This is a genomic window from Flavobacterium aurantiibacter (assembly GCF_002251775.1).
GTDB classification, from domain to species: Bacteria; Bacteroidota; Bacteroidia; order Flavobacteriales; family Flavobacteriaceae; genus Flavobacterium; species Flavobacterium aurantiibacter.
In genome coordinates this window covers 1-41,314 of sequence record NZ_NOXX01000189.1, presented here as the reverse complement: position 1 = coordinate 41,314, position 41,314 = coordinate 1, and the positions used below count along the sequence as shown (strand labels likewise).

Here is a 41,314-nt window from a genome sequence, read left to right as displayed (position 1 = left end):
CGATTTTTTGGTGGCTTGACACGTTCTGTGTTTTCCTCAACGGTATAATTCTTTGAAGTTCAGTGTTTTCTGTGCGCTTAAAAAGCTGGTACGTGCGTTTGTCGAAGGAAAAACATTGTGTCCATTGTGAAACACTTTGTGTAACATTGCGCTCCCTCGCTGCCTGAGCTTGTTGAAGGCTAACCGCAAAGTTTGCAAAGATTTACGCAAAGTTCGCAAACTATTTAATCAGTATTAAGATGGGAGTATTAAGTATTAAGACTTCGATGAATTCACTCTTTTACGTTCCATCTTCCCTCCCTAACCCACAATTCGTTTATTACAATACGATTAGGAGAGTTAACCGCAAATGAGTTATCTCGGTTTTTCACTTTTTTCTCTTCTTTCCATTTTTTCCAATTTTCCCATTTTTCGCTTTTTTCGCTTCTTTCGCTTTTGGCTTTTTAGCTTTTAGCTTTTTAGATTGCGCAGCTTTTCCGCGCGAACGGGTGCAGCGACATACTTTTTGGCCTTGCGTATTTCCACTATAGTTTTGCCAAAAAGATACAGCGGAACACGTGACGGCGTGAACAACTTTTGCGCAGCGACGACTCGTTTGCCGGCGCGCCCAAAACAAAATCAACGTTAAAAAGACTGGAAATGCGATGTGCACTTTAGATGGAGCGATTTAAACTTCAATTCCTACTTTTGCAAAAAAAGCCATGGAACAAATTTTAGCGTACTTTCCGGACTTAACGAGCAGCCAACGCGCACAATTCGAGCAATTGGAAGCACTGTACACCGACTGGAACGCAAAAATTAACGTGATTTCGCGTAAAGACATCGATTCGTTGTACGAAAAACACGTTTTGCACGCCTTGTCCATCGCGAAAGTTCAGGCGTTTTTACCCGACGCGCACATCTTAGATGTAGGAACAGGCGGCGGATTTCCGGGAATTCCGCTGGCGATTTTATTTCCCGAAGTGCAGTTTACTTTGGTAGACGTGATTGGCAAAAAAATCAAAGTTGTTGAAGCCGTAGCCGCAGCTTTGGAGCTTAAAAACGTTAGTGCGAAGCAACAGCGTGCCGCTCAAGTTCAGGGTCATTTTGATTTTGTGGTTAGCCGTGCGGTGACGAATATGTCGGATTTTGCCTCTTGGGTAAACGGAAAATTCCGTTCTAAAAGTCGGCATGAACTTCGGAACGGAATTTTGTATTTGAAAGGAGGAGATCTGACTGAAGAATTATCAGATTTCCCGAAAGCGAAACAATTCGATATTGCTAGGTTCTTTCACGAAGAATTTTTCGAGACGAAGAAAGTAGTTTATGTGCCCTTTTAGTTTTTGACGAATTTAATGGTTTTGTTTCCGTAGGCTGAACTTACAACAGCCAAATAAACTCCGGAAGCGTAATTTGAAACATCAATCATTGTTTTCGAGTAGGTACCCATTAATTTTCCTTGCAAATTAAAAATTTCCACGGTAGTAATTTGCGCGTCGGTTATGAGCTCTAACTGTTGCTTAACAGGGTTTTCGGCTAAGGTTAAACGATTACTTCCAATAGGTTCGAAATCGGTGTTGGCAAATTGCGAGGCAACTTCGACTCGTGTTCTGTTTTCATTAATCTGCAGCAACGGCACTGATAAAGATGTATTGGCTTGTCGTACGATTGGAAATTCAGGAACTTGGTTGTCGGTGTAATAACTCGAACTTTGAATTAGGATGTTACCTACTACGCCGAAATTTCCGTAAGACAAGTCTAAATCTTGAACACTTTTCAATCGCGTTACGTTAAAAGTTTCGGAGCTACCAACGGCTAATGTTCCCGATGCATCTACTGAGGTAGTTAAGGTTCCGCTGAAGGTTCCGGTGTATTGTTGGTAAACGAAGGTACCTGAAACGGTGTCGTCGATATTTTGATAGCTGTAAGGGAGCGGATAGGTTCCTACGGTTGCCGATGCAGTGTCGTACTTAAGGGTTAAGGTATCAATTGTTAGTCCGATAATCTGTACAGATGAACCCGAAATTATCGCATAGATATTTCCCGATGTAGCATTTCCGTCGACGATGCCGGAAGTTCGATAAACGTGTGTTGCGCCGGGAAAATTTGTTAATTCGGCTGCCGTAGGCGTTTCCACAGTTTCAACTACGGAGCCATTTGTAGCGCTCGGATATACCCAATTTTGGTCGCCACCGCCCGAATTTTGGTTGGGTAAATTATTAGGCTGTATTGAAGCGTAAAACATGTTTGGGCCACCTAAAAAATTGGTTATGGGTTGTTGAGCAAACAATCCGACGGTGGAAATAAGAAATAATGAAAGTAGTTTTTGCTTCATAAGAATCTGATTTTAAGTAATTTTTAAAAGTACTAATTTTTTCTTAAAGCAAAAGGCACACAAAGGAAAAAATGAATGATAAAAATTTTTAGATAGTTTGAAATGGCTTGGAGCAGCAATTGCGGTTGGTTATCTGCTTGTATTGCTATAATCCAAACAATTTGTAGAATCTATATGAAAGATTTGCAATTTAGCTATCTAAATGCTGAGTATATTATTAAAATCTTTAACTTTGGCTGCTTAATTAATTTTTTTAAAATGAAGAGAATACTACTCATTGTTCTTTTGTTGAGTATTTTTATACCCGCAGAATCAAGTGGTCAGGTTTGGACTAGAGTTACTAAATCTAGTATTGTGAACAAACCTCGTTTAGAGTTTAAGAATTTTCCGTCTGAATATGAGTCTTTCAATTTAGACATGGAAGTACTTAAAGCGTCTTTAAGTGGCGCTCCAAATCGAAAGTTTGCTGGATCTCAAGCCGGTAAGCTTATCTCGTTTCCATCGCCCAACGGTGGTTTGGTTGAGTATGAAGTTTTTGAAGCTTCGGTAATGCATCCAACACTAGCCGCAAAGTATCCAGATATTAAATCATATGTTGGTAGAAGCACAAAAAATAATACTTCAAGTATTCGATTCTCGACCACACTTTTCGGTTTACATTCAATTAATTTCGACACTGAAGTAGGCACTTATTATATCCAGCCTCTTACTTCAGATTTAGCAACTTATGTAGTGTACAGCCGTGATGCAATTGACAACATTTCGGGTTTTACCTGCGATGTTTTAGATAGTGAATTTTCTGCTGAAAAAAACACCCTAGAGCAATTGCTCAGTACTCAAAATACTTCGGCAGAAGATAACATTCTTAGAACATATCGACTAGCTTTGTCGTGTACTATAGAATACGCTGCGTATCACGTTGCTGCAGCAGGGCTCAACAACGGAACCAACGCACAAAAAGTAGCAGCTGTATTAGCTGCAATGAATGTTACGATGACTCGTGTGAATGGCTTGTACGAAAGAGACGCTGCCATCACTTTGGAGTTGATTGCCGACAATGATATTCTTATTAATATCGTATCAGATAATTTTAACAATACAAGTGGAGGTCAGTTGCTTCAACAAAACCAAACGTTTATTGACGGTAGCATTGGTAATGAAGGATATGATATCGGACATGTTTTTTCTACTGGAGGTGGTGGAATTGCTGGCTTAGGTTCGGTTTGTGTCAGCGGGCAAAAAGCGCGAGGTGTTACAGGATCTGATGCGCCTGTTGGCGACCCCTTTGACATTGACTATGTTGCACACGAAATGGGACATCAGTTTGGAGCTACTCACACCTTTAGCAGTAACTCGGGTTCGTGCAATGGCAATATTTCGCAAGAAACAGCTGTAGAACCTGGAAGTGGTACAACAATTATGGCATACGCAGGAATTTGTGCTCCGCAGAACGTCCAGAATAATTCGGATGCTGCTTTTCATGCTGCGAGTTTGGCGCAAATTGCCGCTCTAGTTTCAACCAGCGCAAACTGCTCAGTAAACACTACGATTTCGAATGCTAAGCCCGTGATCGCACCTATGCGAGACTACACTATTCCTTTGAGCACTCCTTTTTTCCTTCGAGGATCAGCATCAGACGTTGACGATACTGGTTTAACTTATTGCTGGGATCAAATGGATAATCAAACCTCTATTCAACCTCCAATCGCAGAAAATGAAGGCGGACCAAATTTCCGTTCACGAATCCCAACTGCAGCGCAAGCAAGATTTTTCCCTGTTTTTACTAGCGTGTTCAACAACAATTTATATCCAAACTACGAAGTGACAAGCGACGTTACAAGAACTTTTAATTTCGCTTTGACTGTTCGCGACAATGACCTTGTTAACGGCGGTCAAACGGCTAGAGATAATTTTTCCGTCACAGTGGCTGGTGTAGGTCCCTTTTTAGTGACCTCCCCAAACACAAACGTGTCTTACCAAAGCGGAACAAACCAAACAGTAACTTGGGATGTCGCTGGAACCACCGCAAATGGTGTAGATACTCCTTATGTAGATATTTGGTTAGTTACAACCAGCAGCAATCCCTTTGGCACCTTATTGGCAAGTAAAGTTCCTAACGACGGCTCAGAATTAATAAGTTTAGGATCAAATACAGGAGGGAATAATCGTATCCTGATAACTGGACACGGAAATATTTTCTACGACATTTCAAATACGAATTTCAGTATTACAAGTGGCGGCTCAACGTTTAATATCGGTATGAATGGAGTGGCTGGAGAACAGAATAAAGCTGTATGCGCTGGAAATCAAACCAGTTTTAACGTATCGTATACCGCTATTGGAGGATTCAGTGCAACTACAAACTTGGCTGCTGGAAACGTTCCCGCAGGAGTTACCGTGAGCTTCTCTCAAAACACAATTTCAGCAACAGGAACTGTGAACATGACCGTAGATGTTGCTTCTACTGTATCCCCCGGTATTTATTTGATTCCTGTTGTTGCAACTTCTGGTGCTGTTACAAGAACTGCAAACTTTTATATAGAAGTTAGTAGCGGAAACTTTACAGCGATTAACCTATTAACCCCTGCCAATAATGCTACTGGAATTTCTACATCAACAAATTTAAGCTGGTCAGCGGTAAATGGTGCTACAAACTATGATGTTGAAGTTTCTTCAGACTTGAATTTCTCTGTAATTGTACGTTCATCAAATGTAGCAGGAACCTCGTTTGTTGCTTCGGATTTGCTGCCGTTGGAAGATTATTATTGGAGAGTTAGACCAAGAAATGCAGGCTGTGTTGGAAACTGGTCAACCACTTCTGTTTTTAACACAAAGTATTGCGATGTTTCTATTCCAGCTGTTCTACCTGTTAATATATCTGCTAATGGAAGTCCAACTATTAACTCAATAATTAACATTCCAGCCGCTGAAAACTTCACAATAAATGAGGTTGAAGTATATGTAAAAATTAACCACACATGGGTTAGCGATCTAACTTGTAGATTAATATCTCCAGCAGGAACAAACATCATATTGTTTCAAAATCAGTGCGACATAGGCGGACCAGGCGCACAAGATGTAGAGGCAACATTTACTATGTCGGGAACAACATTTGCGTGCCAGAATACAAACCCAAGAATTTTTGGACGATTTATTCCAGCCCAAAGCTTTAATGGTTTTAACAACCAGAATGCCCAAGGCAACTGGACTTTACGCGTATCCGACAACTCTAATAATGACGGTGGTGCACTTGTAGCATGGAGCTTACGCCTATGCGGAGCCGCAGCGCCTCTTTCTGTAGAAGATACTACTTCCGACTTTGGCATTGCCATCTATCCAAACCCAAGTAACGGGAACTTTACTATCAGTTCTGCGAAAGCACTGGATGCGAAATCGGAAATTACTGTTTACGACATGCGCGGCCGTGTTTTGCACCAATCAAATACAGCAGATGCAGGTCCGCTGAACGAAATCATTTCACTGCAAAACGCACAAGCGGGGGTGTACTTAGTTTCAATCTCTGGTGCAAACTTCAAAGAAGTAAAGCGAATTGTTGTGGAATAATAACTAAAACTAACACAAATGGAAAACGGCGATTCAAATATGAATCGCCGTTTTTTTTATCGTAAACTCTAAAATTTATTAGCATTTAACGCAATTCAAATTCAATTTTTTGTTTCTGAATTTTGCTGTTTGGAACGCTATAAGTAATGACATATCGACCCACCTTTCCGTTCGAAGTATAGCTTACTTCAAAATCGGTGACTTCGAAATAGCCCGCCTCGCCTTTGCAGTAGCAGAATTTTCCGAACACAAATTTCTGAACCGCACTAACGCCCACGGTTTTCTTTGGATCGGCAAGCTGTATCAAAAAGTGTTCGCGGTAGTTGGCATCTTGAATTCCTTTTTCTACTATCTTATCTTTAGTTAACTCTACCACTAAACTTTCTTGCTGCTCGACTATTGTTGCCGTAGAGTTCGCATATTCTGCCATTTTAAATTCCAACGAAGCATTTTTGTGTAAGGTTTCACTGCATTTAAAATCGACTTCGCAAGTAGTTAGCGGATTTACTTTAGAATACGAGGGTGCCGACTTACACGCAAAAAGTAAGCAAACGGCGGTAAACGCGAGAATTGTTTTATTTGCCATTGAATTGATTCATTGTGTTTTGTAGTCCCGAAAATACGAATGATTTAACCGCCTGCGACGCGAGATCTAAACGTTCGGGAAGAAGTTTGTTTTCCTCTGCGGTCCATTTTCCCAATACATAATCGACTTGCTGACCTTTTTTGAACGTATCGCTAATGCCGAAACGAAAACGCGGATAGGCTTGCGATTGTAATTCGGCCTGCAAACTTTTGAGTCCGTTATGCCCACCATCACTTCCTTTTGCTTTGATGCGAATGGTGCCGAAACTCAGATTAAGATCGTCGGTAATAACAAGAATATTTTCTAACGGAATTTTCTCGCTATCCATCCAATACTTCACTGCTTTTCCACTGAGGTTCATATACGTATTGGGTTTAAGAAGTAATGCTGTTCTTCCTTTCACTTTTATTTCGGCTAGTTCTCCGAATCGAGCCGATTTAAAAGAAGCCGATTCGCTGCTGGCTAAAGCTTCTACTACTTTAAAGCCGATGTTGTGTCTGGTTTCTCGATATTCGTCACCGATGTTTCCCAAACCTACAATTAAAAACTTTTTCATGAATTCGTCCTTGCGTTCTACACCAAAAAGGCGCTTAATTCTCAGTAACATCACTTTTTACTTATGAGTTCAAATTTAAGCGACTTCAATATTGTTCAATAAAAAAAGCACCGGAAAAACCGATGCTTTTTGTTGAAAAGTAATTCGAATTACTTTTTCTTTCCTTTTGCAGGAGCTTTTGCTGCTTTTGCTGCTTCTTGAGCGGCTTTCATCGCAGCACGTGAAATCTTCACTTGCGCTACTACAGTATTGTCTGGGTGTAACAGTTTGAAATTCTTAGTTTCTAACTTAGTTACATACAATTTGTTACCCATTTCAAGCGGCGTGATATCAGCCTCAACGAAATCAGGTAAATCTTTTGGTAAAGCTTTTACCTTCAATTTGCGTTGGTTCAAACGAAGAACACCACCTGCCAATACACCTTTAGAAGTACCTACAACTTTTACAGGAACTTCCATGGTTACTTCTTTGTCATCGAACAATTGATAGAAGTCGATGTGAAGAATTTTGTCAGTTACTGGGTGTTGTTGAATGTCTTGCAAAACAGCTTCGAACTTTTTGCTTCCCAAATCGATCACAACTGTGTGTGCGTTTGGAGTGTAAATCAAGTTTTTAAAAGCGCCTTCTTCAGCTGCGAAATGCACCGTCTGATTTCCTCCGTATAAAACGCAAGGAATCATTCCAGCATTACGCAAGGCTTTCGTTGCCGATTTGCCCACGCTTTCTCTTTCAGATCCTTTGATAGTAATCGATTTCATTTTAAAAAATATAGTTAAACAATTAAATTACATTAAAAATTTGCCGCTAATCGAGTTGTTGTGCTGTACCATTTGCATGACTTCTGCAAATAAAGGTGCGCAGCTTACGACTTTAATTTTTGGCGTTTGCTTTTTCAGCGGAATAGAATCGGTTGTGATTAATTCGCTGAGTTTGGAGTTTTCAATCTTCTCGTAAGCGTCGCCCGATAAAATAGCGTGCGTACAAATGGCTCGAACGCTTAATGCTCCTTTTTCGATCATCAAATCGGCTGCTTTCGCGAGCGTACCACCGGTATCAATCATATCGTCGACTAAAATCACGTTTCGTCCTTTCACTTCTCCGATTAGTTCCATGGTATCGATTACGTTGGCGACTTTTCGTTGTTTGTAACAAATTACCACGTCGGATTCTAGGAATTTTGAATAGGCATATGCTCTTTTAGAGCCGCCCATATCGGGTGATGCGATGGTGAGATTGTCGAGATTTAGCGATTTCACGTAGGGCAAGAAGATGGTAGATGCAAACAGGTGATCTACTGGCTTTTCGAAAAACCCTTGGATTTGATCTGCGTGTAAATCCATGGTCATGATACGCGTTGCACCTGCTGCTTCGAGTAGTTTGGCTACTAGCTTAGCTCCAATTGGCACACGAGGTTTGTCTTTGCGATCTTGTCGGGCCCATCCGAAGTACGGAATCACGGGAGTGATATGTCGAGCCGATGCGCGTTTTGCGGCATCGATCATGAGCAATAACTCCATGAGGTTATCGGCACTTGGAAAGGTAGAACACACGATAAATACGCGAATTCCTCGAATCGACTCTTCGTAAGAAGGCTGAAATTCTCCGTCAGAATATTTTGAGAACGTTACCTTACCTAGTTGAACGCCATAGTGTTTGGCGATCTGTTCGGCGAGATAGACACTTTGGGAACAGGCGAAAATTTTAGCTTCCGGTTCTTGATGTGACATGTTATTGTCTTGTTTAGTAGTATGTTAGTAGTTGTTGTTGTAAGCGAGGTGCAAAATTATAAATTTAAATGAAGCGACAGCTAAAAATTGCCACTTATTTGCATTGCTGAATAAAAATAATTTTTACCTTTGCCGCGTGTTTGAAAGGAATGGTCCTTTTGTGCGCAGTTTTGCCCGGATGGCGGAATTGGTAGACGCGCTGGTCTCAAACACCTGTGGGAAACCGTGCCGGTTCGACTCCGGCTCCGGGTACGTTAAAAAGCTGTCAGATTTGACAGCTTTTTTGTTTTAAAGCCATTCCATGCGATGGAATCGCATGGCTCACTTAAGTGGTGTACAGTATTTTTTGTTTACAACTTTATCTCTCATTAGCGCTTTACTATTAAAATTTCTGGAAATATTTCTAACAAGATCGCTATAATTGTCTGACTCATCGTCTATCTTGTAATAAAACGGCTTTATGGACGCACAATTTTTATGTTCGAAAAGCGTGTTTAGCAAAGTTCGGTCTGAGACACCACATGAATGTCCCATTATAAATATTTGATATTTATCAGAATTTATAAATTGTAGCAACTCTTTGAAATTGTCTGTTTCCATGTATTTAATTGATTTTACATTTTCGAGATAATCATTATCATGTAAATCCTCAATTTCTCTATAATCTTTGTCAAGCTCGTCTCCAAAACCGAAAATGACATCATTTTTATCGTACTTATCAGTTGTACCGTGAATGTGAATAACCTTACGAACTATATCTCGTAATGATTCGTAGGTTTCAAATTCAGTTGAGTACCTATAAATTTCTTCAGTTAAAGTGTAATTGAAATTTAAAAATAAAATTTCATTTGGATTAAGATCAAAATAATTTATTGTGTCTCCGGCAACAAGCAATTTTCTAATGTCGTTTATATTCGCATTTTCTCGCAGTCGCTTTATTAAATATTGGCGCTTAGAATTTAAATTCTCGAGTTTTTTAAATCCTTGACTTATATCACTTAAATCATTCTGCAAACTTTCAAATTCAAATTTAGCCTTTTCTGCTAGCGATGCCTCATCAATATCTCTATAACTTAGAGGAGCATATATCTGAAAACCAATAGCATTTTTTATTTTACGATAACTAGATTTGCTTTCAAAACTCTCTTTAAACTCGTTTTCAATTTTTATCAGGTAATTCTCTAGTAAAATCTTGACGCTACGAAAATCATTGTTTAAGTCTTTGATAGAGTATTTTGTGGGTGAATTTTTAAACGAGTTCTTTAAAAGCGTGTAATACTCAACTTCAATATCAACCCAACTCAGTTCGTTATGTTTAATGGTCAAAAGTTGCAAAAATTGATTTTTGAATTTTATACCTGATTCAATTTGCTTTAAGTTTTGTTTTAATTCTTCAAAATTCGCAGCTTGGAAATGAACATCCCCGATGTACTGCCCTGGCAAATTATTAATTATAATTTCTTCGTTTTCGAATCTACCTGGTATAGATGTATAATTAGTTTTAATTCTATTTACTACTTCGTTTATTACATTATTCCAATAATCCGCAATGAAATCAGAATAACGAGTTTTCATACCGTGCGCTAAATCGAATCCATTTCCAATCAATATTATTCTATTCATCTTAGCATCAATTAAAAGTTATCAAATTCAGATATTAAATATTGTCAAATTTCTTAAATCTACAGGAAGTTTAAAAAGAAACAAAATTTCGAGACATCTATTTCAAAGGAAAAGCGAATCCATCTTTTTGGAAAATCATTATATCTGAAATTCCTTATACTATTTAGATTAACTATCACTCATAACTTTTTTATTTTTTATGCCATTCCTGGAAACGATCCGCATAGCCCCGATTGAAGCAAAATAGCTGCCAATAAGAAAACGCTTACAAGACCAAAAGTTTGGTTGGCGACCCAAGAAGCCGAACAAACTTTTAGGTATTGTTGCGTTTTGAGGCGGCACTATTGCGGAAAGCGGGAATAGCTTCTAAAAAACCTACTTGAAATTTAGTAAACATTTAAGCCGCATTTCTCGCCGTAAATTAGCAACTTGCGAGACCGAAATTTTGTTTTAATTTTTTGATATGCACTACAAAAATAAACTCGTACTCGCGCTCTTACTGTTATTCCTCCAACTGTCGTTTGCCCAGCAAGGCGGTATGTGGGTTCCTTCTCTACTCGATGGAACGCGCGAAAAGGAAATGAAAAAACTCGGATTGAAAATTTCCTTGAAAGATATTTACGACACGAATAAATCGAGCTTGAAAGATGCCGTTCCGCAATTTAACGGCGGTTGTACTGCGGAAGTTATTTCGCCAAACGGACTTTTGCTGACCAATCATCATTGTGGTTTCGACGAAATCCAGTCGCATTCTACCCTTGAACACGATTATATTACTAATGGTTTCTGGGCGTATTCGCTGGAAGAGGAATTGCCAAACCCGAATTTAGAAGTAACGTTTATTGTAAGCATTACCGACGTAACCACTGCCGTACTTGAAGGTGTTGCCGACCTCAACAGCGAGGTGAACAAACAGCAACGCATTAAAGAAAATATTGCCAAAGTGCAAAAAGAGACGAAAAAAGAAAGCTGGCAAGGGAGTTTTGTACGCTCGTTTTTCGACGGCAACCAGTACTTGCTTTTTGTAACCGAGAGTTTTGAAGATGTTCGATTAGTGGGCGCTCCGCCGTCGAGTATCGGAAAATTTGGATCGGATACCGACAATTGGGTGTGGCCGAGACATACCGGCGACTTTTCGTTGTTTCGAATTTATGCCGACAAAAACAATCGACCTGCGAAGTATTCGAAAGACAATGTGCCGTACAAACCCAAGCACTTTTTTCCGATCTCGATTGCGGGTGTAAAGGACAACGACTTTACCATGGTAATGGGTTATCCGGGTCGTACACAAGAATATTTGCCGGCGGTGGCTGTTTCGCAAATTGTGAACGATTTAAATCCGGCTCGAATTAAAGTTCGCGAGCAAGCTTTGAAAGTTCAGGACGGATTTATGCGTAAAAATCAGGCAATTAAAATACAGTATGCTGCAAAATACGCGGCGATAGCCAATTATTGGAAGAAGTGGATTGGAGAATCTCAAGGTTTGAAAAAGTCGGATGCCGTTGGAAAGAAACGTGCCGACGAAGAGAAGTTCAAGCAGTTATTGGTTGAGAAAAATCAGACTGCAGCATACGGAAATTTACTCAGCGATTTCGAAAAACACTATACTGCTATTAGACCCTATGCAGTAGCACGCGATTACTTTAACGAGATTTTCTTGCGCAATACCGAGCTTACGGCAATTGCTTTTAAGTTATATCAACTGAGCCAATTGGGCACCGACGCCAAGAGCGAAGCTGCATTTGAGGAGCGAAGAAAAGCACTAATCGACGGATTACCGGCATTTTACAAAGATTTTAATTTGGACGTGGATCAGCAAGTATTTAATACGTTAATAGCCATATATCTGAGTGATTATCCTAAAGATTTTCTACCTGAAAAATTCAAAAACGAAACAGCTGCGTCGTTGACAGAGAAATTGTATCAGAAATCGGCCGTAAGCAACTACGACCAAGTAAAAAACCTATTGAGTGGTAGTCTAGCTGAAGTGAAAACGAAGTTAAGTGCTGATCCGGGTGTACAACTGATGACGGATATTGCTGTAGCGTATACCACTATGGTTGCGCCGAAATACGAAGAAATTAACGCAAAAATCACGGCTACACAAAAGCTGTACACCAAAGCTTTATATGAGTTGAAAGCGATCGACCGCATGTTTCCGGACGCAAACAGTACGTTGCGCATTACCTATGGCAAGGTGAAAGGCTATCAGCCGAAAGACGCTACTTTATATACGAGCAAAACGTATTTAGATGGTGTTTTAGAAAAGTACATTCCGGGCGATTATGAGTTTGATGTACCGCAAAAGCTGATTGAATTGTATGAAAAGAAAGATTACGGTAGGTATGCAGAAAACGGAAAGATGCCGGTGTGCTTTATTGGAACTAACCATACCACAGGAGGAAACAGTGGAAGTCCGGCGCTTGACGCGAAAGGCAACTTGATTGGGTTGAATTTTGATCGCGTTTGGGAGGGAACTATGAGTGACATTTACTATGATCCGGCGATTTGCAGAAACGTCATGGTTGACGCGCGCTACATTTTATTCATCATCGACAAGTTTGCAAACGCGCAGAACCTAATCAACGAACTGAAAATCATTGGTTTAAAAAAATAAAGATTTTTTTAACGTTTAAAACAATTTTGGCACGGTACTTGTAAATTGTTTTCGCGTTGTAAGGAATAGGATTTTTAAAAAAACTTCAGATTCTGATTGTCGTATTAAAAAAATTATATCTTTGCATCGAATTAATAATTAACCTTTTATAATTTAAAGTAAGATGAAAAAAGTATTTTTAAGTTTCGCTGTTATCGCTGCATTAACTGTAGTATCTTGTAAAGAGAAAGCTGCTGAGGCTCCTGCTGAGGAAACTCCAGCTGTTGAGGCTCCTGCTGTAGAAGAGGCTGCTCCTGCTGCTGAAGACACTACTGCTGCTCCTGCTGCTGATGCTGCTGCTGCTCCTGCAGAAGCTGCTGCTCCTGCTGCTGATGCTGCTAAAAAATAATTAGAAACATCTAATGATTTTAAAGCCTCGGTTTTCCGAGGCTTTTTTATTTATATCAAAACTGAGCCGCTATACTTTTTTAGCCACTTCCCTACTCTACAGAGCCGCTATTCGTTTTTCGTGACTACGCATTACCAAGAGTTCATTTTCTTGGCTTGATTAGCAATCAAACACATCACTACTTATCAAAAATATATTTCAAGTAGTTCTAATAAATATTTACCGCGGTAAAAAAAACTAAACTGCTTGAATAAGCAAGTGCCTTGAAATTGATTTAAGAAAGTTGTAGAAGTCTAATCTGGAAATACATCTAAGGCCGAACTAAAATCGAGTATTTCGGCTTTTGCAGCGGTTCGTTTGAGTTCATCTACTGCCTTTTGTTGACGAAATGCGGTAGTAAATTTTCGGCTTTTTACGAGGAAGGTCGCGAATTGACAGACCAAAGTAACCGAACCGTCGCTGTTTTTGGTGGTTTCGAACGTCAGCAAACCTACGGCTTCTTGTAGTACACGCACAGCATCTTCGCACTCAAAGCGCAATTCAAATTTTGAAGAAGTAAATAGCGGTTTGCCTTTTCGGGAATTGAAGCAAAAACGATACTGTCCGTCTTTAGAACGGTAAATGGAAAATACGCCCAAAATAAAAAGCTTATAAAACAAAAAAGCCTCTTCAGATGAAAAGGCTTTTTGTACTCAGAGCGGGACTTGAACCCGCACGAACATTGCTGTTCACTGGATTTTAAGTCCAGCGTGTCTACCAATTTCACCATCCGAGCGAATGTGAATCTTGAGCGAAAAACGGGGCTCGAACCCGCGACCTCGACCTTGGCAAGGTCGCGCTCTACCAACTGAGCTATTTTCGCATGAAATTGAAGAACTGCGCTACTTTTGTAATGCGAGGGCAAATTTACACCTTTCTGTGTTATTTGCAAGCACAAAATACAAAAAAATTACAGTCAACCGCTAAAAGACTGACTAAAAATAGCTTAGCTCAACTCAATTTGTTTTCGACACCAAACGCTTTAACTCGTTAAGCTTCATTAAGGCTTCGATCGGTGTAAACGTATCGATTTGTATGGCTTGCAATTCCTCGCGTATCTCTTCTAGAATCGGGTCGTCCATTTGGAAGATGCTCAATTGCATGTCGTTTTCCATTTTTCGGATGTTATCCGACAAATTACCGCCGTGTTCGCGTTCGAGCTTTGTTAGTATTTTTTTTGCCTTTTGCACGACCGTTTGTGGCATACCAGCCATTTTAGCCACGTGAATACCAAAACTGTGTGCACTACCTCCGGCCACTAACTTTCGCATAAACAGTACCGAATCCGGTAATTCTTTAACCGCAACGTTGTAATTTTTGATGCGTTTGAAACGTTCCGACATTTCATTCAACTCGTGATAATGCGTAGCAAATAAGGTTTTTGGTGCAAACGGATGTTCGTGAATGAATTCGGCAATAGCCCAAGCAATCGAAATACCGTCGTAGGTGCTCGTACCCCGGCCAATTTCATCCAATAAAATTAAACTGCGATCCGACAGATTATTCAATATCGACGCGGTTTCGTTCATTTCCACCATAAAAGTCGATTCGCCAACCGATATGTTATCGCTGGCGCCAACGCGCGTGAAGATTTTATCACACAATCCCATTTTTACTTGATCGGCGGGTACAAACGAACCCATTTGTGCCAACAACACGATTAAAGCCGTTTGACGCAATATTGCCGATTTACCCGACATATTCGGACCGGTAATCATCATGATTTGTTGCGTCTCGCTGTCTAGAGATAAATCGTTCGAAATATAGGGTGTTCCTGGCGGCAATTGTTTTTCAATAACGGGATGCCTTCCGCCGGTAATTTCTAGTCGGAACGACTCATCAATTTCGGGTCGGCTATAATTGTTTTCAATCGCCAATAACGCAAACGAGCACAGGCAGTCGAGTTTTGCCACCAAACTCGCATTTAATTGTACGGGTTTGATGTAGGTACTCACCCATTTAATAAGGTCTTCAAAAAGTTGTGCTTCAATTTTAGAAATGCGTTCTTCGGCGCCTAAAATTTTAGTTTCGTATTCTTTGAGTTCTTCGGTAATGTAGCGCTCGGCATTAACGAGAGTTTGTTTTCTAATCCATGATTCGGGCACCTTATCTTTATGCGTGTTGCGCACTTCGATGTAGTAGCCAAACACATTATTAAACGAGATTTTCAACGAACTGATTCCGGTAGCTTCCGATTCGCGTTGTTCAATGCCTTGTAAGTACTGCTTGCCATTTCCTGAAATTTGCCGGAGCTCGTCGAGTGTTGCATCAATACCCGCAGCAATTACATTTCCTTTGTTGAGTGCTACGGGAGCGTCTGGATTGAGTGTTTTTGCAATTTTCTCGCGCAGTACGTCGCAACTATTTAAGCTATCGCCAATGATTCGCAAAGCTTCGTGTCCGCTCTTTTCAGCCAATTCTTTAATAGGAACGATTGCATCCAATGAATGCTTGAGTTGCATTAATTCACGTGGACTAACGCGTCCGGTTGCCAATTTTGAAATCAGGCGTTCGAGATCGGATATTTGGCGGATTTGTATTTGAAATTCTTGTAAAAGCGCTGTGTTTTTGGTAAGTAGCTCGACAACATCGTGACGTTGTGTGATTGCTGCCAAATCTTTCAGCGGAAGCGCTAGCCAACGCTTTAGCAGGCGACTTCCCATTGGCGACAGCGTTTTATCAATTACATCCAGTAAAGTTACCGCATTGGGATTGTAGGAATGGTACAATTCGAGGTTGCGAATGGTAAATTTATCCATCCAAACATAAGCCGACTCCGAGATGCGTTGTATGGCATTAATATGTTGAAGCTTGTTGTGTTGGGTTTCGCTTAGATAGTGCAAAATGGCTCCTGCGGCAACAATACCTTCGTTAAGATCTTCGATGCCAAAACCTTTCAAAGTTATGGTTTGAAAATGCTGGGTTAATTTTTCAAAGGCAAAATCGTCTTTAAAAATCCAATCTTCTAAGAAAAAACTGTGGAACGACTCTCCAAATTGTGCGCGAAATGCCGCTTTATCGGGTTTGTTTACCAATACTTCGCTGGGCGCAAAATTCTGCATCAGCTTATCGATGTATTCTTGATCGCCTTGCGAAACGAGAAATTCTCCTGTAGACACATCGAGAAAACTCACACCTATTCGCTGTTTACCGAAATGCAATGCGGCCAAAAAATTATTCGACTGCGCTTGCAGCACTTCATCGTTAAGCGAAACACCCGGCGTAACTAGTTCGGTAACGCCGCGCTTAACAATGGTTTTAGTGAGTTTTGGATCTTCCAACTGATCGCAAATAGCCACGCGCAAGCCTGCTTTCACGAGCTTAGGCAAGTAGGTGTTTAACGAATGATGCGGGAAGCCGGCCAATGCCGTTTCGCTTTCGCTTCCGTTTCCGCGTTTGGTAAGTATGATTCCCAAAATTTTAGAAGCGCGAATTGCATCTTCTCCAAAAGTTTCATAGAAATCGCCTACGCGGAAAAGCAAACAAGCATCGGGATACTTTCGCTTAATTTCATTGTATTGCTTCATCAAAGGTGTTTCTTTGATGTCTTTAGTTTTTGAACTCAATCGAAAAAAGGTTTAGGATTTGAAAGGCTTGTTAACAATCATTAAATGAATTGTTAATCCCAGCCGATTTAACAAAAATTCTGTCTTCACAACGAAGGTATAAAGGTATAATTTATAAATTTGACCAAGAAATTAATTTTTAAAATTAAAAAAAATGAAAAAAAGTATAGTAGTATTAGCCCTTGCCTGCTTTGCATTTGCTGGGCATGCACAAGAATCGAGTAAAAAAGTAGCTCCAAAAGCAAAAGCAGAAGTTAAACCTGTAGTTAAGCCAGTAAGTGCTGCTTCTAAACCAACTAGCGTACTAACAAAAACTACTGGTCCGGGAATGGTTTTCGAAACTGAAGTGATTGACTACGGTACTATTGACAGAAATGCCGATGGAAAAAGAGAGTTTGTTCTTACCAACAATGGCACTGAGCCTTTGATTATTTCTGATGCAAAAGGTTCTTGCGGTTGTACAGTTCCAACCTTCCCTAAAGACCCAATCATGCCTGGTCAAAAGGCAGTAATCGGAGTTAAATACGATACGAATCGCGTTGGTGCTTTCCAAAAAACTGTTACCTTAACTACTAATTTACCAGAGGCTAACAAAACGCTAACTATTAAAGGTGTGGTTAACGATCCAAACCCAGCACCACCAGCACCGGCTCCAACTAAAAGCTAATTCATCTTATTTTTATACTTCAAGCCACCTTTAATCGGGTGGCTTTTCTTTGTTATTGAAGCGGCAACATTTTTCAAGTACTGCTTCGCAAAAACAACTATATCCTGTGAAAATTATGCGCAAACTCGAGAATCACGAACTCAATCGAAAAGATGTTGAAGGCTTTAAAAATGCAGATAAACTTCCTATCATTGTTGTCTTAGATCAAGTGCGAAGTTTAAATAACATCGGTTCTATTTTCCGTAGTTCCGACGCATTTTTAGTTTCTGAAATATTTCTTTGCGGAATTACAGCTACACCTCCAAACAAGGAAATTCATAAAACGGCACTTGGCGCTACCGAAACCGTTGATTGGTCGTATTTTGAAACTACTCTCGAAGCTGTCGCAGAATTAAAAAAAAGAAATGCTACTATTTTTGCCGTTGAACAAACCGAAAAAGCGGCATTCCTTCATCAAGTAAATCCGAATCCAAAAGAACTTACCGCACTAATTTTTGGAAATGAAGTTTTTGGTGTCGAACAGGAAGTGATTAATGCTTGCGACGGCGTTATTGAAATTCCGCAGCTCGGAAGCAAACATTCGTTAAACATCTCGGTATCCGCAGGAATTGTACTTTGGGAATTCGCTCGAAAATTAAACGCGTTTTCCAACTAAACAAGATGATTTTGTCATAAAAATCCTTGTCAAATCGCTTGAAATTTGGGATTCAGCCGCTGTAAAAAGATTATTGGGCTATGGCGTCGGCTATTTGATCGACAATTTGGAGATAGTCGCGTTGATTTTCCACAAAATCTAATTCGCTCACATCGATCACCAGTACACGCATTTGCGATTCCGATTTCAAAAAAGCCACGTAACCTGCATTGATTTTCTCTAAATACGACGCCTCTATATTTTGTTCGTACTCGCGACCGCGTTTCTTGATGTTTTGTAGCAAACTTTCGGTGCTGCGATACAAATAAACATACAAATCGGGTTTCGGAATTTCCTTGTACATGATGTCGAACAAGGTTTTGTACAAGCGAAATTCGTCTTCATTTAGATTGACGTTGGCAAAGATAACCGACTTCAAAATGTAGTAATCTGCTACGATAAAATCTGAAAATAAGTCGACTTGCAGCAAATCTTCCATGAGCTGTCGGTAACGATCTGCTAAAAAAGACATTTCTAACGGAAAGGCATACCGTTGCGGATCGTCGTAAAATTTAGGTAGAAACGGATTATCCGCAAATCGCTCCAATACTTGCTTGCCGTTGTAATCGGCCGCCAAACGAGCAGACAACGAACTTTTCCCTGCACCAATATTTCCTTCCACAACCAAATAGCGCAAATGCTCTTTGGCTAATTTTTGAACGGGAAGATGAATTTGCTTTGCTGTTTTATGAATTTGCTGATCGCGACACTTCGAGATAAGCTGATTAATGCTTTCGTTAATTCCTGGAATTTGTTGTGCATCGTACACATCCGACAAAGGAAGCAAGACAAAAAGGCGCTCGTGCATGCGCGGATGCGGAACTATAAGCTCCGGTACATTTATATGCTGGTCGTTAAAAAGTAAGACATCTAAATCGAGTGTTCTCGAACTGTAACCTCCCGATACGTCGCGCACTCTTCCATATTCTGCTTCTAGCGAAAGCAAACAACCGAGCACGTGCAAAGGCTCGTAGAACGTGTGAACTTTGATTACTGCGTTGAGAAATTCGGGGCCTGAAAATCCGATGGCAGCCGACATATAAATGGGGGAGATAGCTACTACTGAACCAATTTGTTCGTGAATTTCATGGATAGCTTGCTCGACAATTTCGAAACTATCGCCTTCATTACTGCCGATCCCAATATATGCGGTGTGAATCATGATTTAATAACAGATGGCGAAATTACATAAAACCCGTTGGACAATTTGAGCTATTTTGCCGTAAAATTGTAACAGCAGCAGCAAAAAATCATCTAATAGTAAAAACAAAGGATTGATGAAATTTCTAAGTAATGTTTTAGCTACTCTTGTGGGCATATTTGCCTTCTTCATACTGCTTTTCTTTAGCTTTTTAGTGATCGGTGCCGTCTTCGGAAGCTCCGATGAGGGTGTTGTTAGCGTAAAAGAAAACAGTGTTCTCGAAATAGATCTATCAGACTTTTCAACTGATTACGTGGGCAAATACTCCGATCCGTTGGTAACTCTATTTGCTGGGAAAAATCGCGTGGGCGTAAGCGAGGCTTTAGAAGCGATTGCAGCAGCGGCAGATGATGATAAAATTGCGGGTATTTCGTTGTTAAATACGAAATCGGCTCTAGGTATGGCGCAAACAAAAGCCTTGCGAGATGCGTTGGTAGAATTCCGCAAGTCCGGAAAATTTGTGTACGCATACAGCACCAACTACGACCAAAAAGATTACTACTTAAGTTCGGCTGCTCAGGGCGTTTATTTGAATCCAGTCGGTTCTGTCGACTTACGCGGACTTTCCACAGAAGTGCTGTTCTTTAAAGATTTTCAAGAAAAAAGCGGTTTTAACTTTGAGGTTATTCGCCACGGAAAATACAAAAGTGCTGTGGAACCTTTTCTCGACAACAAAATGAGCGAGGCCAACCGAGAACAATTGACCGAAATGTTGCAATCGATTTGGGGAACGATGGCTACTGAAATAATACAATCGCGTAAAATTACAAACACGGATTTAGATCGAATTGCCGACAGTTTAGGTGGTACCTTTGCTACTGACGCGCTCCGTAACAAATTGGTAGATCAACTTATTTACGAAGATCAATACACCGATATGCTCAAAAAGAAACTCGACGTACAAAAAGACGAAGAAATCAATAAGGTATCGCTTGCCGATTATGCGTTCTCAGTAACGAACACACCAAAATCAGTTAACAGTGACGATGTGATCGCGGTAATTTACGCCCAAGGTGATATTTTACCCGGTGAAGGTGATGTAAACCAAATTGGCGATGGTGCCGTACGCAGAGCTTTGCGCGAAGCACGAGAAGACGAAAACGTAAAAGCGGTTGTTTTGCGAGTGGATAGTCCGGGCGGCGATGCCACGACTTCGGAACTTATCTGGCGCGAAATTGCACTCACCAAGAAAGTAAAACCAGTAGTGGTTTCTATGGGCAACTATGCGGCTAGCGGTGGATATTACATTGCCTGTGGCGCCAATAAAATTATAGCCGAACCCAATACCATTACAGGTTCTATCGGCGTTTTTGGCCTGCTTCCCAACATGAGTAATTTGGCAGATAAAGCAGGAATTGATGCCGAACAAGTAAGTACGCACGCCCAATCGGCGAGTTATAGCGTTTTCACGCCGATGAATGCACAAATGCGCAGTTATTACCAAAAACAAATTGAATTTGTGTACGATACCTTTATCACACGTGTAGCCGACGGTCGAAAAATGAGTAAAACAGCCGTAGATGCCATTGGGCAAGGACGTGTTTGGTCGGGAGTTCAAGCTAAAGAAAACGGTTTAGTCGATGCACTTGGCGGTATGCCATTGGCGTTAAAGGAAGCTGCGAAACTGGCGAAAATCAGCGAGTATAAGGTTCGAAATTATCCCGAATTCGATAAAACGATCGAAGACATGTTTGGCGCATTTGGTGTTGCTAAAGCTAAAGAAGATTTGCTAAGAAGCGAATTGGGTGAGCAAGAATATCAAGTTTATCAAAACTACCGCAAGCTTACAAAACAAAAAGGCATCCAATTGCGTTTACCTTATGAAGTAAAGTTCAATTAATTTTGACCTTTTAACGAAAATAATACTGCGACAAACGCCATTGCGCTATAATTGACATTTAAAAGAAATTTTATGCTGAAGAAAATTCTGAAAATTACGGGTATAACGCTACTGATTTTAATCATCTTGCTTTTTAGTGCGCCGATACTTTTTAAAGAACAAATCATTGAAAAAGTAAAAAAATCGATAAACGAATCGGTTGCTGCGGATGTGAATTTTAGTGATGTCGATTTATCGCTGTTGCGGAATTTTCCGAATGCATCGGTACGCCTAACCGATTTTAAAATCATCAATAAAGCGCCGTTTCAAGGCGATACGCTGGTCTCTGTCGGTGAAATTTCTTTAAAGATGTCGATTTCCGAATTGTTCAAATCAGAAAACGAACCGATTGTTATTCAGTCTTTTGCAACAGAAAATGGCGTAGTGAACATTCGTTATAACAAAGACGGTATTTCTAATTTTGACATTGCTTTAAAAGACGAAAGTGAAAAAGATGACAAAGAAAGCAAGCCACTGAATTTATCAATAGATAATTACGAAATCAAAAATTATAAAATCACTTACACCGACGAACGTTCGGGCGTTTTCGCGAGGATAGATAGCTTAAATCATTCGGGAATTGGCGACTTTGCCTCTGAAAAATTGGATTTAGAGACCAAAACTTCGGCAAAAATTACCGCTGGAATGAACAAAGACACCTATTTAAACAATGTGGCTTTCGGACTTGATGCGGTATTAGGTTTGGATTTGAAAAACAGTGTGTATCAATTCAAAGAAAACAAAGCTAAGATTAACCAATTGGAATTGAACTTCGACGGATCGTTGGCGATGAAAGAAAATCAACAGATTTACGACCTTACTTTCAGCACCTTAACATCCGATTTTGTAAACTTCCTCGCGTTAATTCCTGAGAAATATTCCGGCAATTTAAAAGATGTTTCGACCTCAGGAAAGCTTGTGCTAAAAGGATTTGCCAAAGGAGTTTTGAGCGAAACCGAAATTCCGAAATTCGCGGTAGAAATGAAAACCGATGGCGCATCGTTTAAATACGCATCGATGCCTAAATCGGTACAAAATATTTCAATTGATGCCAAAATTGAGAACGACAGCGGCAATGTGGATGACACGTTTTTGGCGATAAATCAGTTTAACTTTCAGATTGATCAGGATGTTTTTTCCTCGAAAGCGACAGTGAAAAATTTAACTGGAAACCAATTGGTAGACGCTGCCGTGAAAGGGAAAATCAACTTAAGTAATTTTGCAAAAGCGTATCCGGTAAAGTTAGATACGCCCTTAAGTGGCATACTTACTGCCGATTTACAAGCCGCATTTGATGTGGCATCGGTGCAAAACGCACAATACGAAAAAGTAAAGAGCAGCGGTACGGCTTCGTTGAGCGGTTTTACCTACACGACCGAAGACAAAAAGAAATATTACATCAAAAACAGCAGTTTAGCTTTTAATCCGTCGCAAATAAAATTAGAGAATTTAGAAATGACGACGGGAAAAACCGATTTGCGTGCCAGTGGAGTGATTCAAGATTTTTACGGTTACGCTTTCGCGAATAAGAACTTGAAAGGAAATTTCACACTTTTCTCTAATTCGTTATCCACCAGCGACTTTATGTCGGCAACACCAGCCACAACAACTGCTTCGGCACCAAAATCGGAATTAAAAATTCCCGCCTTTTTAGATTGCAGTATTTCGGCAAAAATCAATACGTTGTATTACGACAATTTAACCTTGCGCAATAATTCGGCTACAGCAATTATTAAAGACGAAAAAATTCAGATTAAAGACTTCAAAACCAATGTTTTTGGTGGATCGATTGGTGCTAACGGTTCGGTTTCTACCAAAACAAAACAGCCACTGTTTGATATGGCTTTGAAAATGAATCAAGTAGATATCAACCAAACGTTCACACAATTGGAAATGATGAAGAATTTAGCGCCAATTGCGGGAGCTGTAAACGGTAAAATTAATACGACGATCGATTTAAAAGGAGCTTTAGATGCACAAGAAATGACTCCCGTTTTATCGACGATTACGGGCGATTTATTCGGACAGTTTTTATCGACGACTATTAACGAAAAGAATGCCGGCTTTTTAACTAGTTTATCGAGTTCGTTGAAATTTATCGATGTATCGAAAATTAACCTCAACGATGTAAAAGCTAATTTATCGTTTGCCAACGGAAAGGTAAATATCAAGCCATTCAACTTAAAATACCAAGATATTTCGGCGGTTATTGGTGGTTCGCATGGTTTTGATCAGGTAATGAACTACGACCTAAAATTGAATGTTCCGGCTAAGTATTTTGGTTCGGAATTGAATAAACTTGCAGCGAAAATTACACCTGCCGACATGGCGAAGTTGGACAACGTACCGATAAATACCGTTCTTACCGGATCTTTTAGCAAACCAAAGGTAAGTACCGACATGAAAGCTGCTGTTACGAATTTGACGAATCAATTGGTGAAAAAGCAAAAGGATAAGCTTATCGATAAAGGTACTACAGCCTTAGACAATTTAATTTCTGGAAATAAAAAAGACACTACAAAGACCAATTCTACAAAGACAAAAGCAAAAAATTTGTTGAACGGTTTATTGAATAAGAAGAAAAAGGAGTAAGTTGTTGAAAGTATTACTAGATTAGCGTTGCTTTTAAACACTAACAACCAATGCCCAGATTTAGAAAGATTGCTTTTGTTTGCGCAGTAGCTGGCGTCGTTTTTTCGACGATTAACTGCCATGCACAAGAGGCGCAAAAGACCTTGTTTCAGGTTCAAACCGGATTTTTAGGGATGTGGGTTGGCGCTGAATTTCCAGTAACAAAAAACTTTATACTTCGGGCTGAGGCAGGCTTAGATGCTGGTTTTTTCGGCGGAATAAGCAACGATGACAACGGTTTTGTTTTAGCTCCTGTGTTTACTACTGAGCCGCGCTATTACTACAATTTTGGGAAACGCACTGAAAAAGGAAAGCAAACAAGAAATATTCTGGAAACTTTTTTGGAATCAAAAGCTCGTTTCATCCCGATTGGTTTTTGATCAGCGACGTTGCTGATGTAACAATCAATCAACAGCTAACGGTAATACCTAAGTGGGGCATTCGCAGAAACATAGGGAAAACGAACTTCAATTATGAACTTGGTTTTGGTATTGGAAGACGATTTTACCGAAGCGAAAGCGAAACGGCAGCTGATTTGCATTTACGTATTGGTTATACGTTTTAGCAACGAATAAAAGTTAAGCTCCTTATATTCATATAGAAAGCAGTAATATTACCCTTATTAACTAATGCTTGTTGTTTTTTAATAATTATGCAAAACATACACAGAATCATTTCTTACTAAGGAAGACTCTTCACAAAGTTTCAATTCTAGAATATTTTGTGTTGTATTTTATAATAATGCGAAGTTGCTTCGTTGATGCAGGTATTTCGAGATATACTGATATTGGCAAGAATTTTCTCGGTTTCGCCAAAAGTAAAATCATCAATCCTTAAAGACCGCGTTTTCATATATCGTTTTATAGAATTCCAAAAGTAAGTATTCTTTTGAATGGAAAAGCAATGCAAAAATCATAACTTTTGCCCTTCTATACTCTTTCTAAGCTTATTACCTACCATGCTCTTGATAAATAACATAAGAAACGAACTACAATCTATGGTCTTGGACAAATCCAACATTCCAAAAAATCAAAAGTAAATTTGAGCTACTGCTCCGGAAAGCTGAATTGCCTAATGCTGGATTTTGGAGCCCATTACTGTCTATCAAGTGCAAAGTTCTTTATTATAAGACACTCGAATTCTGCAATTTAAATAGTGTTAGGCAAAAAAGTTGTTATTCATAGCGCTTTTATGATTTTATTCTAGTGTCGTAGATAAAATCTTCAATGTTTACAATTTTAAAAAGCTGACTTTCAGAATGTTCAGGATTTAAAATATAATTATATTCCTGCTGAACAATTGTCGAAGGTATTTTTATTATGGGTTTATCAGCAGTATTTAGCAAATTTGTCCCAAATATTTTTGTTGAAGAAGGTGCAGGAAAATCTTTCCAATTCGGAGGCAAGACCTGGATATCTAATTCTAGAATATTTGTATCTGGTATTTCAATTACAGTAAAACTCAATATTTTAGGTATATCTGATATATTAACATTAACAGTATATTCAAGCAAGGCTAAAGCACGAGATTCTGCTGTGTAAAGACAGGCTGTTCCCACGTTATTCCATCGACCTCCAAATAACTTTGCTCCTGTCACCATTAATTCATTGCTGTATCGGGTATTTCCTAATCTATATACAAGCATAATCTCTAGGAATAAACACCGTACTCAATTCTCCCAATAAGATTTCTGACTTCTTGTCTTCCAAATTGATTATCTAATATATCGTAGGGAGCTTTTCCTCCTAATGCGTGATTTGGTTTAAACATCCAGTCTCTAAATTTGACTTCATCTTCAAAAACTTTGTATCCATACGAATAGATGTCGGCTAAATCTAATATTCTTTCTCCAACCGCAAAGCTATATTTTTGCTCACCTTTTTTCTTTATGAGAGTTGATCGTGTTACAGACAAAACGTGTGACAACTTATCATAATCTAGTTCAGTTCTGACTTTAAGACGCTCTAAATGCGCTTTACTGATGCCTTGATGTAATTTTTCCATCTTCTCAAATGGCGTCATTTGATTTTCAGATTGTTCCATTCCAGAGTAAATTATCGACACTGAAGCAGGATGGCTTACTTTAGCCGTTACTTTTCTAGCAGCCAATCTAGGGCTTACTACGCTCGCTTTTCGTCTAATCGCCATAGTGTATTTTTTCTAAAATTGAAGTATAAATTTACACTTTAGTTATATAAATAGCAAGTTTTATGGTGCTTTTTATGGTACACTTGTTTTTAGTATTGGATTTAACTCAAGAAATACCGCAACGCGTTTGCCTACTTTACGCGAACACTCCTAGTAGGTCGTCATTACTTGTCGTTTTTTTGGCATTTACGAAAGTTTGATTTTTAAACACTTAGTACTGATGAAACTCGGAATTTTTAAAAATTTTTCGCAAAAGAAAGTACGACACGCCGGTAACGCTTGCCGCGGCCGCGATTGAAACGAAAAGCCGTGGCGCCGAAAAGCGCTTGAAACCCGAGTTGTAGCGGCGACCAACGGAAGCCCCAACAACGCGCGGTTGAAACGTTTTTTGGCGACGCGCCTTGCAGTGTAAAGCGCGAGATGCCGCCCAAAAAAATACGCTGAATTAAATTTCGATTTCCACTACGTAACCTTCGTTGCTGCGCACATTGAAGACATTGCCGTTTTCGAAAAGCAGATACTGCCCTTTTATTCCGCTGAGAACGCCTTCGATTTGTGGCGTTTTTTCTAAACTTTGCGATTGCAGCTTTTCGGGATACTTCAAAACCGGATAGTGCAATTGCGTAACTTCTGTAGACGTGTTGTTGATGAACGCCTGCGCTTCTGCGGGAATGAGCGATAAGGCCTGCGCTGCGAAATCGGGTAAGGAAATGTCGGCCACATCGTTTTGCAACATTTTTCGCCAATTGGTTTTGTCGGAAAAAGCGGTTTTGAGGGCAACTTCGCAAATTCCTGCCAAGTATCGATTGGGGACTTCAAGCAGAGACATTGCTGCCGACGCACCTTGATCGATCCAGCGTGTGGGTACTTGCGACTTGCGCGTTACGCCCACTTTTACGCTTGAGGAAGCTGCCAGATATACGACATGAGGTTGTAATTGCACCTTTTGTTCGTAGGATAAATCACGATCGGCAATACCCAAATGCGCTTTGGAGAGCTCTGGGCGCATGATCCAATCGCCCGCAGCCGGCGCCGCAACAAAACAATCGTAGCAAAAACCTTGGCGAAAAATGCGTTTGGCTTTTCCGCAATTCAGGCATTGAAAACCTACAAACTTGATGGACAACGACTTGCCCAATTGCGAATTGAGTTGCAAAAAATCGGATTCGAAAACCAAATAGTAGTTTATAGGATTAGAAAATTCGGTTTGCATTTTCTGCAAAGTTCCTCGATAAAGCATAGCTTAGCGTTTGTTGGATTGCTGTTGTGATTGCAAGCAAAGTTGACATTTTTTTTTATTTTTGAAAGCCTTGAAAGCAATAATACTGTTGTTGCTTTTTTAACCCAGAGCCCTATGCCCTTACCTATTATCAATTCTGTTGCCTCGTGGATTCTCAAAAAGCGCATTCACCAGATTGAATTGTTTATCAAGTATCCGCACGAAGTTCAAGAAGAGCTTTTGCTTTCGTTGGTTCGAACTGCCGAACACACGGTTTTAGGGAAGAAATACGGTTTTGGTTCTATAAAAAGTTATGCGCAATTTGCACGTCAGGTTCCGGTGGTGCAATACGAAGATTTCGAGCCGGAAATCGAGCAATGTCGGCAGGGAGCACACAATGTTTTTTGGCCAACTCCGATAAAATGGTTTGCGAAATCGAGCGGTACTACCAATGCCAAAAGCAAATTTATTCCGGTGTCGAACGAAGCGCTCGAGAACTGTCATTACAAAGCGGGAAAAGATTTATTGTGTTTGTATTTGAACAACAACGAAGATTCGCAGCTATTTGTAGGTAAAAGTTTACGCTTAGGCGGAAGTAAGGAATTGTACGAAAGCAACAATACGTTTTTTGGTGATTTATCGGCGATACTTATTGAAAACATGCCGTTTTGGGCGGAATTTAGTTCGACTCCGAGCAACCGAATTTCGTTAATGAGCGACTGGGAAAGTAAGTTACCGGCCATTGTAAACGAAACGATTAATGAAAATGTAACGAGTTTGGCCGGTGTTCCGAGTTGGATGATGGTTTTGTTGCATCGCGTTTTGGAAACAACCGGCAAAAGCAACTTGCTGGAAATTTGGCCGAATTTAGAAGTGTATTTCCACGGCGGTGTGAGTTTTGATCCGTATCGGGTTCCGTATCGCAATTTAATTCCGTCGAATTCCTTTCAGTATTACGAAATTTATAACGCCAGCGAAGGATTTTTTGCCATTCAAGATTTGAATAATTCGCAGGATTTGCTTTTGATGCTCGACTACGGAATTTTTTACGAGTTTATTCCGATGTCGGATTTTGGAACTGCCGAAGCTACGATTGTTCCGCTGTGGGAAGTGGAAGTAGATAAAAACTACGCGATGGTAATTACCACGAATTCAGGTTTATGGCGTTATCAAATTGGCGACACGGTTCGTTTTACATCGGTGAATCCGTATAAAGTTCGCGTAACGGGGCGCACCAAACACCACATTAATGTTTTTGGTGAAGAATTGATTGTAGAAAACTCGGATCGCGCTATTGCTGCGGCTTGTAAAGGAACGAGTGCTGAAGTAGTTGATTACACGGTGGCGCCGATTTTTATGGACGGAAAATCGAAAGGTGCTCATGAATGGATTATTGAATTTCGAGCAGAACCAACCGATTTCAACGCTTTTTGTTTGTTACTCGACGATACGTTGAAATCGCTTAACTCGGATTACGAAGCCAAGCGAAATATGAATATGACGTTAAATCCGCCGGTGATTCACCAAGCGCGTAAGAACTTGTTTTACGATTGGCTGAAAGCACAAGACAAGCTGGGTGGACAACATAAAATCCCAAGATTATCGAACCACAGAGGCTATATTGAGCAACTCATGGAACTTTAAGTGCAGTATATCGATTTTATAAGCTAGTGCGCAACCGACGGCGTACCTTAGTGGAAAATTAAAATAAATGCTACGCAAAGGTTTGATTATCGCAGTTATTGCTATTGGGGTTAGCAGCTGCGGCAGAAGTGGATGGAGTTGTAAGAACAGGTATTGTCAGACTCCCGACGGTTCACCTTATCAAGAGGTTTCACAAAAAACGAAAGTTTCAGAATAATCCCGGCTTGTCCGGGTTTTTTTATGAATCTAACCGGGTGCCTGTTTTGGGTTTGCGACTCGAGGTTGCGTGCAAACGAAATTTCAAGTCGCGCAAATTCGGCATTTAGCTCTTCTTCAATTGCTTGATATCCTTTCGCAAATCGAGCAACACTTCTTTTAAATTCACGTTCGAAAGATCGTCGGGAATGGCTTCTTTGGTAGTTATGCTGCAACCGAATTCCCAAATTTGAATAATTTCGGAAAGCTTGATTTTATACGGCGCGTAAATAACGTTATCTGAAGCCACAGTAATGCTGTCGTCTTCCTTGTCGGCTAAGCGTTTGTAAGTAATTCCTTCGTTGGCGGTAACCACGATATACGTTTTCCCTTTTCTGATTTCGCCCAAATTATCGATATAGCGCCCAATTACATACGTATTGTCGTTGTGCGGCGGCATGGAATCGCCCGAAATCGGGAACGCCCGATATTTCCCGGGACCCAAAAACGGAATCGAAATTTGCGGTAAACTCTCAATGTATTCCGGATCGCTGTAGCCACTCAAATAGCCCGCTCGTGCCCGATGCGACACCAACTCGATGCTGTTTCTTCCGAACGAATCGACCGTAATGGGCAAAACAATTTTATTGTCGTCGAGCTTAATCAACGACTCAATGTCCACCTTCTTCACGTCGAGCGCCAGCAGTAAATCAATGCTAATGTTGTACAAAGCAGCAATACGCCTGAGCACATCGTAAGGCGGTTCTGCTTTTCCTTCTTCGTATTTAGCGTATCTGCCGCGGGTAATGAACAATGCTTGCGCAACCTTGTCTTGCGACAAGTTTTTCTTGATGCGTAAGTGACGAATGTTGTCTCCGAAAAGGGTCATAAAATTGAGATAATTTATAGCAACAAATATACAAAAGTTTGCTACAAATCGTATTAATTTTGTTCGGTACAAAAAAGAAGGGTTATGATAGAACGAGCAATTGTACATATGGATTTAGACGAATTTTTTGTCTCTTGTGAGAAACGAAACAACAGCCAACTTGCTAATATTCCGTTAATTGTGGGCGGTGGAGACCGCGGTGTGGTGGCTTCTTGTTCGTATGAAGCGCGGAAGTTTGGTGTGCGTTCGGCCATGCCCATGCGAATGGCACTTAAACTGTGTCCGGATGCAAAAGTAATTCGTGGCGACATGGAATTGTACTCCAAACTTTCCCGAGAAGTCACTCAAATTATAGAGGAAGAAGCGCCACTTTTCGAAAAGGCCAGCATCGACGAACATTACCTCGACATTACCGGAATGGATCGTTTTTACGGTTCGTATAAATGGACCACCGAGCTTGCGCAAAAAATTGTTCGCGAAACCGGTTTGCCAATTAGTTTTGCACTTTCCATAAACAAAACCGTTTCCAAAATCGGAACCGGACAAGCCAAGCCCAAGGGGAAAATCCAAATTCCTCAGTCCGATGTGCGTAGCTTTCTCGATCCGCTTCCCATTCAAAAAATTCCGATGTTGGGCGATGTTACTTACCAATTGTTGTCGCGAATTGGTGTTCGAAACATCAAAACCTTAGCAGAAATGCCCGTGGAAGTCTTGCAGCAACTCATCGGAAAAAACGGCATCGAACTTTGGAAAAAAGCCAACGGCATCGATTACAATCCGGTGGAACCCTATCGCGAACGCAAATCGCTTTCCACCGAACGCACGTTTGAACAAGACAGCATCGATGTAAAAGCCATGCGGTCTTTGCTTACCGCGATGTGCGAAAAGTTAGCACACCAATTGCGTACCGAGCAGTGGCTTACTTCGTGTGTGGTCGTGAAAATCAAATACGCCAATTTTGATACCGAAACCCGGCAAGCGTCTCTGCCTTACACCGCTGCCGACCACGTAATCATTAAAACGGCGCACGAACTCTTCGAAAAAAATTACCAACGGCGCATGCGTGTTCGTATGCTCGGCGTAAACTTAAAAGGTTTGGTGCACGGCAATTATCAAATCAATCTTTTTGAAGATACGCTCGAAATGTTGGCGCTTTACCAAGCCATGGACAAAATCAAACTCCGATTCGGATTTAAAGCTGTAGGTCGGGCCGAAACCATCCTTAAAGACAATTTGTAATGTACCTCAATTGCCACTCGTTTTACAGCCTTCGCTACGGAACTATTCCGCTGGAAGAATTGGTAAACCTTGCCGTAAAACAAGGCGTTAAAGCTTTGGCACTAACCGACATCAACACCATTACAGGTATTTACGACTTCAAAAAAGCGTGCGATCAGGCCGGAATCCAAGCGGTAGTTGGTGTCGAGTGTCGAGCAAATCACCAACTTAAATTCATTGCATTAGCACAAAACACTACCGGACTTACCGAAATCAATCGGTTTATAACGCATTGCAATCTCAACAACATCGAAATTCCCGACAGCGCGCCGGAGTTTAAGAACGTTTTTGTGATTTATCCGCTCGAAAACCAACCCGAAACCCTGCGCGATTTCGAGTTTCTAGGCTTCAAACCTTCGCAAATTTCACAGTGTTATAAATACGATCGCGGTTTTTTGAGCAGTCGAGCCGTAGTGCTGCAACCGGTAACGTTCCGAAATAAAACCGAATACGAACTGCATTGCATACTCCGCGCCATCGATCTAAACACCTTGCGTTCGAAACTGCAACCGCAAGATCACGCACACTTTTCCGAACAACTCGTGCAACCGACACGTTTAGAACGCTACTTCGCCGATTATCCCGAACTCGTGGCAAATACGTACAAAATTTTATCGGCTTGCCAGTTCGAATTCGAATTCAGAACACCTAAAAACAAGCAAAACTTCACCGGAAGCAAAGAAAGTGATGCGCAACTGTTGCGAAAACTCGCCTACGAAGGTCTGGAAAAACGCTACGGCGCTAAGCATGAAGCGGCACAAGCACGAGTCGAAAAAGAACTAAAAGTAATCGACGAGCTGAACTTCAACGGCTATTTTCTCATTACGTGGGACATCGTACAATTCAGCAACAGTCGGGGTTTTCTGCACATTGGTCGCGGCAGCGGAGCCAACAGTATTGTGAGTTACTGCCTCGGAATTACAGACATCTGTCCCATTGAACTCGATTTGTACTTCGAACGTTTCCTGAATTTGAATCGGAAAACACCGCCCGATTTCGACATCGATTGGTCGTGGAAGGAACGCGATACGATTCTCGAATACATCTTCGAAAAATACGGCCCCAATCATGTGGCGTTTTGCGGAACCAATGTCGAATTCAAATACCGTTCAATTATTCGAGAAGTCGGAAAAGTGTACGGCCTTCCGAAAGAAGAACTCGATTTCCTGGCTACGCATCCGCTTACGGTACACGATAAAAATCAGGTAGTGCAACTGGTGCACGAATTCGGAACCTTACTCGAAAAATACCCCAACCAACGCAGCATGCACGCCTGCGGTATTTTGATTTCCGAAGAACCCATCACCAACTACAGCATTTTGGAACGGCCGCCCAAAGGTTTTCCAATTGTACAATTCGACATGCATATCGCCGAAGATGTGGGCTTCGATAAATTCGATATTTTGAGTCAGCGCGGCATCGGACACATCGACGATTCGGTGAAGTTAATTGCCAAAAACCAAGGCATTACGGTAAACATCCGAGATACGCGCTTGTCGAAAAACGAAGCAAAAGCCAACGAATTTTTGAGTCGCGGCCAAACTATCGGCTGCTTTTATATCGAAAGCCCGGCTATGCGTGGGTTACTGCGCCGACTCAAGTGCGACAACTACAAAACGCTCGTCGCAGCTTCGTCGATCATTCGCCCGGGAGTTGCCCAATCGGGGATGATGAAAGAGTACATTTTCCGACACAATTTTCCCGACAAGTTCGAGTACTTTCATCCGGTTTTCGAACAGCAGCTCGGCGAAACGTACGGCATTATGGTGTATCAAGAAGACGTGATCAAGATTGCGTTACACTACGGCGGTTTACCTGCTACCGACGGCGATGTGCTGCGCCGAGCCATGAGCGGAAAAGGACGTTCGAAGGCAGCGTTGCAAAAAGTAAAAGACCATTTTTTTGAATGCTGTGCCAAACAAGGACATCCGCTGGAGTTGAGCAAAGAGATTTACCGACAAATCGAATCTTTCGCCGGCTACTCGTTTTGCAAGGCACACTCGGCTTCGTACGCGGTCGAAAGTTACCAAAGTTTGTACCTCAAAGCCTACTTTCCGATCGAGTTTATGGTAGCCGTAATCAACAACCAGGGCGGTTTTTACCGCACCGAAGTATATGTGCACGAAGCCCGAATGGCGGGAGCGCAAATCGAAAATCCCTGCGTGAACAACAGCGAAATTCAAACCACCGTTTACGGAAAAGTGGTGTACTTGGGCTTTATGCACTTGGAAGGTTTACACGCTAAAGTGGCGGCCGATATCGTTGAAAATCGCGCGCAGTTTGGTCCGTTTCAATCGCTCGAAAATTTTATCGAACGCGTTCCCATCGGCATCGAAAACCTACAAATTCTCCTATTTATTGGGGCATTTCGCTTCACCGGACTTTCAAAAAACGAGTTGCTTATCCGGGCACGCATGATCTTAGTGAACTTCAAACCGGAAGACCGCAACTGGAAACTTCTTGCCGAGCCCATCAAGCCTTTTAAACTTCCGGACTTGCCGCGCAGTGTTTTTGAAGACGCCTTCGACGAGATCGAACTGCTCAACTTTCCGGTGTCTTGTAGTCCGTTTGACTTACTGAAAACCAAGTACAGAGGCGATGTGCTGGCGCGCGATCTGAACGCCTACCACAAAAAAACGGTGCGCATGTTGGCGTATCTGGTTTCTCGAAAACACGTTCCGACCAAATTGGGGTCGATGTATTTCGGAACTTGGATCGATGTAGAAGGTACTTTTTTCGATACGGCACATTTTGCCGATTGCCTGCAAAAATACCCGTTTCAAGGCGGCGGCTGCTATTTGTTGTTGGGCTTTGTGGAAGTCGACTACCATTTTCCCACCATCACCGTTCAAAAAATGGCCAAGATGCCGTTTATTCCCGATCCGCGCTTTTCGGCAAGCAATTCCCGAGCGTACACAACGCAGCAAAACATGCGCGAAGACGTGAGCCTCACACACCGAAAACCCTATCCGCAGGAACACGAAATTAATTTACCGAGACAACGGATGAAGATTTAAGCGCTGCAAATCGTTTGAAAAGGCGCAGATTCGACTTTGTTATTTTCCATTTGTAATATTGCAATATTACCTCGTGTAATATAATTGTAAATCAATCATTTAATAAAAATAAACACTCGCAAATTTCAATTACTCTCATCAACTATAACGCTAACGCTTATTTTTTTAATTTGGGCGTTTCGGCGGCTCATTCACTGGAAAAACCGAAACAGCCGCCGCCGGTTGCTTGCTGCAATAAAAACGCCAAATCGCTTTTCGGCTAGGCAGTAAACGGGCTTCCGTTGGTCGCCGTTTAAACGCAAAACCAATAAATCATTCCAAAAAAAAATTGATGTAAGCAAAACAACACGCCAAGCCTCAATAGCTATTTGGCATTTTAATTTACGCGCCGCCACCTAACGCGAAAAACGTTACCGGCGTTCGTTCCCGCGCATAAAAAAACCCGGCGATTGGCCGGGCGTGCTATTATTTCTCTTTGTTAACTTTGGTAATGTACTTTTCCAAAGCCATCGTCATCGAAGGTGCTTCTGGCGATGGTGCCATAATGTCGACACGCAAACCGTGATCCAAAGCTTCTTTTTGGGTAGTCGATCCGAAAACGGCAATACGCGTGTTGTTTTGTTCGAAATCCGGGAAGTTCTTAAACAACGATTTAATTCCCGTCGGACTAAAAAACGCCAGTACATCGTAGTATACATCGGCCAAATCCGACAAATCGCTCATTACTGTTTTGTAGAACGTGGCTTGTGTCCAATCTACTTTCAAACTGTTTAAAACCTGCGGAGCATCGGCATTCAACTGATCTGAAGCGGGCAACAAGAACTTCTCGTCTTTATATTTCTTAATCAAAGGCGACATGTCCACAAAATCCTTCTGACCCACATAAATTTTTCGCTTGCGGTACACCACGTACTTCTGTAAGTAATACGCAATGGCTTCCGACTGGCAGAAATACTTGAGCGTTTCTGGAATTTTATATCGCATTTCTTCGGCAACACGGAAAAAGTGATCTACCGAATTTTTACTCGTCAAAATGATTGCTGTGTAATTGTTGAGGTCAATTTTCTGCAAACGAACATCCTTTGCACTAACACCTTCAACATGAATAAAAGGCCTGAAGTCAATCTTTACTTTTAACTTTTGCTGAAGCTCAAAATAAGGGGAATTTTCTACCTTAGGCTCAGGCTGAGAGACCAAAATTGTCTTCACTTTCATACTAGAAAATTTGTAAATTTTAACTTCTTATAAACCAAGAATAAATAAAAAAATAGGGCGCTATTTCAAGAGCGCAAAGATACAAAATAAAATAAAACACTTTTCGGCTCAATACGTTTTGATAAATCTTCAAAGAATTGAAGTACGTAAGCACGTTTATTGCGATAAACAAGCCCAAAACAATGTAAATGACTGTATTTGTAAAATTATCAAAGTAGAACAAAACGATGTTTACCGGAAGCAATAACAATCCGAGATAGGTCCGGTAACTCACTTTTTGCAAGTTAAAGCCGTCTACAATTTCATCGATGTTAAATGCCGCACCAATGATTTTCTCCGTAAGGAACTTGCCCAAAACAAACACACTCAACAACGTGAACAACCGAATGAACATCAGGTAATCGTAACGCGAAGCCAAGCCAAAGTAGCTTAAGCAAAGTTGTATAAAATAACTGATCGACAACAACTGAACTACAAACAAGGCTATCGTAAACCAGTTCATCAAGTTCGACGGATCTCGGTAAATTTTTAGGTATTTGTCGTTCACCAACAGCTTTAAAAAGTCGGAAAATCGACCCGAAAAGTTGGTTTTTACTACTGTAATTAAAATCAAGCACAACAAAAAGACTAAGGTAACCCAGTCTTTGGCAGCTAAAACGCGCTCTTGAAATACTACAGCCGCTATCATGCCGCAAAAGTACATCATTTAAAGCTTCGTTTATTATCAAATTATTATGATTATGCCCGAACAAATCGTTTATTTTTGCCGCGTAACTTGAAACAAATGCCGGCGGCTCTCGTAATTATACCGACATACAACGAAATCGAAAACATCCATCCGATTATTCGGGCTGTTTTAAACCTACCCGAATCCTTTCATGTACTGATTGTCGATGATAATTCGCCCGACGGAACCGCCAACGCTGTTCGTACGCTGCAACAAGAATATCCAGACAACTTATTTTTAGAATCCCGACAAGGAAAAGCCGGACTCGGCACAGCCTATGTACACGGTTTTAAATGGGCGTTGCAACATAAATACGAGTACATTTTTGAAATGGACGCCGATTTTTCGCATAATCCGAACGATCTGCAGTATCTTTATAAAGCAGCACGCGAAGGTTCAGACGTGGTAATTGGCTCGCGTTACATCACCGGTGTAAATGTCGTAAACTGGCCGTTGAGTCGGGTATTGCTGAGCTACTTTGCCTCGATGTACGTGCGTTTCATAACCGGCATGACCATCAGAGACGCCACGGCGGGCTTTATGTGTTACAAAGCTGCGGTGCTCGAGAAAATCGATTTCAATCGCATCAAATTTGTGGGCTACGCCTTTCAAATCGAAATGAAATACCGCGCGTATTGCAAAAATTTTAAAATAACCGAAGTTCCAATCATTTTCACCGATCGCGCAAACGGCGTGTCAAAAATGAGTGGCTCCATCATAAAAGAAGCCGTATTTGGCGTTATAAAACTTAGAATCAGACACTTGTTTAACCGCTTGTAAACCATGAACACAACACTTATCAAGAATGCAAGAATCGTTAACGAAGGACGTATCCTGGAAGGCGATTTGCTTATCGAAGGTGGTTTAATCGCGGAAATCGGACCGTCCATCTCTGCAAAAACCGCTTCCACAAAAATTATCGATGCGGGAGGAAACTACCTCATCCCAGGTGCCATCGACGATCAGGTTCATTTTAGAGAACCCGGATTAACGCACAAAGGCAATTTATTTACCGAATCGCGCGCAGCAGTTGCCGGCGGGATCACTTCGTTTATCGAACAACCCAACACCGTTCCCAACGCCGTTACGCACGAAATTCTCGAACAAAAATATGCTCGTGCCGCCGAAACGTCGATTGCAAACTACTCGTTTATGCTCGGCGGAACCAACAACAACCTCGAAGAAATTTTACGAACCGACTCCGAAAAAGTAGCCGGACTCAAATTATTTCTGGGATCTTCCACTGGAAACATGCTGGTAGACGACGATGTGGCGCTGGAACGTATCTTTTCTTCAACTCCTTTGCTCATCGCCACACACTGCGAAGACGAAGGAACCATAAAACGAAATCTCGCACAGTACAAAGAAATGTACGGCGACGATATTCCCGTAAAATACCACCACCTCATTCGCAGCGAAGAAGCCTGTTACCTCTCTTCTTCAAAAACCGTTGCTCTAGCGCAAAAAACGGGCGCACGACTGCATGTGTTCCACCTCAGTACAGCTAAAGAAATGGAACTTTTTACCAATAAAATTCCGCTTGCTGAAAAGAAAGTTACTGCTGAAGTATGTATTCATCATTTGTGGTTTTCGGAAGAAGATTACGACACTAAAGGCAATTTCATTAAATGGAATCCGGCGGTGAAAACGGCTGCCGATCGCGATGCGCTGTGGAAAGCCTTGCTCGACGACACTATCGACGTTATTGCCACCGATCATGCGCCGCATACTTTGGAAGAAAAATCGCAACTCTATACCTCGGCACCTTCTGGCGGACCGCTCGTACAGCATGCCGTTGTTGCGATGTTTGAAGCCTATCATCAAGGAAAAATATCGATTGAAAAAATCGTTGAAAAAATGGCGCACAATCCGGCTATTCTGTTCAAAATCAGAAATCGGGGTTTTATTCGCGAAGGCTATGCGGCCGATTTAGCTTTGGTAGATATCGGCTCACCGTGGACCGTGAAACGCGAAAACGTTTTGGCCAGCTGCGGTTGGTCGCCTTTTGAAGGACAAACTTTTAAATCGCGAATAACGCATACTTTTGTGAACGGAAATCTGGTGTACAAAAACTTCAAGATTTTAGAAGCCGGTTTGGGTAGTCGCTTATTGTTTGATCGCTAATATGAAAAAACTCGTTATTGTTTTATTGCTGGGTACGTGGCTGTATGGATGCCAATCGAGTTCTGTTCCGGAACCTGAAAACCTCATCGACGAAGAGGATATGGTAGAAATTTACTACGATATGCAGGTTTATCAGGCCATTGATAACAGCATGCCGGGAAAATTAGCGGAAGAAAACATCGTTTTGCCAGAATCGGTTTTCAAAAAACACCAGGTTACGAAAAAGCAATTCGAGGACAGCGATTATTACTACGCGCAAAACATCAAAAAGTACAAGAAGATTTTTGAAGAAGTAAAAGCTAAACTGGAAGAACAGAAAGAAAGCTTGAAAGAAGTGCCTCAAAAGCCGCTTCCGAAACCAAAATCTTAGTTTTTGCTGTAAAATTCGGTCATAGTAGCCACCGTAGTGTCTATGTTTTCGAAGGTAAAGCCGAGCTGTTCTCGTACACTGTCGTTGCTGTACTGATCGAGGCTTAGGGCCGAACGTACCATAGCAAAACTCAAGCGTCGGCGTTTTAAACCAAACAAAGCAGGCAGATATTCGAGTACCGAAGCGGTCCAGAGCATGCCGGCAGAAAGCTGTTTGTTGACTGTCGCCAATCTTGCTGCTGCTCGGATTTTATTGCCGATTTCGAACACACTGTAGTTTCCGGCGCTCAGTATAAATCGTTTTCCGAACAGTTGTTTTGCTTCGAGTTCGAGTAAGGCAGCAACCACATCGGTAACCGAGACAAAAGCAGTGGTTCCCGGAGGAAATCCGTAGGTGTTTTGGGTCGCAAATTTTGTGAGCAAACGGCCCGAATTGTTGCCGAAACCAATTCCTAAAATTACACCGGGATTTACGATTAATACGCGCAAACCTTCCTGTTCGCCGCGCCAAACTTCGATTTCGGCACCGTATTTAGAAATGGAGTAATCGCTGTTTTTGAGCTCCCGATTCCATTCGGCTTCTTCGTTAATAGGTAAGTCAGGCAGCGGCATAGCACCTAAAGCGGCGATACTGCTCACGTGAATGAAGGTTTCTATACCCAAATGCAAGGCACAGTTTACCAAATTGGCCGTTCCTTCGATATTGATTTTCAGTAACTTTTGGTAATCTTTCGGTTCAAAACTCACAAATCCGGAGCAGTTGTAGAGTGTGGTTATGTCGGTTAAGGCTAATTCTAAACTTGGGATGTCGGTTACATCGGCGTAGCGCCAACTTATTTTCTCGAAATCGGCCTGGCGGTTCTCGTGTGCAAACAAGGCTTTAACGCGTGTAATCTTATCCGACTTGCGGTACGTGGCAACAACTTGCTGTTCGCGGGCTGTTAGTGCTAACAGCAAATGCGTTCCTACAAAGCCCGTTCCGCCAACGACAATTTTCATAGCGTAAAAATACGAGTTTTAGCGCAATAGTTTTGTACGCTTGCGTTTTGCTTTTTAGGAAAATGAATTCCGGTTTGTGCTTGCTGGCGCTTTTGCGGATGCCGTGAAAAGAAATGCCCGTTTGGAATTAGGTTGAGGAGTTTGGGCGGGTGTTATTGTTTTCTCAACATTTAAGCTAGTCTGAGATATTTTTCAAACTCATTTTTGTAATGATCACTAGGCAAAGGAAACACTACTTTTCTTCAGCTTTTATTATCGCCCTGGTGATTTCCGTTAAATTTTCAGCGAACCAAGATGGTAGTTCATTTGAAGGGATAGCTGAATATGGAACACCTTGCTTAAGTTTAGCAAGTTCAATATGTTCCACACCCGAAGTGTCAAATATGCGAACACTGTCAAAAAGTGAAAAGTATTTATCAATCTTCTCTAAATTTCCATAATAATTTGATTGAACAGTAAAAGGATCGACATAATGTCCTCCTTCATGGGCTCGCATAATGACACGAGTTTGAGATAAAGCTGCGTCGGTAAGTCCAAAAAAAATGAGATGGATTTTATAGCCTGCGTTTTTAAATTTTTTAGGAACATCCCATGTGGCTTCGTTTGTAAAATGTCCTTCATAGGCAAAATCTAAATTTCTTGCAATTGACTCTTCAACTAATTTCTCAAAAGTTTCGACTACTATTTCAAATGCTCGGTTTTTACATTCATTAAAAGAGCGTACTCCACTTGCCCAAATCTCGCTTCTTTTTTCTATGAACATCTTGTCTCCATCGAATATGGAATCTTTTAATTTACCGGGAATATACTCGGGACCAATAGAAGATTTCCCAGCACCATTAGAGCCAGTAATGATTATTAATTTAGGCATTACTTAATTTGAAAATTTAAGACGCTTTCTTAAGTTGTTTGCTTCAAAAGGACTTAATTCCTTAATGACATTAATATCTCTAGAAGTCGGAACGACAGATACTAATTTTATTATTCCATTTGGATATTCTAAATAGCATTGGTTAGAAGAAAGCTCATCAACATTTATCATAAAAGGAAGTCCAGCTCGAAGCTTCTGTTCTCGTAATTTCTTGACTACGATACTATTCCTATTTGATACGATTCTTTTAATTGCCATAACTCAAATATACAAATTTTAGTTTTAAGAGTTTCTAAAATATTTAATCTCAAAACGGATATTAAAGTTTTTCGGATTTACACCATAAGCAAGCATCGGCTTTTGTGGATTCAGGGCACAGAAATGTTCTTTGAAACTACGTACGGGAGCACGAACGGTTGTTGCGGTTGTACCCAGCTTTTCCGAGCTTAATACTGGAGCACAATGTTGCGCCATGTTTTTCACGATGTACACAATGTTGCCTTCGACACGCTCAGGCTCCAGCGAATTGTGGGTTAAGCCGGGAACATGAAACGTAAAAGGGTGAAC

At 41.1% G+C, this 41,314-nt stretch carries 35 protein-coding genes and 3 tRNA genes; 17 read left to right on the top strand and 21 right to left on the bottom strand.

The genetic code is table 11. The features are described 5' to 3' along the window. The first annotated feature begins 701 nt into the window (after nucleotides 1-701). Nucleotides 702-1,319, top strand: coding sequence for a 16S rRNA (guanine(527)-N(7))-methyltransferase RsmG (gene rsmG / locus CHX27_RS07355; protein WP_094486110.1), 618 nt, complete (start codon nucleotides 702-704; stop codon nucleotides 1,317-1,319). On the opposite strand, the gene CHX27_RS07350 is transcribed toward rsmG, so the two are convergent. Then, on the bottom strand, nucleotides 1,316-2,314 hold the full coding sequence (locus CHX27_RS07350; RefSeq protein WP_094486109.1) for a T9SS type A sorting domain-containing protein: 999 nt from the start codon (nucleotides 2,312-2,314) through the stop codon (nucleotides 1,316-1,318). The two genes, rsmG and CHX27_RS07350, sit on opposite strands and share 4 nt — an antisense overlap. Nucleotides 2,315-2,572: 258 nt before the next feature. Here CHX27_RS07350 and CHX27_RS07345 point away from each other — a divergent pair, with 258 nt between their 5' ends. Further along, on the top strand, nucleotides 2,573-5,878 hold the full coding sequence (locus CHX27_RS07345; protein WP_165764461.1) for a reprolysin-like metallopeptidase: 3,306 nt from the start codon (nucleotides 2,573-2,575) through the stop codon (nucleotides 5,876-5,878). 85 nt (nucleotides 5,879-5,963) lie between these two features. On the opposite strand, the gene CHX27_RS07340 is transcribed toward CHX27_RS07345, so the two are convergent. From CHX27_RS07340 to CHX27_RS07325, 4 genes are all read right to left on the bottom strand, one after another. Beyond that, nucleotides 5,964-6,464, bottom strand: a complete 501-nt coding sequence (locus tag CHX27_RS07340) for a hypothetical protein (protein WP_094486107.1) — start codon at nucleotides 6,462-6,464, stop codon at nucleotides 5,964-5,966. After that, nucleotides 6,454-7,020 carry an aminoacyl-tRNA hydrolase gene (pth, locus tag CHX27_RS07335; protein WP_094486117.1) on the bottom strand — a complete coding sequence of 189 codons (567 nt, stop codon included), beginning with the start codon at nucleotides 7,018-7,020 and terminating at the stop codon, nucleotides 6,454-6,456. Before pth ends, CHX27_RS07340 begins: the two co-directional genes overlap by 11 nt. 149 nt (nucleotides 7,021-7,169) lie before the next feature. Further along, nucleotides 7,170-7,778, bottom strand: coding sequence for a 50S ribosomal protein L25/general stress protein Ctc (locus CHX27_RS07330; RefSeq protein WP_094486106.1), 609 nt, complete (start codon nucleotides 7,776-7,778; stop codon nucleotides 7,170-7,172). Between the two features lie 27 nt (nucleotides 7,779-7,805). Continuing rightward, a complete protein-coding gene (locus CHX27_RS07325; protein ID WP_094486105.1) occupies nucleotides 7,806-8,747 on the bottom strand; it encodes a ribose-phosphate pyrophosphokinase in 942 nt (313 codons plus the stop codon). A gap of 172 nt (nucleotides 8,748-8,919) precedes the next feature. Between CHX27_RS07325 and CHX27_RS07320 the strand changes: the two genes are divergently transcribed. Beyond that, nucleotides 8,920-8,999: transfer RNA gene (locus CHX27_RS07320), tRNA-Leu, on the top strand. 69 nt (nucleotides 9,000-9,068) lie between these two features. On the opposite strand, the gene CHX27_RS07315 is transcribed toward CHX27_RS07320, so the two are convergent. After that, nucleotides 9,069-10,370 carry an AbiH family protein gene (locus CHX27_RS07315; RefSeq protein WP_094486104.1) on the bottom strand — a complete coding sequence of 434 codons (1,302 nt, stop codon included), beginning with the start codon at nucleotides 10,368-10,370 and terminating at the stop codon, nucleotides 9,069-9,071. A 463-nt stretch (nucleotides 10,371-10,833) separates the two neighbouring features. Here CHX27_RS07315 and CHX27_RS07310 point away from each other — a divergent pair, with 463 nt between their 5' ends. After that, nucleotides 10,834-12,987: a S46 family peptidase gene (locus tag CHX27_RS07310; RefSeq protein WP_094486103.1), complete on the top strand. Its 2,154-nt coding sequence runs from the start codon at nucleotides 10,834-10,836 to the stop codon at nucleotides 12,985-12,987. Between the two features lie 163 nt (nucleotides 12,988-13,150). Beyond that, nucleotides 13,151-13,375, top strand: a complete 225-nt coding sequence (locus CHX27_RS07305) for a hypothetical protein (RefSeq protein ID WP_094486102.1) — start codon at nucleotides 13,151-13,153, stop codon at nucleotides 13,373-13,375. 293 nt (nucleotides 13,376-13,668) lie between these two features. On the opposite strand, the gene CHX27_RS07300 is transcribed toward CHX27_RS07305, so the two are convergent. The 4 genes from CHX27_RS07300 to mutS all read right to left on the bottom strand — a co-directional run bounded on the left by CHX27_RS07300 (nucleotide 13,669) and on the right by mutS (nucleotide 16,941). Next, nucleotides 13,669-14,013: a YegP family protein gene (locus CHX27_RS07300; protein ID WP_133063435.1), complete on the bottom strand. Its 345-nt coding sequence runs from the start codon at nucleotides 14,011-14,013 to the stop codon at nucleotides 13,669-13,671. Between the two features lie 51 nt (nucleotides 14,014-14,064). Then, a tRNA-Leu gene (locus CHX27_RS07295) sits at nucleotides 14,065-14,150 on the bottom strand. 14 nt (nucleotides 14,151-14,164) lie between these two features. Further along, nucleotides 14,165-14,237, bottom strand: a tRNA-Gly gene (locus CHX27_RS07290). 133 nt (nucleotides 14,238-14,370) lie between these two features. Then, nucleotides 14,371-16,941, bottom strand: coding sequence for a DNA mismatch repair protein MutS (gene mutS / locus CHX27_RS07285; protein ID WP_094486116.1), 2,571 nt, complete (start codon nucleotides 16,939-16,941; stop codon nucleotides 14,371-14,373). Nucleotides 16,942-17,134: 193 nt separating this feature from the next. Here mutS and CHX27_RS07280 point away from each other — a divergent pair, with 193 nt between their 5' ends. Together CHX27_RS07280 and CHX27_RS07275 are read left to right on the top strand one after the other, a co-directional pair. After that, nucleotides 17,135-17,647, top strand: coding sequence for a DUF1573 domain-containing protein (locus tag CHX27_RS07280; RefSeq protein ID WP_094486100.1), 513 nt, complete (start codon nucleotides 17,135-17,137; stop codon nucleotides 17,645-17,647). Between the two features lie 115 nt (nucleotides 17,648-17,762). Next, complete coding sequence (locus CHX27_RS07275; protein ID WP_094486115.1) at nucleotides 17,763-18,302, top strand: RNA methyltransferase; 540 nt, start codon at nucleotides 17,763-17,765, stop codon at nucleotides 18,300-18,302. A gap of 70 nt (nucleotides 18,303-18,372) precedes the next feature. On the opposite strand, the gene folK is transcribed toward CHX27_RS07275, so the two are convergent. Then, entirely contained in the window at nucleotides 18,373-19,503 is a 1,131-nt protein-coding gene (gene folK, locus CHX27_RS07270; protein WP_094486099.1) for a 2-amino-4-hydroxy-6-hydroxymethyldihydropteridine diphosphokinase, read from the bottom strand. A 115-nt stretch (nucleotides 19,504-19,618) separates the two neighbouring features. Here folK and sppA point away from each other — a divergent pair, with 115 nt between their 5' ends. The 3 genes from sppA (at nucleotide 19,619) to CHX27_RS07255 (ending at nucleotide 24,432) form a co-directional block, all read left to right on the top strand. Continuing rightward, nucleotides 19,619-21,382 carry a signal peptide peptidase SppA gene (gene sppA, locus CHX27_RS07265; RefSeq protein ID WP_094486098.1) on the top strand — a complete coding sequence of 588 codons (1,764 nt, stop codon included), beginning with the start codon at nucleotides 19,619-19,621 and terminating at the stop codon, nucleotides 21,380-21,382. 72 nt (nucleotides 21,383-21,454) lie between these two features. After that, nucleotides 21,455-24,013 (top strand): AsmA family protein, encoded by a 2,559-nt coding sequence (locus CHX27_RS07260; RefSeq protein ID WP_094486097.1) that lies wholly within the window; start codon nucleotides 21,455-21,457, stop codon nucleotides 24,011-24,013. Between the two features lie 50 nt (nucleotides 24,014-24,063). Further along, entirely contained in the window at nucleotides 24,064-24,432 is a 369-nt protein-coding gene (locus CHX27_RS07255; RefSeq protein ID WP_094486096.1) for a hypothetical protein, read from the top strand. An 809-nt stretch (nucleotides 24,433-25,241) separates the two neighbouring features. Here CHX27_RS07255 and CHX27_RS07240 read toward each other — a convergent pair. The 3 genes from CHX27_RS07240 to CHX27_RS07225 form a co-directional block, all read right to left on the bottom strand. Then, nucleotides 25,242-25,697 carry an RES family NAD+ phosphorylase gene (locus CHX27_RS07240; RefSeq protein ID WP_094486094.1) on the bottom strand — a complete coding sequence of 152 codons (456 nt, stop codon included), beginning with the start codon at nucleotides 25,695-25,697 and terminating at the stop codon, nucleotides 25,242-25,244. 5 nt (nucleotides 25,698-25,702) lie between these two features. Further along, the gene (parS, locus tag CHX27_RS07235; RefSeq protein WP_094486093.1) at nucleotides 25,703-26,200 is read right to left on the bottom strand and encodes a type II RES/Xre toxin-antitoxin system antitoxin; all 498 of its coding nucleotides are present in this window, start codon (nucleotides 26,198-26,200) and stop codon (nucleotides 25,703-25,705) included. Nucleotides 26,201-26,645: 445 nt separating this feature from the next. Continuing rightward, a complete protein-coding gene (locus CHX27_RS07225; RefSeq protein WP_094486091.1) occupies nucleotides 26,646-27,440 on the bottom strand; it encodes a DUF2797 domain-containing protein in 795 nt (264 codons plus the stop codon). A 114-nt stretch (nucleotides 27,441-27,554) separates the two neighbouring features. Here CHX27_RS07225 and CHX27_RS07220 point away from each other — a divergent pair, with 114 nt between their 5' ends. Together CHX27_RS07220 and CHX27_RS15535 are read left to right on the top strand one after the other, a co-directional pair. Next, nucleotides 27,555-29,063, top strand: a complete 1,509-nt coding sequence (locus CHX27_RS07220) for a GH3 auxin-responsive promoter family protein (RefSeq protein WP_094486114.1) — start codon at nucleotides 27,555-27,557, stop codon at nucleotides 29,061-29,063. A gap of 67 nt (nucleotides 29,064-29,130) precedes the next feature. Beyond that, nucleotides 29,131-29,280, top strand: coding sequence for a hypothetical protein (locus CHX27_RS15535; protein WP_165764459.1), 150 nt, complete (start codon nucleotides 29,131-29,133; stop codon nucleotides 29,278-29,280). 105 nt (nucleotides 29,281-29,385) lie between these two features. Here the strand turns inward: CHX27_RS15535 and CHX27_RS07215 are convergent, their stop codons facing one another. Next, the gene (locus CHX27_RS07215) at nucleotides 29,386-30,147 is read right to left on the bottom strand and encodes an XRE family transcriptional regulator (RefSeq protein WP_094486090.1); all 762 of its coding nucleotides are present in this window, start codon (nucleotides 30,145-30,147) and stop codon (nucleotides 29,386-29,388) included. An 87-nt stretch (nucleotides 30,148-30,234) separates the two neighbouring features. On the opposite strand from CHX27_RS07215, the gene dinB reads away from it, so the two are divergent. Next, nucleotides 30,235-31,386 (top strand): DNA polymerase IV, encoded by a 1,152-nt coding sequence (gene dinB, locus CHX27_RS07210; protein ID WP_094486113.1) that lies wholly within the window; start codon nucleotides 30,235-30,237, stop codon nucleotides 31,384-31,386. Beyond that, on the top strand, nucleotides 31,386-34,442 hold the full coding sequence (locus tag CHX27_RS07205) for a DNA polymerase III subunit alpha (RefSeq protein WP_094486089.1): 3,057 nt from the start codon (nucleotides 31,386-31,388) through the stop codon (nucleotides 34,440-34,442). The genes dinB and CHX27_RS07205 overlap by 1 nt, the downstream gene beginning before the upstream one ends. A gap of 465 nt (nucleotides 34,443-34,907) precedes the next feature. On the opposite strand, the gene CHX27_RS07195 is transcribed toward CHX27_RS07205, so the two are convergent. Beyond that, on the bottom strand, nucleotides 34,908-35,657 hold the full coding sequence (locus tag CHX27_RS07195) for a uroporphyrinogen-III synthase (protein ID WP_094486087.1): 750 nt from the start codon (nucleotides 35,655-35,657) through the stop codon (nucleotides 34,908-34,910). 19 nt (nucleotides 35,658-35,676) lie between these two features. Next, nucleotides 35,677-36,363 carry a DUF4271 domain-containing protein gene (locus CHX27_RS07190; RefSeq protein WP_243388972.1) on the bottom strand — a complete coding sequence of 229 codons (687 nt, stop codon included), beginning with the start codon at nucleotides 36,361-36,363 and terminating at the stop codon, nucleotides 35,677-35,679. A 78-nt stretch (nucleotides 36,364-36,441) separates the two neighbouring features. On the opposite strand from CHX27_RS07190, the gene CHX27_RS07185 reads away from it, so the two are divergent. From CHX27_RS07185 to CHX27_RS07175, 3 genes are read left to right on the top strand one after another with little or no spacing between them, the layout of a single operon-like run. Continuing rightward, entirely contained in the window at nucleotides 36,442-37,164 is a 723-nt protein-coding gene (locus CHX27_RS07185; protein ID WP_094486112.1) for a polyprenol monophosphomannose synthase, read from the top strand. A gap of 3 nt (nucleotides 37,165-37,167) precedes the next feature. Continuing rightward, nucleotides 37,168-38,508 carry a dihydroorotase gene (locus tag CHX27_RS07180; RefSeq protein WP_094486085.1) on the top strand — a complete coding sequence of 447 codons (1,341 nt, stop codon included), beginning with the start codon at nucleotides 37,168-37,170 and terminating at the stop codon, nucleotides 38,506-38,508. Between the two features lies 1 nt (nucleotide 38,509). Continuing rightward, a complete protein-coding gene (locus tag CHX27_RS07175) occupies nucleotides 38,510-38,878 on the top strand; it encodes a DUF4296 domain-containing protein (protein WP_094486084.1) in 369 nt (122 codons plus the stop codon). Here CHX27_RS07175 and CHX27_RS07170 read toward each other — a convergent pair. The 4 genes from CHX27_RS07170 to CHX27_RS15530 form a co-directional block, all read right to left on the bottom strand. Further along, entirely contained in the window at nucleotides 38,875-39,876 is a 1,002-nt protein-coding gene (locus CHX27_RS07170; RefSeq protein ID WP_094486083.1) for an NAD-dependent epimerase/dehydratase family protein, read from the bottom strand. The two genes, CHX27_RS07175 and CHX27_RS07170, sit on opposite strands and share 4 nt — an antisense overlap. Nucleotides 39,877-40,108: 232 nt before the next feature. Then, on the bottom strand, nucleotides 40,109-40,747 hold the full coding sequence (locus CHX27_RS07165; protein ID WP_094486082.1) for a zeta toxin family protein: 639 nt from the start codon (nucleotides 40,745-40,747) through the stop codon (nucleotides 40,109-40,111). A gap of 3 nt (nucleotides 40,748-40,750) precedes the next feature. Then, nucleotides 40,751-41,005 (bottom strand): hypothetical protein, encoded by a 255-nt coding sequence (locus tag CHX27_RS07160; RefSeq protein WP_094486081.1) that lies wholly within the window; start codon nucleotides 41,003-41,005, stop codon nucleotides 40,751-40,753. Between the two features lie 24 nt (nucleotides 41,006-41,029). Further along, nucleotides 41,030-41,314, bottom strand: a 285-nt coding sequence (locus tag CHX27_RS15530; protein WP_165764458.1) for a hypothetical protein, incomplete at its 5' end; no start/stop codon positions are given.

Coding starts and splice junctions, on each gene's coding strand:
- rsmG (WP_094486110.1), top strand. CDS start 702: ATGGAACAAATTTTAGCGTACTTTCCGGACTTAACGAGCAGCCAACGC.
- CHX27_RS07350 (WP_094486109.1), bottom strand. CDS start 2,314: ATGAAGCAAAAACTACTTTCATTATTTCTTATTTCCACCGTCGGATTG.
- CHX27_RS07345 (WP_165764461.1), top strand. CDS start 2,573: ATGAAGAGAATACTACTCATTGTTCTTTTGTTGAGTATTTTTATACCC.
- CHX27_RS07340 (WP_094486107.1), bottom strand. CDS start 6,464: ATGGCAAATAAAACAATTCTCGCGTTTACCGCCGTTTGCTTACTTTTT.
- pth (WP_094486117.1), bottom strand. CDS start 7,020: ATGAAAAAGTTTTTAATTGTAGGTTTGGGAAACATCGGTGACGAATAT.
- CHX27_RS07330 (WP_094486106.1), bottom strand. CDS start 7,778: ATGAAATCGATTACTATCAAAGGATCTGAAAGAGAAAGCGTGGGCAAA.
- CHX27_RS07325 (WP_094486105.1), bottom strand. CDS start 8,747: ATGTCACATCAAGAACCGGAAGCTAAAATTTTCGCCTGTTCCCAAAGT.
- CHX27_RS07315 (WP_094486104.1), bottom strand. CDS start 10,370: ATGAATAGAATAATATTGATTGGAAATGGATTCGATTTAGCGCACGGT.
- CHX27_RS07310 (WP_094486103.1), top strand. CDS start 10,834: ATGCACTACAAAAATAAACTCGTACTCGCGCTCTTACTGTTATTCCTC.
- CHX27_RS07305 (WP_094486102.1), top strand. CDS start 13,151: ATGAAAAAAGTATTTTTAAGTTTCGCTGTTATCGCTGCATTAACTGTA.
- mutS (WP_094486116.1), bottom strand. CDS start 16,941: ATGAAGCAATACAATGAAATTAAGCGAAAGTATCCCGATGCTTGTTTG.
- CHX27_RS07280 (WP_094486100.1), top strand. CDS start 17,135: ATGAAAAAAAGTATAGTAGTATTAGCCCTTGCCTGCTTTGCATTTGCT.
- CHX27_RS07275 (WP_094486115.1), top strand. CDS start 17,763: ATGCGCAAACTCGAGAATCACGAACTCAATCGAAAAGATGTTGAAGGC.
- folK (WP_094486099.1), bottom strand. CDS start 19,503: ATGATTCACACCGCATATATTGGGATCGGCAGTAATGAAGGCGATAGT.
- sppA (WP_094486098.1), top strand. CDS start 19,619: ATGAAATTTCTAAGTAATGTTTTAGCTACTCTTGTGGGCATATTTGCC.
- CHX27_RS07260 (WP_094486097.1), top strand. CDS start 21,455: ATGCTGAAGAAAATTCTGAAAATTACGGGTATAACGCTACTGATTTTA.
- CHX27_RS07255 (WP_094486096.1), top strand. CDS start 24,064: ATGCCCAGATTTAGAAAGATTGCTTTTGTTTGCGCAGTAGCTGGCGTC.
- CHX27_RS07240 (WP_094486094.1), bottom strand. CDS start 25,697: ATGCTTGTATATAGATTAGGAAATACCCGATACAGCAATGAATTAATG.
- parS (WP_094486093.1), bottom strand. CDS start 26,200: ATGGCGATTAGACGAAAAGCGAGCGTAGTAAGCCCTAGATTGGCTGCT.
- CHX27_RS07225 (WP_094486091.1), bottom strand. CDS start 27,440: ATGCTTTATCGAGGAACTTTGCAGAAAATGCAAACCGAATTTTCTAAT.
- CHX27_RS07220 (WP_094486114.1), top strand. CDS start 27,555: ATGCCCTTACCTATTATCAATTCTGTTGCCTCGTGGATTCTCAAAAAG.
- CHX27_RS15535 (WP_165764459.1), top strand. CDS start 29,131: ATGCTACGCAAAGGTTTGATTATCGCAGTTATTGCTATTGGGGTTAGC.
- CHX27_RS07215 (WP_094486090.1), bottom strand. CDS start 30,147: ATGACCCTTTTCGGAGACAACATTCGTCACTTACGCATCAAGAAAAAC.
- CHX27_RS07205 (WP_094486089.1), top strand. CDS start 31,386: ATGTACCTCAATTGCCACTCGTTTTACAGCCTTCGCTACGGAACTATT.
- CHX27_RS07195 (WP_094486087.1), bottom strand. CDS start 35,657: ATGAAAGTGAAGACAATTTTGGTCTCTCAGCCTGAGCCTAAGGTAGAA.
- CHX27_RS07190 (WP_243388972.1), bottom strand. CDS start 36,363: ATGATGTACTTTTGCGGCATGATAGCGGCTGTAGTATTTCAAGAGCGC.
- CHX27_RS07185 (WP_094486112.1), top strand. CDS start 36,442: ATGCCGGCGGCTCTCGTAATTATACCGACATACAACGAAATCGAAAAC.
- CHX27_RS07180 (WP_094486085.1), top strand. CDS start 37,168: ATGAACACAACACTTATCAAGAATGCAAGAATCGTTAACGAAGGACGT.
- CHX27_RS07175 (WP_094486084.1), top strand. CDS start 38,510: ATGAAAAAACTCGTTATTGTTTTATTGCTGGGTACGTGGCTGTATGGA.
- CHX27_RS07170 (WP_094486083.1), bottom strand. CDS start 39,876: ATGAAAATTGTCGTTGGCGGAACGGGCTTTGTAGGAACGCATTTGCTG.
- CHX27_RS07165 (WP_094486082.1), bottom strand. CDS start 40,747: ATGCCTAAATTAATAATCATTACTGGCTCTAATGGTGCTGGGAAATCT.
- CHX27_RS07160 (WP_094486081.1), bottom strand. CDS start 41,005: ATGGCAATTAAAAGAATCGTATCAAATAGGAATAGTATCGTAGTCAAG.